General features: G+C 40.5%; 49 protein-coding genes and 1 riboswitch (1 of these 50 running past the window's edge). Of the genes, 26 read left to right on the forward strand and 23 right to left on the reverse strand.

The window, feature by feature from the left end:
• Positions 1-199 precede the first annotated feature (199 nt).
• On the reverse strand, positions 200-1,444 hold the full coding sequence (locus tag ACFSY7_RS00045; protein ID WP_380146384.1) for a hypothetical protein: 1,245 nt from the start codon (positions 1,442-1,444) through the stop codon (positions 200-202).
• Positions 1,445-1,529: 85 nt separating this feature from the next.
• Here ACFSY7_RS00045 and ACFSY7_RS00050 point away from each other — a divergent pair, with 85 nt between their 5' ends.
• The 4 genes from ACFSY7_RS00050 to rbsK are packed head-to-tail and all read left to right on the forward strand — an operon-like array spanning position 1,530 to position 5,264.
• Complete coding sequence (locus ACFSY7_RS00050; RefSeq protein ID WP_380146385.1) at positions 1,530-2,645, forward strand: mandelate racemase/muconate lactonizing enzyme family protein; 1,116 nt, start codon at positions 1,530-1,532, stop codon at positions 2,643-2,645.
• A gap of 1 nt (position 2,646) precedes the next feature.
• A complete protein-coding gene (locus ACFSY7_RS00055; protein WP_380146386.1) occupies positions 2,647-3,327 on the forward strand; it encodes a GNAT family N-acetyltransferase in 681 nt (226 codons plus the stop codon).
• A gap of 38 nt (positions 3,328-3,365) precedes the next feature.
• Positions 3,366-4,331 carry a nucleoside hydrolase gene (locus tag ACFSY7_RS00060; protein ID WP_380146430.1) on the forward strand — a complete coding sequence of 322 codons (966 nt, stop codon included), beginning with the start codon at positions 3,366-3,368 and terminating at the stop codon, positions 4,329-4,331.
• Between the two features lie 24 nt (positions 4,332-4,355).
• Positions 4,356-5,264 carry a ribokinase gene (gene rbsK / locus ACFSY7_RS00065; protein ID WP_020188961.1) on the forward strand — a complete coding sequence of 303 codons (909 nt, stop codon included), beginning with the start codon at positions 4,356-4,358 and terminating at the stop codon, positions 5,262-5,264.
• A gap of 135 nt (positions 5,265-5,399) precedes the next feature.
• On the opposite strand, the gene ACFSY7_RS00070 is transcribed toward rbsK, so the two are convergent.
• The 5 genes from ACFSY7_RS00070 to ACFSY7_RS00090 form a co-directional block, all read right to left on the reverse strand.
• Positions 5,400-6,686 carry an Nramp family divalent metal transporter gene (locus ACFSY7_RS00070; protein ID WP_020188962.1) on the reverse strand — a complete coding sequence of 429 codons (1,287 nt, stop codon included), beginning with the start codon at positions 6,684-6,686 and terminating at the stop codon, positions 5,400-5,402.
• Positions 6,687-6,786: 100 nt separating this feature from the next.
• Positions 6,787-7,497, reverse strand: coding sequence for a hypothetical protein (locus tag ACFSY7_RS00075; RefSeq protein ID WP_020188963.1), 711 nt, complete (start codon positions 7,495-7,497; stop codon positions 6,787-6,789).
• 275 nt (positions 7,498-7,772) lie between these two features.
• Complete coding sequence (locus ACFSY7_RS00080) at positions 7,773-8,717, reverse strand: DMT family transporter (RefSeq protein WP_020188964.1); 945 nt, start codon at positions 8,715-8,717, stop codon at positions 7,773-7,775.
• 241 nt (positions 8,718-8,958) lie between these two features.
• The gene (gene pepT / locus ACFSY7_RS00085; RefSeq protein ID WP_020188965.1) at positions 8,959-10,185 is read right to left on the reverse strand and encodes a peptidase T; all 1,227 of its coding nucleotides are present in this window, start codon (positions 10,183-10,185) and stop codon (positions 8,959-8,961) included.
• A gap of 74 nt (positions 10,186-10,259) precedes the next feature.
• Positions 10,260-10,910, reverse strand: a complete 651-nt coding sequence (locus ACFSY7_RS00090) for a lysoplasmalogenase family protein (RefSeq protein WP_380146387.1) — start codon at positions 10,908-10,910, stop codon at positions 10,260-10,262.
• Between the two features lie 117 nt (positions 10,911-11,027).
• On the opposite strand from ACFSY7_RS00090, the gene ACFSY7_RS00095 reads away from it, so the two are divergent.
• Positions 11,028-12,722 carry a hypothetical protein gene (locus tag ACFSY7_RS00095; RefSeq protein WP_380146388.1) on the forward strand — a complete coding sequence of 565 codons (1,695 nt, stop codon included), beginning with the start codon at positions 11,028-11,030 and terminating at the stop codon, positions 12,720-12,722.
• Positions 12,723-12,869: 147 nt separating this feature from the next.
• On the opposite strand, the gene nfsA is transcribed toward ACFSY7_RS00095, so the two are convergent.
• Positions 12,870-13,607: an oxygen-insensitive NADPH nitroreductase gene (gene nfsA / locus ACFSY7_RS00100; RefSeq protein ID WP_020188968.1), complete on the reverse strand. Its 738-nt coding sequence runs from the start codon at positions 13,605-13,607 to the stop codon at positions 12,870-12,872.
• A gap of 130 nt (positions 13,608-13,737) precedes the next feature.
• Entirely contained in the window at positions 13,738-15,213 is a 1,476-nt protein-coding gene (locus ACFSY7_RS00105; RefSeq protein WP_029497692.1) for an SLC13 family permease, read from the reverse strand.
• Positions 15,214-15,459: 246 nt separating this feature from the next.
• Positions 15,460-15,565, forward strand: a riboswitch (SAM riboswitch).
• Between the two features lie 101 nt (positions 15,566-15,666).
• Between ACFSY7_RS00105 and ACFSY7_RS00110 the strand changes: the two genes are divergently transcribed.
• Both ACFSY7_RS00110 and ACFSY7_RS00115 read left to right on the forward strand, forming a co-directional pair.
• Complete coding sequence (locus ACFSY7_RS00110; RefSeq protein ID WP_020188970.1) at positions 15,667-16,941, forward strand: O-acetylhomoserine aminocarboxypropyltransferase/cysteine synthase family protein; 1,275 nt, start codon at positions 15,667-15,669, stop codon at positions 16,939-16,941.
• 236 nt (positions 16,942-17,177) lie between these two features.
• Entirely contained in the window at positions 17,178-18,167 is a 990-nt protein-coding gene (locus ACFSY7_RS00115) for a homoserine dehydrogenase (protein WP_380146389.1), read from the forward strand.
• Between the two features lie 54 nt (positions 18,168-18,221).
• Here the strand turns inward: ACFSY7_RS00115 and ACFSY7_RS00120 are convergent, their stop codons facing one another.
• Positions 18,222-18,452 carry a DNA-binding protein gene (locus ACFSY7_RS00120; RefSeq protein ID WP_380146390.1) on the reverse strand — a complete coding sequence of 77 codons (231 nt, stop codon included), beginning with the start codon at positions 18,450-18,452 and terminating at the stop codon, positions 18,222-18,224.
• A gap of 188 nt (positions 18,453-18,640) precedes the next feature.
• Here ACFSY7_RS00120 and ACFSY7_RS00125 point away from each other — a divergent pair, with 188 nt between their 5' ends.
• The gene (locus tag ACFSY7_RS00125; RefSeq protein WP_020188973.1) at positions 18,641-18,793 is read left to right on the forward strand and encodes a hypothetical protein; all 153 of its coding nucleotides are present in this window, start codon (positions 18,641-18,643) and stop codon (positions 18,791-18,793) included.
• A 119-nt stretch (positions 18,794-18,912) separates the two neighbouring features.
• Here the strand turns inward: ACFSY7_RS00125 and ACFSY7_RS00130 are convergent, their stop codons facing one another.
• From ACFSY7_RS00130 to ACFSY7_RS00155, 6 genes are all read right to left on the reverse strand, one after another.
• Positions 18,913-20,199 carry a helix-turn-helix domain-containing protein gene (locus ACFSY7_RS00130; RefSeq protein ID WP_380146391.1) on the reverse strand — a complete coding sequence of 429 codons (1,287 nt, stop codon included), beginning with the start codon at positions 20,197-20,199 and terminating at the stop codon, positions 18,913-18,915.
• Between the two features lie 172 nt (positions 20,200-20,371).
• Entirely contained in the window at positions 20,372-21,001 is a 630-nt protein-coding gene (locus ACFSY7_RS00135; protein ID WP_020188975.1) for a response regulator transcription factor, read from the reverse strand.
• Positions 20,998-22,020 carry a sensor histidine kinase gene (locus tag ACFSY7_RS00140; RefSeq protein ID WP_380146392.1) on the reverse strand — a complete coding sequence of 341 codons (1,023 nt, stop codon included), beginning with the start codon at positions 22,018-22,020 and terminating at the stop codon, positions 20,998-21,000. Before ACFSY7_RS00140 ends, ACFSY7_RS00135 begins: the two co-directional genes overlap by 4 nt.
• Positions 22,017-22,697, reverse strand: coding sequence for a cell wall-active antibiotics response protein LiaF (liaF, locus tag ACFSY7_RS00145; protein WP_126991007.1), 681 nt, complete (start codon positions 22,695-22,697; stop codon positions 22,017-22,019). The genes ACFSY7_RS00140 and liaF overlap by 4 nt, the downstream gene beginning before the upstream one ends.
• An 84-nt stretch (positions 22,698-22,781) precedes the next feature.
• Entirely contained in the window at positions 22,782-23,417 is a 636-nt protein-coding gene (locus tag ACFSY7_RS00150) for a PspA/IM30 family protein (protein ID WP_380146394.1), read from the reverse strand.
• 21 nt (positions 23,418-23,438) lie between these two features.
• Positions 23,439-23,798 carry a lmo0954 family membrane protein gene (locus ACFSY7_RS00155; RefSeq protein ID WP_126991006.1) on the reverse strand — a complete coding sequence of 120 codons (360 nt, stop codon included), beginning with the start codon at positions 23,796-23,798 and terminating at the stop codon, positions 23,439-23,441.
• Between the two features lie 202 nt (positions 23,799-24,000).
• On the opposite strand from ACFSY7_RS00155, the gene ACFSY7_RS00160 reads away from it, so the two are divergent.
• The 10 genes from ACFSY7_RS00160 (at position 24,001) to ACFSY7_RS00205 (ending at position 34,407) form a co-directional block, all read left to right on the forward strand.
• Positions 24,001-24,828, forward strand: a complete 828-nt coding sequence (locus tag ACFSY7_RS00160; RefSeq protein WP_380146395.1) for an undecaprenyl-diphosphate phosphatase — start codon at positions 24,001-24,003, stop codon at positions 24,826-24,828.
• Between the two features lie 114 nt (positions 24,829-24,942).
• The gene (locus ACFSY7_RS00165) at positions 24,943-25,623 is read left to right on the forward strand and encodes a response regulator transcription factor (protein ID WP_380146397.1); all 681 of its coding nucleotides are present in this window, start codon (positions 24,943-24,945) and stop codon (positions 25,621-25,623) included.
• A gap of 1 nt (position 25,624) precedes the next feature.
• Entirely contained in the window at positions 25,625-26,959 is a 1,335-nt protein-coding gene (locus tag ACFSY7_RS00170; protein ID WP_380146398.1) for a sensor histidine kinase, read from the forward strand.
• Between the two features lie 10 nt (positions 26,960-26,969).
• Positions 26,970-27,470 (forward strand): PepSY domain-containing protein, encoded by a 501-nt coding sequence (locus tag ACFSY7_RS00175; RefSeq protein WP_380146399.1) that lies wholly within the window; start codon positions 26,970-26,972, stop codon positions 27,468-27,470.
• Between the two features lie 98 nt (positions 27,471-27,568).
• Positions 27,569-28,066, forward strand: coding sequence for a PepSY domain-containing protein (locus ACFSY7_RS00180; RefSeq protein ID WP_380146400.1), 498 nt, complete (start codon positions 27,569-27,571; stop codon positions 28,064-28,066).
• A 159-nt stretch (positions 28,067-28,225) separates the two neighbouring features.
• Entirely contained in the window at positions 28,226-28,744 is a 519-nt protein-coding gene (locus tag ACFSY7_RS00185) for a PepSY domain-containing protein (protein WP_020188985.1), read from the forward strand.
• A gap of 635 nt (positions 28,745-29,379) precedes the next feature.
• Complete coding sequence (locus ACFSY7_RS00190) at positions 29,380-31,611, forward strand: ribonucleoside-diphosphate reductase subunit alpha (protein WP_126991001.1); 2,232 nt, start codon at positions 29,380-29,382, stop codon at positions 31,609-31,611.
• Positions 31,612-31,859: 248 nt separating this feature from the next.
• Positions 31,860-32,900: a ribonucleotide-diphosphate reductase subunit beta gene (locus ACFSY7_RS00195; protein WP_126991000.1), complete on the forward strand. Its 1,041-nt coding sequence runs from the start codon at positions 31,860-31,862 to the stop codon at positions 32,898-32,900.
• Positions 32,901-32,994: 94 nt separating this feature from the next.
• On the forward strand, positions 32,995-33,951 hold the full coding sequence (locus ACFSY7_RS00200; RefSeq protein WP_380146401.1) for a 2-hydroxyacid dehydrogenase: 957 nt from the start codon (positions 32,995-32,997) through the stop codon (positions 33,949-33,951).
• Between the two features lie 12 nt (positions 33,952-33,963).
• Entirely contained in the window at positions 33,964-34,407 is a 444-nt protein-coding gene (locus ACFSY7_RS00205; protein WP_380146402.1) for a hypothetical protein, read from the forward strand.
• 153 nt (positions 34,408-34,560) lie between these two features.
• On the opposite strand, the gene ACFSY7_RS00210 is transcribed toward ACFSY7_RS00205, so the two are convergent.
• Positions 34,561-35,361 carry a TIGR00266 family protein gene (locus ACFSY7_RS00210; RefSeq protein ID WP_380146403.1) on the reverse strand — a complete coding sequence of 267 codons (801 nt, stop codon included), beginning with the start codon at positions 35,359-35,361 and terminating at the stop codon, positions 34,561-34,563.
• A 143-nt stretch (positions 35,362-35,504) separates the two neighbouring features.
• On the opposite strand from ACFSY7_RS00210, the gene ACFSY7_RS00215 reads away from it, so the two are divergent.
• Positions 35,505-36,980, forward strand: coding sequence for an aldehyde dehydrogenase family protein (locus tag ACFSY7_RS00215; protein ID WP_020188990.1), 1,476 nt, complete (start codon positions 35,505-35,507; stop codon positions 36,978-36,980).
• 148 nt (positions 36,981-37,128) lie between these two features.
• Here the strand turns inward: ACFSY7_RS00215 and ACFSY7_RS00220 are convergent, their stop codons facing one another.
• The gene (locus ACFSY7_RS00220; protein WP_380146404.1) at positions 37,129-38,478 is read right to left on the reverse strand and encodes a polysaccharide deacetylase family protein; all 1,350 of its coding nucleotides are present in this window, start codon (positions 38,476-38,478) and stop codon (positions 37,129-37,131) included.
• 95 nt (positions 38,479-38,573) lie between these two features.
• Entirely contained in the window at positions 38,574-40,577 is a 2,004-nt protein-coding gene (locus ACFSY7_RS00225) for a sensor domain-containing protein (RefSeq protein ID WP_380146406.1), read from the reverse strand.
• Between the two features lie 200 nt (positions 40,578-40,777).
• Between ACFSY7_RS00225 and ACFSY7_RS00230 the strand changes: the two genes are divergently transcribed.
• From ACFSY7_RS00230 to ACFSY7_RS00240, 3 genes are all read left to right on the forward strand, one after another.
• Positions 40,778-41,698, forward strand: coding sequence for a DMT family transporter (locus ACFSY7_RS00230; RefSeq protein ID WP_380146407.1), 921 nt, complete (start codon positions 40,778-40,780; stop codon positions 41,696-41,698).
• A gap of 90 nt (positions 41,699-41,788) precedes the next feature.
• Positions 41,789-43,504 carry an ABC transporter ATP-binding protein gene (locus tag ACFSY7_RS00235; RefSeq protein ID WP_380146408.1) on the forward strand — a complete coding sequence of 572 codons (1,716 nt, stop codon included), beginning with the start codon at positions 41,789-41,791 and terminating at the stop codon, positions 43,502-43,504.
• A complete protein-coding gene (locus ACFSY7_RS00240) occupies positions 43,497-45,302 on the forward strand; it encodes an ABC transporter ATP-binding protein (RefSeq protein ID WP_380146409.1) in 1,806 nt (601 codons plus the stop codon). Before ACFSY7_RS00235 ends, ACFSY7_RS00240 begins: the two co-directional genes overlap by 8 nt.
• 170 nt (positions 45,303-45,472) lie before the next feature.
• Here the strand turns inward: ACFSY7_RS00240 and ACFSY7_RS00245 are convergent, their stop codons facing one another.
• Positions 45,473-46,537, reverse strand: coding sequence for an acyltransferase family protein (locus ACFSY7_RS00245; protein ID WP_380146410.1), 1,065 nt, complete (start codon positions 46,535-46,537; stop codon positions 45,473-45,475).
• Between the two features lie 118 nt (positions 46,538-46,655).
• Here ACFSY7_RS00245 and ACFSY7_RS00250 point away from each other — a divergent pair, with 118 nt between their 5' ends.
• Positions 46,656-47,528, forward strand: a complete 873-nt coding sequence (locus ACFSY7_RS00250) for a GNAT family N-acetyltransferase (protein ID WP_380146411.1) — start codon at positions 46,656-46,658, stop codon at positions 47,526-47,528.
• 147 nt (positions 47,529-47,675) lie between these two features.
• Here the strand turns inward: ACFSY7_RS00250 and helD are convergent, their stop codons facing one another.
• From helD to ACFSY7_RS00265, 3 genes are all read right to left on the reverse strand, one after another.
• Positions 47,676-49,886, reverse strand: a complete 2,211-nt coding sequence (gene helD / locus ACFSY7_RS00255) for an RNA polymerase recycling motor HelD (protein ID WP_126990990.1) — start codon at positions 49,884-49,886, stop codon at positions 47,676-47,678.
• Between the two features lie 670 nt (positions 49,887-50,556).
• Entirely contained in the window at positions 50,557-51,585 is a 1,029-nt protein-coding gene (locus tag ACFSY7_RS00260; protein WP_380146412.1) for a DUF2804 domain-containing protein, read from the reverse strand.
• Positions 51,586-51,712: 127 nt separating this feature from the next.
• Positions 51,713-52,336, reverse strand: coding sequence for a TetR/AcrR family transcriptional regulator (locus ACFSY7_RS00265; RefSeq protein ID WP_020189000.1), 624 nt, complete (start codon positions 52,334-52,336; stop codon positions 51,713-51,715).
• A gap of 135 nt (positions 52,337-52,471) precedes the next feature.
• Between ACFSY7_RS00265 and ACFSY7_RS00270 the strand changes: the two genes are divergently transcribed.
• Both ACFSY7_RS00270 and ACFSY7_RS00275 read left to right on the forward strand, forming a co-directional pair.
• Positions 52,472-54,682 carry an MMPL family transporter gene (locus ACFSY7_RS00270; protein WP_380146414.1) on the forward strand — a complete coding sequence of 737 codons (2,211 nt, stop codon included), beginning with the start codon at positions 52,472-52,474 and terminating at the stop codon, positions 54,680-54,682.
• A gap of 51 nt (positions 54,683-54,733) precedes the next feature.
• Positions 54,734-55,306: a nitroreductase family protein gene (locus tag ACFSY7_RS00275; protein WP_020189002.1), complete on the forward strand. Its 573-nt coding sequence runs from the start codon at positions 54,734-54,736 to the stop codon at positions 55,304-55,306.
• Positions 55,307-55,369: 63 nt separating this feature from the next.
• On the opposite strand, the gene ACFSY7_RS00280 is transcribed toward ACFSY7_RS00275, so the two are convergent.
• Positions 55,370-56,755 carry a dipeptidase gene (locus ACFSY7_RS00280; protein ID WP_020189003.1) on the reverse strand — a complete coding sequence of 462 codons (1,386 nt, stop codon included), beginning with the start codon at positions 56,753-56,755 and terminating at the stop codon, positions 55,370-55,372.
• 132 nt (positions 56,756-56,887) lie between these two features.
• On the opposite strand from ACFSY7_RS00280, the gene ACFSY7_RS00285 reads away from it, so the two are divergent.
• Positions 56,888-57,671 carry the 5' portion of a hemolysin family protein gene (locus ACFSY7_RS00285; RefSeq protein WP_020189004.1) on the forward strand. It continues 449 nt past the right edge of the window, so 784 of the gene's 1,233 nt are visible here — the first part of the coding sequence; the start codon lies at positions 56,888-56,890; its stop codon lies off the right edge, out of view.

Raw genomic sequence — 57,671 nt, forward strand, 5'->3', positions numbered from 1 at the left:
GCTTGATGTGGCATGACAGACACCTCCTTTTTCGAATAGTATAATAGGAACAGATGTTCTTTTCAACAAATTAGTACTGGCAGAATCATTGGGTTCGCATTCATCCCCTCCCTACTCACTACGTTCCTTGAGGGAGGGGTATTCTGCGAAGAAATGATAAAAAAAGAGGCTAGGGAATTGACTCCCGCATAGCCTCTTTTTAATAGATTGCGAAGTTGAGTATATATACTGTACGAGGGCGCCCTTGTTGGTAGCTCATTTCCTCGCCAGCAACGCGTACATAGTCTTTATCGACGAGCTTTTTCAAAATACGCTCTGTCGTACGACGTGTAACTTGTAAATATTCGGATAAATCATGTGCTGTAAATTGAGTATTTTGTCGTCCTTTATTAAAGGCGATGATTTTCGAAATATTTAGCGGGCTTAGCTGTGTTTCTTTTGCTAGCTTCATAATGGATGGATCTTTTATTTGGAGCGCTAAATTTTCATTTTTCTCTTTTAATGGATTGATTAAATTTTTATGTTCATCAATGATGCAGATGCTATTTTGCTTCGTGTATTGCATCGCGTATAGCGCATTTTGTTCGGCTTCATTAATCGATTGACCATAACCAAAAGCCATCTTCACATCAAAGGGTGCCTGCTTTATAAGTTTTTCGAGCTTTTGATGCTCTAAGGCATGATTTAAATGCCCCATTGTCGTGTAAATCTCGACATGTTCTTTTTCAAAAGGCTGCTGAATGCCATGGACAATCGAAGTAACGGCATCAGCAAACTCGTCGTGTTCATGTGGGGTTTCAAGCATACCAACGACAACTTTTGCTGATTCTGATTTGGTCATACGAGACAGCGCTTTTGTTTCCTCTAAACGATGTAAAATCGATGTGGAGGAATCCAAAATGCACATCGACGGAATATGGGCCTGCTGTAGTTGTTCATAAACGTTGTGACTACTCGTAATCACATAATCAATTTTTTGCTGCTGCCATAATGAAAGATGGGTTTCAAATAATGCTGTATTGTCCATAGCTGTTGTCACTTCATGAATGAAGGGAGTTGCATGTTGATAATCGATATCGGATAATACATTTTCAACGAAGCGACGGTCCATGACATCGATGGATAGACGATATAGGGGAATGGCATGATTGGCAACGACCGCGAGTAATGTATTCGAAACTGAAAATTCATCCTGCTTTAAATAGGTCCAGGGTATTGGCCAATTCTCCAACATTGGTTTACTATAAAGGTAAGGCAGTGTGCCCGTAATAAAAAGCACATCGCACGGCTTGACGCTTTTTAATAAATTAGGCGTTTGTGCGGGATGTTTATAAATATAAAAGTCGAGCTCGATATCAGTTATTTGCTGAGCGAGCTTAGTTAACCGTTCTTTAAATGCACGAGAGCTAATTACAGCTACTTTTACAGCTACTTTCGTAGACATAGTCATCGTTCCTTTTCATTAATATTGTGTTGCTATTTAACGACTATTTAACGACATCTATTTTAACATAACAGGAGTATCTAACATGAAAATTACACAAATTGAAATCTATGCAATTCACTTACCACTAATCGAGCCTTTTATTATTTCGTATGATCGCTATGATACGATGCCATCAATCATCGTCAAAATGACGACGGATACAGGTGTCATCGGCTACGGAGAGTCTGTACCAGATGATCACGTAACAGGCGAATCATGGGAAAGCACGTATGCAGTATTAAAACACCAATTAGCTCCTGCAGTTATTGGTCAAAATCCAATGGAGTTTGAGAAAATTCATGAAGTAATGAATAAAGTCATTCGTGACGTGCCAGCCGCAAAAGCAGCAATCGATATTGCGTGCTTTGATATTGCCGGTAAGACACTGCAAGTACCAGTATATCAATTAATCGGCGGACGATTCCATAAAAAATTCCCAATCACACATGTACTTAGCATTGGTAGTCCCGAAAAAATGGCCAATGAGGCGGCGGAGCATGTTGAGATGGGCTACCGTTCATTCAAAATGAAGGTCGGTACAGAAGTAATGAAAGACGTCGAGCGTATTAAAGCAGTGCGTGAACGTGTCGGTGCCGACATCGCTATTCGTGTAGACGTCAATCAAGGCTGGGTCAATGCCTCAACAACATTACGCGGTTTACGTGCAATGCGCGATTTAGACATCGACTGGTTAGAGCAACCCGTAAAAGCAGATGATATTGACGCGATGGTGGAAATTAAATCAAAAGCAGATGTGTCACTAATGATTGATGAAGGCTTACATGGCGTAAAAGAAATGCGCGAAATTATCGCAAAACGCGCGGCGGATAAAGTAAATATTAAATTAATGAAATGCGGTGGGATTTATCCAGCAATGAAGTTAGCAGTAATGGCTGAGATGGCTGGTATTGAATGCCAAGTTGGTTCAATGGTTGAATCATCCGTTGGTTCAGCGGCTGGCTTCCACGTTGCATTCTCGAAAAAAATTATGACAAGTGTTGAATTAACCGGTCCATTAAAATTCTCAAAAGACATCGGCGACTTGCACTATGAGGTACCATTTATCGAACTAAACGAAAAACCGGGTTTAGGGGTAACAGTCGATGAAGCCATCTTAGAAGAGCTTTGCAAATTCAAAGATGTTGTAAAGGAGGGCTAGTATGGCATTATTTTATGAAGGCATGCTAGGAGAGACGCCTGTCACGATGCAAAAACTAACAATGGCGCATTTAGCAGAACTAGAAATGTTACAGCAAAAAGTGTATGATGCATTACCAGATAAAAATACATTACAGCCACTCTCAACAGCTGAGTTCACAAATATTTTAAGTGGTAATGGCCTGCTAATGGGGGTGTATGCAGAGGGTGAGCTGATTGCCTTTCGTGCATTACTTGACCCACAGGATGACCCCGAGCATTTAGGCGTCGACTGCGGCGTAGCAAAAGAAAAGTTATCACGCGTTTTTTATCAGGAGATTTCAAATGTCTCACCAGACTGGCGTGGCTATGGCTTACAAAAGCTTATGGCGCAGGTCATTATGGAAGCGGCAGATTTGACGCGCTATGACTATGTTTGTGCGACTGTAAAACCATACAATATTCCAAGCTTAAAAGATAAATTTTCACAGGGCTTAGTCGTGAAAGGCTTAAAATTAAAATACGGCGGTAAATTACGTTATATTTTCTTCAAGGATTTAAAAGCGGCATCACCTATTTATCAGGAAGAAAAAACGATTTCAATGAGTGACACCGAAGCACAGCAGACATTATTAAAAGCAGGCTATGTTGGTACAGGATTAATTAAAAATAATGACGATTTTGAGATTGTTTATAAAAAGTAGTGAATAAGGTCTAAAAAAAAGCTAGAATGATAGGAGAAGTGAATAGTTTGAATCAGATTCCGGTGATTATTGATTGTGACCCAGGTGTTGATGACACGATGATGCTGATGCTCGCATTTGCACGACCAGAGCTGGATGTGCGTCTTGTGACAACGGAAGCGGGGAACTTAACGATTGATAAAACGACGTATAATGCACTGAGCTTTTTAACGTATATTAACAAGCATGTAGAAGTGGCACGCGGTTTACCACAGCCATTATTTCGTAAGCAAGAAGTAGCGGAAGATATTCACGGTGAGGGCGGTCTTGGCAATGTGAAATGGGCAGACCCTGCATTTGAAGCGAGTAAACGTCCAGCAATTCAGGCGATGTATGACACACTTATACATTCAACAGAGCCGATAACGATTGTTGCGACTGGGCCACTAACAAACATTGCCGCGCTGCTTATTGCACATCCTGAAGTGAAACCAAATATTAAACAAATTTCATGGATGGGCGGTTCTGCAGTCGGTGGTAATATGTCAACAACGGCTGAGTTTAATGCCTATGTAGACCCACATGCAGCGGAGCTTGTTATGCGTGCCGGTGTGCCGATCATTATGAGTGGCCTTGATGTGACACATAAAGCGTATATTACACGTGATGAAATGGCGCATCTACGTACACTTGGGACACCATTCGCCGAAAAAGTGGCGGATATGATGCAGTTTTATACGTTTACACAAAAGCAGACACCTTTTTATGCACCTGGCTTTGAGGAGCAGATTCGCATTCATGATGTGAGTGCGGTGGCCTGTCTTGTCGCACCTGAGCTGTACCGCGGTGATGATTATTTTGTTGAGGTAGAACTAGAGGGGCGTCTGACACAGGGGGCGACGATTGTTGATTATACGAAGCAATCGGGCAAAGAGCCAAATGTGCATGTGCTACACAGCGTTGACCGCGCGGCATTTATCAAACTATTCTTCGAGGCAGTAACAACGATTGGAAAAACGTTGTAAATACTTTTAGGGGGATTTTAGCGCATGTCAAAGAGAATTGTTGTGGTTGGTAGTATTAATATGGATTTAGTATATGAGGTGCCATCGATTGTGAAGGAAGGTCAAACGATTCAAACGACGGACCATCACCTATTTTTCGGTGGGAAGGGCTCAAATCAGGCGATGACAGCCGCACAATTAGGTGCAGATGTCGCCTTCGTCGGGAGTGTCGGCGAAGATGGTTACGGTCAGCAAGCGATTTTCAATTTAGAAGGACAGCATGTGGATACAACCTATATCCATCAACAGGGCTTAACAGGGCAGGCGATTATTCAGCTCTCACATACGGCAGAAAACTCGATTTTACTTTATCCTGGCGCTAATTTTAATGTAACACCTGCACAAATTGATGAAGCAAGTGACGTCATTGAACGAAGCGATATGCTGTTATTACAATTAGAAATTCCACTACCTGCGATTGAGCGCGCCATCGATATTGCCTATGCGAGCAATACGCAAATTTTCTTAAATCCAGCGCCATCACAGCCATTATCAGATGATATGCTGATGAAAATTGATTATTTAACACCTAACTGTACAGAGCTTGAAAGCTTATCAGGCATTCCGTTTGATGAAGATAATTTGAGCGAAGCCTGTGAAATTTTGATTAATAAAGGAGTCGGCTGCGTTATTGTAACGCTCGGTAAAAAGGGTTCGTATTACTTTACAAGAGACGGACAGCAAGGTTATTTATCATCGAATAAGATGAGACCTGTCGATACAACGGGCGCAGGGGATGCATTTAGTGGCGCATTAGCTGTCGCGCTATTAAACGGGGCTGAACTCGAGGAAGCGATTCATTATGCTTCGGATGTAGCGGGCTATGTTGTCACGCAAAAAGGAGCACAGCCTGAAATTCCATCATCGTATCGTTATCTCGCTCATCAACTATAAACAAGAGACTTTGACATACGTATAACAACCATTCATAGGAGCATAAGAAAAACCGGAATCGCGCTGTGGCGTAGTTCCGGTTTTTTGTTTCGAACGCTAAAAAGGGAAAGGGACGTGTTTTGCCCCAGTCGTTTTTTAGTTCTCGAAAAAGGTTTGATAAATTAAATATAAATTCAAGCAAACGACCAGTGCTGAAATGGCCCAGCCAAGAATCGTCGTAAGTTTATGATTCACTAGAGTAGGCCCCATGATGCGTTTGTTGCTCGTAAACATAACGAGTGGAATGAGGGCAAAGGCAATCCCGAATGATAAAATGACCTGGCTCCAAACGAGTGCCTTTGTAGCATTAATGCCGAAAATAATAATCGCAAGTGGCGGAATCATCGTAATGGTCCGGCGCACGTACAGGCGAATACTTTTTTGAATAAAGCCTTGCATGACGACGTCACCAGCGAGTGTACCGACAGATGAACTTGCAAGACCAGCGATTAATAAGCCGAGACCAAATGAAATGGCGGCAGTTGGGCCTAAAAGCTCGTGGAATGAATTGTAGGCGACATCTAAGTCTTCGATATGAAGGCCGCGTGTATGGAAGGTGGCAGCGGCAATAATAAGCATTGCCATATTGATAGCACCTGCGACAATCATCGCGAAAATAATATCGATTAATTCAAAGCGGAAAACACGTTTTTTCAGCTCCGGTGTTTCTGCTTTTACACGATGCTGTGTCAGCGATGAATGTAAGTAAATCGCGTGTGGCATCACTGTCGCACCAAGAATCCCTGTAGCAAGTAATAATGAATTGACGCCATCAAAGGCAGGGAATAGGCCGCCTACAACGTCACCAACATTTGGATCGGCGATAAATAACTGTACCGCAAATGCGAGCACGACCATAACAACCATTGCTGAAACACCAGCCTCAAAGGCACGTACGCCACGGCGCTGTAACTCTAAAATCGCAAATGAGCCAATCGCGGTAATAATGGCCGCTGGAATCATCGGAATGTTAAATAATAAATATAAACCAAGCGCTGCACCGATAAACTCTGCTAAATCAGTCGCCATAATGACCAATTCAGCTTGAATCCATAGCATGATAGAAGTTTTTTTTGAAAAGTTCTCACGCGCTACTTCGGGTAAGTTTTTGCCAGTCGCAATGCCAAGCTTTGCAGAGAGTGATTGAATAAGCACTGCCATCAAATTAGAGATGACAATAACCCATAGTAATAAATAGCCGTATTCAGAACCTGCAGTAATATTCGTTGCAAAGTTACCAGGATCAATATAGGCAACCGCAGCGATAAAAGCAGGTCCGAGGAATGGCAAAATTCTTTTGAATCCTTTGACGTTCCCATTCAATACAGCTTCAGCAGAAGGACGTTTATAAGGATGGAAAAGTGGAATCTTCATTTGAGCCATTGTAGTTTCCTTCTTCCTTTATTTTTTCTTATAGTACAAAAAGTTTCCTTTGGGAAAATTATAGTTACAGTCTACTGCTAATCTTAAAATTTGTAAAGTCCTACTTTAATGGACAAAATCCACATACCATGAGTCCGGGTACATCCTTTGAAAAGCAACACGTTTTACGAACAGGCACATTGATTAGAGAGGATGGATGCACACCATTTGTATAGCGATGCCAGATAGAATGTTCAGAAATACCTTGCCAGACGTCCTCTGCCTCTAAAATATCAACGATTTCACGTGCGGTATCATGCGTTAATGGATTTTGTAGTAGCGTATGAAAATGCCACAGCATATAGCCGAAAATATTTTCCCAAATAAGAAGCGGAGAAATCGCTGTAATGGCGCGCAGTGCTTTGACAACTGGCAGGCATTGCTCATGTAAAATTGTATGAATGGCCTCGTAGCGCTCATCCTCATCGACGAAATCCCAGTCGTCACTATTAGCCGTCATAGAGAGGGAGCGGCGCCCGTATTCTTCGCGTGCAATAAAACCAATAGCCGAAAAATCGCCTTGCCAAACTTCCTCGTAGGCCGTCATCATATAAAATTGCATGGAAATAAACATGCCGTAGCGCTTTGTAAAGTAAGAAAGTGCTACCGTTTCATTTGTGTTATCACTGAAAACTTGAGCCATTCTCAGCAAATCTAATTTGAAATTCTCATTTAGAACGTCTTCTAAAGAGAAAAGTTTTTGTTCCATTTCATCGGGGTAAATACTGTATGAATGCAGTTGTATCAACTGGTCACGCGATAATGCTGACATAGAAAAATCTCCACCTTTGTAAAAAAATTTAAACTATTTTCTCAAATAGTCTTGACTATTCAATTGAGAAAGATTATCATTATCACATAAAGAAAAACTCCTTCTCTTCAATTGCAACTTTGAGAAGATTCATGATTAGCTACTTTTCTCCAAATCTTAGTTAATCTACGTACTATTCTTAACCCCCCTCAAAAGTTTTGAATAGAACGAACACTCCCGGAACGCTCGGTTTTCGCCAACCATAGCGTTCTTTTTTTTGTGCGTAAAAAGGACGCTTAATGGACCTTCTTTTTCAGTAGCATTGTATGATAACTATGAATAAACATGCCAAGAATAATAACGACAAGACCGATAAGTGCCATTGTCGATGGTAGCGCGACATTTAATAAAATCATTTCACCGATAATAACAAAAATAATTTCAGCAGATTGTGTGGCTTCAACCGCCGCGAGCTTTCCTTGGTCACTACGCACCCGATCGGTCGCAATGAAAAATAATACGGTCGCTACAATGCCCGAGCTGATCGCGACAATAAATGAATTGATGACTTGACTCATTGACGGGAACCCGACTGTCATCAGCGCATAAATCGCCATGACTATCCATGCAGGCATCGATGCAATTGTCATGCCGAGAACACGGCTAAAGGTATCAAGACGTCCATCACAAAGGTCCATCATTTTACGATTGCCGAGTGGGTAAGCAAACGCAGCAATGAGGACAGGGATTAATCCAAGCAGTAAATCTTTAGAGCCGACAGAGGAGATGCTCGGAATTTGAATCAAGACGATACCGACTAAAATAATACAGGAAATGCCGAGTGACGTAACGGGAATCTGTTGCCGCACCCGTTGACCAGTTGCTGTATGTATAAAAAACAGTGGTGCGAGTAGCACCCCGGCAACAATCGTAAACTGCCATGTACCGGATACGAGCCAGCCTGGACCATATGCGGCTGCAAATGTGAGCGGTGCATAAAATAAAACGAAGCCTACAAAGCTCCACAGTAACCACTGTATGGGAGCTTTTTTCATTTCAGTCGTCATCGGTTTTACATTATGCTGCATGGCGACAATGATAAATAAAAAAGGTAGCATAAAGAAATAACGTAGCGATGAACTCCAAAGCCAGCTACCACCATCAAGCTCCATCGCATGATTTAAAATGAACGTCACCGCAAAAAATAATGCGGCGAGTACACCAAGAAGAATTTCAAACATCAACATACTCCTTTCATGAATTAACAGTGGATTAGCATTAGTGTACACAAAAATAATCGACATGTATTGTAAATGTCGAAAAATACAGATAATGATGTGCATAAAAATGAGGCTAGGACATACGTCGGAAACAACCGTTTGAGCATAAGAAAAACCGGAATCGCGCTGTGCGGTTCCGGTTTTTCGTTGCGAACGCTAAAAAAGCAACATGACGTGTTTTGTCCCAGCCTCTCTTTATAGGTTAAGCTTGTGCCTCGTAAAGTTTGATCATTTCAATCATTACTTCCGTTGCTTTAACCATTGTTTCAGCTGACACGTATTCGTATTTACCGTGCATATTTTCGCCGCCAGCGAAAATATTTGGTGTCGGTAAGCCCATATAAGAAAGTTGAGAGCCATCTGTACCACCGCGAATTGGTTTTACGATTGGTGTAATACCTAAATTTGTCATCGCTTTGTGTGCGATATCAACGATATGTTTTACAGGTTCAATTTTGTCGCCCATATTGTAATATTGGTCGCCCATATCAAGTACGACAGCATCAGCGCCATACTCGGCTTTTAACTGCTCAGCAGCTTGTTGTACAAGTGCTTTTTTCGCTTCAAATTGGTCATGGTCGTGGTCACGGATAATATATTCCATTTCCGTTTTTTCGATGGTGCCATTGAATTCCATTAAGTGAATGAAACCATCGCGGCCGTCTGTTAATTCAGGAACCGCATCTTTAGGCATCATTTCTTGGAATTTAATCGCAGCAGTAATTGAGTTTACCATTTTATTTTTAGCTGAACCAGGGTGTACATTTGTACCGAAAGTTGTGACTTTCGCGTACGCTGCATTGAAGCTCTCATATTCTAATTCACCTAGTGGACCACCATCCATTGTATAAGCGAAATCCGCATTAAAGCGTTTGACGTCAAATTTATGTGGGCCACGACCGATTTCCTCATCTGGTGTGAAGCCAACGCGTAGCTCGCCATGTTTGATTTCTGGATGTTGAATTAAATATTCCATTGCTGTCATAATTTCAACGATACCGGCTTTATCATCTGCGCCAAGTAATGTTGTACCGTCTGTTGTGATGAGTGTTTGACCAACATAACCTGCAAGCTCAGGTGACATAGAAGGTGATAGTACGACGTCGTCATTTAATTGTAAATCGCCGCCGTCATAGTTGTCCCAGCGCTTTGGATTCACGTTTGTGCCAGTGAAATCTGTTGCAGTATCAACATGTGCTAAGAAACCGATTGTTGGGATTTCTTTGTCTGTGTTTGCTGGTAGTGTCGCAAATAAATAACCATATTCATCTACAGTTACATCTTGCATGCCAATTTCTTTTAGCTCTGCTTCAAGTAAGTGTAGTAAATCCCATTGTTTTTTCGTTGATGGTGTTGTTTCGCTCGCTGCATTTGATTGCGTATCAACTTTTGCGTAGCGCACTAAGCGTTCAATAACTGTTTCTTTCATTCTTAAAAACCTCCTAATAAATGACGAATGTAGCTTTATGACGTAATTTTACAAAAATAAAGACTATTCTAACGTTATTCTAACACTTTATTTGGCAAACCGAAATAACTTACGATACTTAGGCTAAATAAAAGCGCTGCGCAATAATAAGGCGTCATGATGAGCGCATTTAGGTTACTAAGTGGCGTAATGAAGTTGTTGATGGCAAACAGTAAATTAGCTGAGGCAAAGGACAGTGTTGCGGTAATGATCATCCATTGACGTGTGTGGAAAGAGGCCCAAAGCATCGTTAATGTAATCGCAATGTAGAGGCTAATAACTAGACTAAGCATATAGAGGTGATCTTTCATGATGTTGCCAACGACCCAACCGATAATAATCGCTGCAACCATCACAAGTGCGATGAGCAGGGATTTAGGTGGCGTTTTCCATGGCATCGTGAAAAATGCTCGAAGAAAGTATAGTTGACCGGCGGCGAAAAACATTAAGCTAAACACTAAGTATGGCAGTGTCGCCGTCCCGCAAGTAATCAAAATTAGCGCTACAATAACCGAACGTGAGTAGCTCTCCTGTCGTAGATCATGGAAGCGGTATGCAAGAAGAATGATGAAGAGCATCGGAATAACCTTGAAAATTTGCTTGATGAAATATGCTTCATCAAGCGGCATAAAATGTACAGCATACATTGCCGATGCAATTGCGCCAATGATATAGAAGGTTTTCATAAACATTCCTCCATTCAAAAGCGAATTAGTTGTTTTATTCCCGAAACACCTCTAAAATGAAACTTTTTACATACATATTCCGTATAAAAAGTATCGAGATTTGGGAGGGAACTAAAAATGATTATGACGTTTGTTATTGCAGCAATTTTTGCGGCGATATCCGCCATTTTAATCGTACCTTTGACGGGCAAAACAAAGGAAGGCGATTTTAAATGGGGCTTTAAGGCAGCGTTTTTCGGCGGGGTCTTTGTCCTCGCATTTATCGTGTTCGGACTTATTTTCTACATTACAAAGATTGACCAAAACTGGACAGCACTATGGCCAGCATTTTTCATTCTAGCAATTATCGGTAGTGCATTTTCTGCTGGTCTGGAGCAAAAGGTGAAGTTGGTCGTTGGGGTAGCGAGTGTATTATTTGCAGGCTATATGCTACTTGCGCCAATGCTAAATGCGAATGATAAATATGACTCAGCAAAAATGGCGACGAAAACAGAGCTAAAAGCATTCGATGAAACGAAAACGCCAGCGAGTGTGCCACCAAAATATGCACGTAATAAGATGAAAAAGGCCTTTAGTCAAGTGCCGAATACAAGTTATTATGAGCTAGGCAATTTACAAATTCAAAAGGTAAACGGTGAGTTTGTCTATATTGCGCCAGTCGAGTTCTCAGATTTCTGGAAATGGTTTAAAGGGAATACATCACCAGGTTACTTTATGGTGAGTGCTACGGATTCATCAGCTAATCCGAAATTCGTCAAATCAGAAATGAAGTATGCAGAGTCTGCGTACTTAAATAACAATGTCGAGCGTTATATGCGTCTGCATAATCCAACGAAAATTTTCAACGGCGATGTTCAACTTGAAGTCGATGATGACGGTAAGCCGTACTATATCCGCACATATGGTGAATTTATCTCGGCACGTAACGGCTTTGCGCCAAAAGGGATTGTTATGGTAGATGCGGCGTCAGGGAATATTAAAACGTATGCACTAAAAGACGTACCAGCATTTATTGACGGCGCGGTGTCACCAGAAGCGGTGAGCCTACAAAATAGCTACTTCGGTAAATATGTACATGGTTATTTCAATACGATTTTCGGTAAACGTGACATCAAGCTTCCTTCAGATGAAGGGACAGAAGCAAATGTAAGTCCTGTATTTGATGAAAAAGGGGATATGTATTATTTCACTGATTTCACAAGTCCAAAAGAGGGCGTGGACTCAATGCTTGGCTATTCATTAACGAATGCACGTACAGGCGAGGCCACGTATTATACAGGGAATAAAGACGAAGCGTATATGGATTCAGAAGGTGCGCTTCAAGTAGTTGAGAAGAAATTCGTTGAGAAGAAATGGGAGGGCTCTATGCCACTTCTTTATAACTTCTATGGTGAGGCAAGCTGGCTAGTGCCAGTGCTTGATTCAAATGGCTTCTTACAAAACTACTACATCGTGTCAGCAGCAAATCCTGAGATTGCCGTAACAGGCGCTACACCAAATGAAGCACTGCGTCAGTATAAAACCGTGCTAAGTCGTACTGGCTCATCAAGTACAGTAAATGGTAGCTCATCACAGGAAGAAAAAACAGCGACAGGTAAAGTGGTGCGTGTCTATAAGGAACAAAATGGTGACTTCACGAATGTTTCCTTCTTATTAGACAATGGCGATAACTATATCGTGTCAACGGAAGTTGCACCGCTTGCAGTTTATTTACAGGAAAAAGACAAGGTAGAAGTAACATATATTAATTCTGCAGATGTCTTCCTACCAGTAAAAGAATTAAAAGTGGATGGCTTACTAGAAAAAGAATAAGCAAAAAAGAGGCTTTGACATACGTGTAGCAACCTCTTATGTAAGCATAAAAAAACCGGAATCGCGCTGTGGCGCGGTTCCGGTTTTTCATTGCGAACGCGAAAAAAGGAAAAGACGTGTTTTGTCCGAGTCTCTTTTTTAATGCGCTTATTTCCACGTAAAGCCTTTTGAAGCTAAGAAGTCCTTCATATGTGGACGCTGTTGTTTCACTAAGTAATCTGCCATTTGGCGTGTCCAGTTTTCATTCTTTTGGTTGGCATTACGATTTAAGTAATAGTTATTTAAGTCTTCATCATATTGAGATAAAAGCGCATCATACTTTTCAACATCATAGCCATTTTCGTGGACGATAGCATCGATTGGTAGACGTGGTTTTGAATCATTTGTTTTTGTCGGTGTACCAAGTGTCATCGCAAACATTGGGAACACGTACTCAGGCAGGTTAAATAGCTCGCTAATTTCTGCGGCTCCTGTACGTGCACCACCGATATAGCAAATGCCATAGCCTTCTGATTCAGCGGCTACAACGAAGTTTTGTGCGAATAAGCCAACATCATTGACACCAACTAAAATATTTTCGGCTGTATCTGCCGTAATATCGACACCGTATTTTTGACCAGCGATTTGTAGGCGCTTGAAGTCGACGCAAAATAAGAGTGAGGCGCCAGCAGTTTTGAATTGGAAGTCATTTTTTGAAAGCTCGCCGAGTTTTTGTTTTTTCTCTTCATCGGTCACATAGATGACGCTATAGGCTTGGACGAAATGAGAAGTGGCTGCCATTTGAGCGGTTTCTAACATTTCATATACTTTTTCTTTCGGAATTTCTTCGCCTGTATATTTACGCACCGATGTGTGATTGCGTAATTGTTGTTGTACATCATTCATAAAAAAGCCCCCTATATGTAAGTTTGTAAATCCAGTTTAACTATAACGGATTTTGCCATTTAGTGGCTACCAAAAGCGCTTTGAATTTATGAAAAAAGAGCGCTCATTTTTGAACGCTCTGTTGGTCGGTTTATAATAAGCCAAGCCATTTCCAGTAGGTTGCGCTGAATAATAATATGAGTAAATAACCGGCAATTGTAAGTGGAATCCCTGACTTTAAGAAATCTTTGACTGTAAAGGCGCCTGTACCATAAGCTAGCATATTTTGCGGGGCACTTACTGGTAACAGGAAACCAAAGCTAATAACAAATTGCTGAATTAAGACAAAGCCGATAGCATCTGCAGGGAGTTGAATCGTTGTTGTGAGTGCGATTAAAATTGGAATGAGCGCAGACGATAAGCTCGTTGCACTCGCAAAGCCTAAGTGAATCAAAATATTAAAGGCACTTACTAGCGCAATTGTTGAAAGAATTGGCATATGTTCAAGGCCAAGTGAACCAAATACAGTGGAAGATAACCACTGAGCTCCCTGTGTATCAAGCAGTACAGTACCAAGTGCGATACCGACTGCAAAAACAATAATTGTACCCCATGGAATAAGTGCTTCAACAGACTTCCAGGATTCGAAGACACCGATTTTTGGTGTTAATAATAATGCAATCGCAAAAATTGTGACTGTTGTTGTATCGAATTGATGAAGGCGACCTTCTGTTGACCAGAAAAATAACAGTAGTAGTGAAATGACAATTAGGCGAATTTCAGTAGCTTTTAATTTACCTAATTCATCGAGCTGCTGTCTAATAACATCCTTGCCGCCTTCAATGACATTTGTTTCAGGTTTGATAAGCTTGATCATCACGAAAAATAAAATAACGGACATAATGAGTGAGAACGGAGCGGCATAAAGGAACCATTGACTCCATGACACATCAACATTAAATTCTTTATTAATAAAGCTGAGTGCAACCATGTTTTGTGCGGCAGCGGTTTTAATACCGACATTCCAGATGGATACGGATTGGACGGCTGTAATAACGAGTAATGCGGCAAGTCTACTATTTTTAGCAAGTCCAAATGCAGCAACCATTCCGAGTAAAATAGGTACAACAGCGCCAGCTCGTGCGGTAGCACTTGGCACGAAAAATGCTAAAATAATTGATACTAAAATGGCGCCAAAAACAATGTTTTTTGTTTTAGTACCAACAATATTTAAAATCCATAATGCTAAGCGTTTATGCAGGTTTGTCGCTTGCATCGCTGCTGCTAAAAACAGTGCAGCGGCAACGAGGGCAACAGCAGAATTAGAGAAGCCTCCTAAAATCATTTTTAAGGCACCAGCAGTTGTATACGTAGCAGAAGGGTCTTCAATTGTTGGCGCAAAGCCAAGTGAAATTGCTGTAATCGCAATAATCATTGCGGCGCTAACTGGATAGGATACAGCCTCTGTCACCCATAAAATAACGGCAAATGCGAGGATGGCAAGACTGCGTTGACCAGCAATTGGGACATCGCCGTTATTCGGAAGAAATGTAATGATAATGAGAGCAAGAAACGCTAAAGCAATCCATAATCCTTTTAAATTCTTTTTCTCTTTTTTTTCAGACATAGCATATAACACCTTCCTTTTACTTACAATTATAGGCTGTTTAAGGGATGTAATTTTGTGCAAAAGTTAAAACTTTCGTAACAGCAGTCGTTAACGAGCGAAAGAAGTATGTTTTTTAGCGGATATGTGCATATATTTCTTATAAAGACAGTAAATTTTAAAAAATTAGAAAATTCTGTTGACGCGTATGTGTAAGTTCGTTATACTGATGTACAATCAGATGGAACAAAAAAATCAAATCATATACCTTTATCAAGAGTGGCGGAGGGAATAGGCCCTGCGATGCCCGGCAACCAGTATTTTTACTACGGTGCTAAATCCTACAGATTGAATCGGATCTGAAAGATAAGGGGAGGACTATTGCTTATACAACCCTCTTCTTATGAAGAAGGGTTTTTTATTTTTCCTTCTTTCTCCCGATGTTCCATCGGAAAATTTTAGGAGGAAATGAATATGACAGAATTTCAAAAAGAAACAATCGCAATCCATGGTGGCCAAACGCCAGATCCAGAAACAGGTGCTATCGCAGTACCGATTTATCGTACAACGGCCTATAAGTTTAATGACTCTGAACATGCGCGTAAGTTATTCGCATTAGAGGAGCCGGGAAATATTTATTCTCGTATTATGAATCCAACAGTCGATGTATTTGAAAAGCGTGTCGCACTTCTTGAAGGTGGCACAGCAGCAGTAGCGCTATCATCAGGTATGGCGGCCATTGCGTTCTCGATTTTAAATATTGCGCGTGCGGGGGACCATATCGTTGCAGCTAATAGTCTATATGGTGGTACATATAATTTATTTGCCAACACACTGCCTCGCTACGGCATTACAGCGACCTTTGTAGATGAGCGTCATCCAGCTGAGTTTGAAGCGGCGATTCAGGAAAATACAAAAGCGATTTACGCTGAAACAATTGGGAATCCAAGTCTTACCATTGCTGATTTAGAAGCATTAGCAGACATTGCACATAAACATGATATTCCATTAATTATTGATAATACATTCGCATCACCAATCGGTTCAAATCCAATCGAATTCGGTGCAGACGTAGTTATTCACTCTGCGACAAAATGGATTGGTGGCCATGGTACAACGATTGGTGGCGTTGTTGTCGACGCGGGTAAATTTGATTGGACGCGTGGTAAATTCCCAGATTATACAGAGCCAGATGCTTCATATCATGGGATTCGTTACGGTATTGATGCAGCGAGTGCCGCCTTTGCGACGCGCCTTCGTGTCATTTTATTACGTGATTTCGGTCCGACATTAAGTGCAGATGCTGCATTCAACTTTATTCAAGGTTTAGAGACGATTCATTTACGTGTACCTCGTCACAATGAAAATGCCGCAAAAGTTGCTGCATTTTTAGACGGGCATGACAAGGTAGAATGGGTTCGCTACAACGGTCTTGAAACGAGTGAAAATGCTGCACTTGCAAAAAAATATTTAAAAAATGGTGCCGGCTCCGTATTAACATTTGGTATTAAAGGGGGACGCGAGGCAGGTCGTCAGTTAATCGATACAGTTGAATTATTCTCACATGTCGCAAATGTTGGCGATGCGCGTTCACTAATTATCCACCCCGCATCGACAACACATCAGCAACTAAGCGCAGAAGAATTAATTGCTTCAGGCGTGCCTGAGGAACTTGTGCGTTTATCGATCGGTTTAGAAAACGCCGATGACATTATTGCAGCGCTTGAAAAAGCATTCGCAAGTATTTAAGAAATCAACTCGGCTCATTTGCCACCAACAGAAAAAATGGCTAACTCATTCGTTTGTCCATTGAACACTTTGTGACCGCCTAGAGGAGACAATTGTCCATCGAAGAAAGAATTTTCTTGAAATTATGCACCTTATCGTCTAAACTAAGTATAATTGTTTCTAATGAAGGAACATTTGTACTCTCGGTAAGTACAAAAAGAGCGTTTAGAAGAAAAAGCATTTGGAGGCGAACAAATATGGCATCAGTCAAGGCAGCAATCTTAGGTTTCGGTACGGTTGGACAAGGCATTTACAACATCGTTCATGAACGTCGTGAGCATTTCAAACAAACGTTAGGCGTAGAAATTGAAGTCGCAAAAATTTTAGTGCGTGACGCATCAAAAGTACGTGAAGGTATTGATTCTTCACTATTTACAGAGTCATTTGACGATATTTTAGCGATTCCAGATTTAGAGGTCGTGTTTGAAGGTATTGTAGGTGAGGACCCAGCGTATGGTTACTTAGATCAAGCGATTGAAAAGGGATGTCACGTTATCACAGCGAATAAAGTGATGTTTGCACGATACGGTCAAGAACTACAATTAAAGGCCAAGAAAAAAGGTGTACAAGTAGGCTACGAGGCAACGACGGCGGGCGGCGTGCCTGTTATTAAAACAATGCAAAACCTACTACGCGTCAATGAAGTAAAACAAGTGCAAGGCATTTTAAATGGCACGTCAAACTATATCCTAACGCAAATGCGCGCAGAGGAATTACCGTTTGATGTCGCACTAAAGGCCGCACAAGATTTAGGCTATGCGGAAGCTGATCCACATAATGACGTGTCGGGTGAGGATGCATTCCGTAAGCTCATGATTCTTTGTGCACTAGCATTTGGTGAGCAGCCTGATTGGAATAAAGTAGAGGTTGTAGGTATTGATGGTATTTCATCTGAACAGATAGAAGAGGCAAAAGCACAAGGATTACGCTATCGCCACGTAGCAGATGCGTATCGCGACGAGGCAACGGGTGAAATTATTGCTAAAGTAGGACCACAGCTTGTTGGAGCGGATCATCCGCTATATGCAATTGATGACGTCAATAATGCGGTAACCCTTGATACAAACTATATTGGCACATTAACAATGGTTGGACCGGGTGCAGGTATGTATCCAACAGCTAGTGTCATGATGGAAGATTATGCAGATATGTTAGCGAAGCCTGAAAAAGCAGTATCTTTAGCTTAATACAATAAAAAAGCGTGTGAGAGGGTTTGTCGAATTACCATCTCACATGCTTTTTTAATCTTCATCTTTAATATCAATGTCCTCTGGAATCGGCGTTGCCTTCCAAATGTCGATTTCATGTTTTAATTGTTCAAGTTGTTCAAAATACGTCGTGAATTGTTGGCTATTAATTAAAAATTGTTCGCCATCATAAACAGAACGAATACGACCATGCAGCACATAGCGTATGACTTGTGATTCTGACATATGAATATCTTTTGCCGTTTGTGCTACGGTTTTGTACATATGTGTGCACCTTCTTTTTTATGAGCCATTATAACGAAAAATGAAAAGGCTTGCATTAGATCTTTTATAACGTGTTTTTTACAAATGACAATGGATTTAATGTTAACGTAAGCGTTTTGTCATATAACTGAAATTTTAATCCCGTATACTAGCAGTAAGTAAAAAACGTACGGGAGGGTCCGCTATTCATGTCTATTAAATCACCGACAAAAGGTGCTTTAGTTGGTTCTGTATTTTCGCTCGTTTTGGCTGGTTTCAGTATGCTGTTTTGTTCGCAACAACTCTTTAATTTTACGTCACTACAACACGTTACAAACTTTGTGATGAACTTAATTCCATAAGTAGAACGATAAAGCGCTATTTTCAGTGGATAGAAATAGCGGTCCGAATAAATGAGTAATGTGCTTTACTCAATTGAAAAAAACGACGCTGTGTGTTGATCGCAGTGTCGTTTTTTTTGTTATAGGTCTTGCCAAGCTTTGATAGCACGTACAGAAAAACTAGCCTCATTTGCTAAATGATAATAGCTAACAGCTTTTTTATAGTTTTCTAATGCTTCATACTTTTCAGCTAATACAAGCGCATATTTCTGAACGTTGCGATCGTCCTTGATGGCACTAAAATGCTGAATCGCGTTTTCTAAGCAATACGGTTTAAAATCATCCAGGTCATGAAGCATTGGATAAATATGAAAATGAAAGTGGTAGCTGCGCGCTTCATCTTCTAACCCATGTTTATTAATTAACGCAAGGCCATAATTACACCATTTTGTAATTTGTTCGGTTTGATTAACCTTTGAATATTCTTTTACTAGGGAATGAATTGTAATCAATTGCTTCATTGGGTCCTTTTTGTTTTTTAAGCTTTGGCGATAATAGTGAATTGCACGCTTAGACTCTTGCATACGAGCATATGTGTAGCCGATATTTTGCAGTAACTGACCATAATGATGTTTTTTCGCGAGCTGCACAGCGTAGTCATAGCCGGTATTTAAAAATTTTAAGGCGTATTCATAGTTGCCGAATTGTAGATTGATTAAGCCCAGAAAATTATAGGTCTTTAAAATCTGCTCATGTGCATGATTATTTAAGAAAATATCGAGCGCTTTTCGTGTACGAGAAAAGGCATTACCATGTTCGTACTGACGAAAATGAATTTGCCCTTCAAGTACTAGTAATGTGGCGTACTCTATTTCTTCAATCGTGTCTATATTCATCACTTTAAAGGCTTTAAAAACAGCTGATTTTGCTTCTTCAAATTTATTTTGCTTAAATAGAAACTTAGCATAAATCGCATGGTATAAAAAATTTTGATACGGTGTGAAGTTGTCTTTAATTGCTAAAAGTCCATTAACGAGAGGCTGCACATTCTCGAGAGGCTCTTCTGCAATAATTGAAAAATAACATAAATATAAATTTGTTGTATAAAAGTTTTGTGGATTTTTTAACGAAATTGGTGTGCTGTAAAACGTATTGTACGCAATACGTGCATGTTCTTTTGTTTGAATCGATAAAACAGCATGATAAGCTGTTTGAATATGATGCATAAAGGTCTGTTCATCTATTTCAAATAAGGAATCTTGAATATCAAGGCGTTTAAATAAAGCATTCTTGATTTCTTGTTTTGGAACGACATGATTTTTTTCGATTTTACTAAGATAGGAAGTAGAACAAATCCCTTTTGCAAGCTGTTGTTGTGTCATATGGCGTTTGAGTCGTTGCAATTTGATTTTTTGCCCGATATTCAAATGAAAACCCTTTCTATTTAAATTAGGATGTCCTTATAATAGCGAAAAATGGCGGTTTTTACTATTCGAAAACCTCATTTTTACAAAAAAACATCCTGTAAAAAATAGGATACGACTTTTTAGAGAAAATTAGGGTGCTGAAAAATAAAAAAGCAGCCACAGGAGCAGCTACTTAATTCACTAAATGATGTGAGAATGCATACACAACGGCTTGTGTACGGTCTTGCACCTCGAGTTTAGAGAGGATATTACTAACATGGGTTTTAACTGTTTTTAAGGCGATGAAGAGTTCATCGGCGATTTCCTGATTTGTCATACCACGCGCCATTAATAACAGCACCTCAGATTCACGCTCTGTTAAATCTTCATGTAGTTCACGCTCAGGCTGACGCATACGCTGCATCATTTTCGTTGTAACTTCCGGCTCTAATACCGACGTGCCATCAAATGTTTTTCGAATAGCGTCTGCGATACTTTTCGCGTTGGTCGTTTTTAAGATATAACTAATCGCACCTGCTTCAAGTGCAGGGTATACTTTATCATCATCTAAAAAGCTTGTGACGACCATAATTTTCGCATCGGGCCATTGCTTAATAATTTCAGCCGTTGCCTCAGCGCCCGTCATAATGGGCATCACCATATCCATTAAAATAATATCAGGGCGAGTTTCGAGCGCCTTTTCAACAGCTTGCTTTCCATTTTCTGCCTCAGCGACAACTTCCATATCTGGCTGTGCTTGTAAGTAAGCGGACACGCCAATACGGACCATTTCATGATCATCGGCTAATAATACACGAATCATGTCGTTTCCTCCTGTTCGGTTGGGATTTGAACTTCGATAATCGTGCCTTGATTAGGGACAGAGACGATTTTACATGTCCCGCCAATTTCGATGGTGCGCTCCTCGATATTACGTAAGCCGTACGAGCCACCATGTGTGTCATCATCTAATTCAAAGCCGACACCATTATCTTGCACGCGTAAAATGACGCGTTTATTGCGTTCGACTAATAATAAATCAACCTCGCTTGCTTTTGAGTGTCGTAGTGTATTCGATAACGTTTCCTGCGCGATACGAAAGACATGGTCCTCAGCACCTTTTGGTAATGTTACTTCCTCGATGCGTTCATGAATCGTAAACAGTACCTTTTGACGTAATTCCATTAATAAATCGTTCATGCCTTCTGCAAGTGTTTTTCCTTTTAAGGCAGCAGGGCGTAAATGGAGCAGTAGGGCACGCATTTCGAGCTGTGCCTGCTGCACGATTTTTTCCGTTTGCTGTAGCTGCTTTGCAGAGGTTTCGTTTACATCAATGGTTTCATTAATTGCTGATAACAGCATCGAAGCGGCGAATAACTGCTGGGATACGGAGTCATGTAATTCACGTGCGAGGCGCTGACGTTCTTGAATAACTTGTTCCTCAATCATCGCTTCCTTCGCTTTCGCATCGTCATTAATTAAGCGTTGTAGACTTTTTTTCTGTGTCTGAATTAATTCTGCAAGCTCCACAATTTGTGCGGTTTGTTTGCGTGGTAATACACGTTTTTTCGGTAGTGCCGCGCTATTTCTTAGTAGCTGATCTAGCATTTGCCCGTACGTGTAATCACGCTGCTGCGTGAGTGAAATCGACCAGAATGAAATAAATAAGCTAAGGGCACTAAAGATGATGGCTAGCCATACAGCATACGATAGTTCTAAATATTTCTTTTCGAGTAAAATAAGGAATCCTTGCGGCGTATGCCAAAAGAAAAAGCCAATGAGTACAAAGGTTACTGTAAATAATAGAAGAAACGCGATAAAGCGCATAATGAGTTTTGTCATTTTCGTACAACCTCCAAGTCGCCAAGGAATGTTGAAACGGTAATAATTAATTGCTGCGGTGTATCGATTTTAGCCCCGTCTTGTAGCATAATCGATTCATTAAATAATCGATTGTATTGATTGTCAAAGGCATGAACTTCACCAAATAATGTGTTGAAATGAATGCGTACAGGAATTTCATACGGCACGTAGACGGTTGTTTTACCAAAGCCTTGGCGCACATTAATAAGTGACGTATCCTTCGGTAAAATCGTAGAAGTCGTATCAATAATAATATCGCCTGCCGCATTTTGAATGTGCACATCACGCCATTCATATGATTCCATTGTATTCATTGAATCAAATGCGATAACAGGATTACTCTGCGTATTTGCCGCGCCTTTATAGCTTGAAAAATCAAACTCTACTGGCTCTTTACGCATCATTTTAAAGATGACGTATCCTAAAATGGCGAGGACGATAAGACGCATGCTCCACATGGATATAAGTACGAGCACAATAATACCAGCGCTAATCCAAAAAATCGTGCGTTTCTTTTTCTTCATCGCAAAAATCACGCCAAGTACGCCAAAGAATGCGAAGAAAATATTGCCATTCCCAAATAAAAATCCTTCTACAAACATCAGCATGAGTGCAACAAGAAAGAAAATCGTAAATGTATTTGTGCGCTGTGTCATCGTAAGGTCCCCTCCTTTTTTATGTATAGTAGAAAGCAGAAAAACGCGCAATTGCGCGACTTCCTGCTTTCAAGTGTATAATATTTATTCGCCTTTTTCCAATGTTGGTAATTGTTTTGGTGCTTCATGTTGAAGGGCATTTAGGCGCGCTTCTAATGAGCTTGTTGGATCGACTACCTGTGTAGGTGATTGTAAGTTGTCGATGTAGTAACGCATGTCATCTACTGTTGACACATGTTTCTGTGTTTCAGGATTTAACATCGCGTCCATATGGTAATTTGCGCGGACATTATTTTCATACCCCATTAACTGAAGCTGACGAATTTTCATATCCTCGATTTTATGCTTCATTTGCTCATGTTTTTGTTCAAGCACAATCAATTCATTTGTTGTGTTATGGATTGATTGAGACAGTAATTGCACACGGCTTGTGTAGACAGCTTGCTCTGTTTCTGCGAATGCGATTAAGTCCTGTTCACCAGCCTGTTTTGCAAGTTGTAGTTGTTCTTCACGCTTTGCTAAGATTTCCTGTGCCTCTGTAAGCTGTGTTTCTAAATGCTGCTTAAGTGATACTTGGCGTTCTAAATATTTTTTCGTATCATTCGTTTGTGCTTCTGCTTCGTTAATATATTGATTCAAACGCGCTAATGGATTTTCAGGTGATGCTTCAACTTTGAAATCCGACTCAATCGCGTATTTTAAACGTTGTAATAAATTCATTGTGAGTCCCCCTCATAATCATTATTTTGTTAAGTTGTTCCATTCTTTTTCAAAGTTTTGGAATGGGTCATTTGCGTTTGTTTTTGTGGCTTTTGGTGCTGATTTTTTGCTACCCCAATCGCCTTTTTTATAGACGTAGACAAGTAATGCAATAGCGACTAAGCCAAGTAATCCTGGGAAGTTTGCGATAGTTGATAATGCACCAGCAATAGCTACTAGAGCCCATACGACTTTTGAGAAAGTAGTATCTGATTTAATATAGAAGTGAATTCCTGCGTAAGCGATGGCTGCTGAAAACAAGAGTCCTCCAAGCGGGCCAAGCATTCCTAAAATTGTGATCCCGGCAATGATTCCGAGAAGAGCTAAACCAAATTTTTTCATGTTCATGTGCCTCCTTCGTTATTTGTATCTTTATCATACGTGGATTTCTATTGTTTCTTAACGGTCTACAAATGGATTTTCATCTAGGTCTAGAGGCTGAGTTTGGCTAAGACAGGTGTTTTTTTACATAATCGTAAAAGAAATCTGCTATGAAGTTGTGTTATGATAATCCCACATTCTATGGATAGAAAAAGGAGACATTATGGAGTTTATTGAATTTTTAAAAGCGCTCATCCTTGGCTTCGTTGAAGGGATGACAGAGTTTGCGCCTGTATCATCTACAGGGCATATGATTATTGTGGATGATATGTGGTTAAAAACGAGTGAGTTTTTAGGCGACTCATCTGCCAACACATTTAAAATTGTCATTCAGCTCGGCTCGATTTTGGCCGTTGTTGTCGTGATGTGGAAACGTATCTTAAGTTTGATTGGCTTGTATCATATTGAAGGACAAACCAAATCCAATCATTTCAATTTGATTCACGTCTTAATCGGGATTATTCCTGCAGGCGTTTTAGGTTTATTATTCGAAGATTTCATCGATGAGCATTTGTTTAGCATCGAAACGGTTATCATTGGCTTACTTGTCGGTGCATTTTTAATGATTGCAGCGGATAAGCTAGGACCGAAAGTGCCACGCATTACATCACTGGACCAGCTGAGCTATAAAAATGCCTTCTTTATTGGTCTTGTACAATGTCTATCATTATGGCCAGGCTTTTCACGTTCAGGTTCAACGATTTCTGGTGGTGTACTATTTGGCTTAAATCACAAAACAGCCGCAGACTTCACTTTTATTATGGCGGTGCCAATTATGGCGGGTGCGAGTGGTCTATCACTTATCAAGCACTGGAACGAAATTAATCCAGCTGATATGGGCTTTTATACAGTCGGTTTTATTAGTGCCTTCATATTTGCGTTATTATCAATCAAATTCTTCCTGAAATTGATTGACCGCGTTAAACTTGTGCCGTTTGCCATCTACCGTATTGTGGTGGCGATTATTTTAGCGATTATTGTTTTCTTATAATAGAAGAAACTACAAAGAGGTTCGGATGTCCGAACCTTTTTTTTATGCTTTTTCTCATCGTGTTCTAAGAAATACCTGTTAAAATGAAGAAAAAACACAAGGGGTCGTGAGTCGATGGGTGAGCGTATTTTAATTATTGAGGACGAACAAAAAATTGCACGTGTACTTGAGCTAGAGCTTCAATTTGAAGGCTATGAAACGAGTGTCGCGCATACAGGGACGGATGGCTTAATTTTGTATCGCGAGCAGTCATGGGATTTAATTTTATTAGATATTATGCTGCCAGAGATGAATGGCTTAGATGTATTAAAGCGTATTCGTGCAACGGAATATGACACGCCGGTGTTACTATTGACCGCAAAGGATGCAGTGAGCGATAAAGTGGCAGGGCTTGACCTCGGTGCTAACGATTATATTACAAAGCCCTTTGAAATGGAGGAGCTCCTTGCGAGAATTCGTGTGACGTTACGTTTTCGTAAAAAGGAGGCGCTTGAAGAAGCCGACCCGTATTTATTCACGGCTGGCCAGTTGCGTCTACATACACAAATGCGTGAGGTGACGTGGCAAGGGGAGCCAGTTGAGCTGACAAAGCGTGAATTTGAACTACTAGCCTATTTTATTGCACATCCGAAGCAGGTTTTAACGCGTGAGCAAATTTTAGATGCGGTATGGGGCTATGATTATTACGGGGATACGAATGTGGTCGATGTCTATGTGCGTTATTTACGCCAGAAACTAGAATCCCAACTAATTCAGACCGTACGTGGTGTCGGCTATGTATTGAAGGAGGGGTAGCTTGAAGCTAAGAACAAAAATTCATACGTATACAACAGCCCTCATGCTACTCATGCTCATTTGTACGGATTTAGCTGTTTACTACGTTTATGAAAAGATGACCTATGACAGCGAGGCATCACATGTAATTAAGCGTGGCGAGGATTTGATTACGCTTTTACAAGGAACGGATAATCGCGATGAGGCAACGGAAATGCTACGGGCATATGTGCCGTCAGATGGTGTCGTATCGATTGTACAGCCAGGTAAAAAAAGCTTAACAGTGCAGACAACTTCTGATTTAGAAGATTTTAAACCTACATTTGAAAAAGGTGCTACCTATGCGATTCATTTGGCGGATGATACGCCGTTTATGAGTGCGAGCACACCATTTATTTGGGAGAACGGAGAAATTGCGGAGCTTCAAATGTCACAATCATTAGAGGAGACGGAACGTAATTTATATATGCTGCGACTTGTGTTAACAATTGTGACCGTACTTGCAATGTTGCCAATTTTATTATCGAATATGGCGCTTGCCCGCGTTATTACACAGCCGATTGAGCGTTTGATTCAGACGATGCGCCGAAACAAGCAAACAGGTGAGTTTGAAACATTACCAATCGCTTCTAAAGGGCGTGATGAACTATATGAAATGGGTCATACATTCAATGGCATGATTGCACAAATTGAAGAGAATTATCGCAAGCAGGAGCAATTTTTATCTAATGCATCGCATGAACTACGCACGCCGCTGACGATTATAGAAAGCTATGCAAGCTTATTAAAACGACGTGGTACAGCGAATGAGGAAATTACACAGGAAGCCATTGAGGCCATTGCTGGCGAATCAAAACGCATGAAGGCGATGATGGAACAAATGCTTGCGCTCGCAAAAAATAATGAGCAATCAATTGTCTTTGAAGACGTTGATATAAAGAAAATGCTTGAAGAGATGGCAGATCAGCTGACGCAAGTATATGGTGCGCGCTATAGCGTAAGCGCGGACGAGGCATCATGCATTACAGATGAGACGAAGCTCAAGCAACTCGTATTTATTTTTTTAGATAATGCAAGGCGCTATAGCGAAGGCATGATTGAATTGACGGCGACGCGTGAGCCTACGCATGTGCATATTCAAGTACGTGATTACGGCGAAGGGATTCCGGAAGATAAATTGAAGCAAGTTTTTGAGCGCTTTTATCGTGTGAGCGAGGACCGTAATCGCAAGTCTGGCGGTACAGGACTTGGGCTTGCGATTGCGAAAGATTTAGCAGCGCGATTACATGTGAAGCTTGAAATTGAGAGCACAGTAGGACAAGGAACAACACTACACTGCTATGTGCCATATGAGTAGGAGGGATTGGATGCGTAAAACACTTATGCTAGTTATTTTAGTGTTAGTTGTGGTGAGTGGGAGCGCTTATTTCGTGTGGGCAGAGACCATTAAGCCAGAGCCTTTATCCCATGAGGAGCTAATTGAGCGTATTCAATTAACATATGATGTGAAGCCGAAGTATGTCGCGCAAGAGGATGACCAGGTTATTTTCCGTTTTAAGAAAGATGGCGTGACCTATGACATGACCGTTGATGAGCTTGATGGGCATGTGAATAAGCTAGTGAAAATTGCAGGAAGCTATAGCGCGCCTGAAAAAGAACAGACGACACCGACAACAAAAGTACTAACAGATGAAGAGGCGATTGCGATTGCAAACAAAGAGTTAAAAGGAGAAGTAGATGCATTATCGTATCGTAGCACATCAGATGGCGGCTATTATTTAATTGAAATTGATGGCGACGAAGCGGAAGCAGTATTCCAAATTCATGCATTATCGGGTGAAATTTTATCGATTACATGGGATGAATGATTTTCTCATCAAATTCTAATGTTTCTCACCAAGCACTCTCATTTTTAACCTTTATAGTAAAAAGTAGCAAGAGGCACAATAAACTAGGAGGATGAAAAATGAAAAAAATATTCACAACGACTGTTTTAGCAACAACAATTGGATTATCAGGTATTGTCGGCTATGCCGCAGCAGGACAAGGTGATGCAACGCCAACGACTGCATCAGCGAAAAGTGTTAGCTTTGCAGAAGCAAAAAAAATTGCACTAAAAAAAGTGAATGGTAAAATCATCGAAGCAGACCGTAACGCAGATGATGGTGAATATGAGTTTGATATCCGAAAAGGGAATTATGTCTATGAGGTCGAAGTGAAAAAACGTACCGGCAAAGCCTATATCACTGATAAAGACTATGAGCCAGTGAAAAAAGCGAACATTTCACGTGCAGAAGCGAAAAAAATTGCGCTGAAAAAAGTACCGAATGCGAAAGTCGTAAAAATCGAATTAGATGATGGCAAATATGAAGTAGAACTTGTAAAAGGAAACTACGAGTATGAGCTAGAAATTAGCGCAAAAACAGGAAAAATTTTAGATTATGAGCGTGACGATCGCGATTAATTGCAACCTTCAAAAACAAGCAAAAAAGCTGTGCCGACGAGGTGCGGCTTTTTTTGTGCAATGTATGTCATTTTCTCATGAAACGTTAATGTCGTTCACCAAGTGCTCTCATAGTGACTTTGTATAGTAAAGCTATAGAAAACAAAGGAGCGGATAACTATGAAAAAAGCATTATTTACAACAGCATTAATTGGGACACTCGGAATATCAGGTATTATTGGCTACGCGGCGACAAATGCAGAGCAGCCTGCAGCAAATACAGAGTCAGCGGTCGCAATTTCTAACGACACAGTTACATTAGCAGAGGCGCAAAAGATCGCTTTACAGGAAGTGAAGGGCCAGATGATTAAAAGTGAGCAGGATGATGATGGCTTTGAATTTGATATTCGTGATGGCGATTATGTTTATGAAGTAGAAGTTCAGCAACGTAGTGGCGACGTTGTAAAGGTAGAAAAAGATTATGAGCCCCAAGGTGACGTAACGGTGACAGAAGCAGAAGCAAAAGAAATTGCGCTTTTAAAAGTACCAAATGGCGAAATCGTGAAACTTGAATTAGATCATGATGATGGTCAGGCAAATTATGAAGTAGAAATAGTGAAAGATAACTATGAGCATGAAATTGAAATTAATGCGGTAACTGGTAAAATTGTCGAATACGAGCGTGACACAGAAGAGTAATTGTCAGACAACGTAAATTTGTATAATAGCGCGTAAAATCATATATTCCAAAACGGTATATTCCGATATTAATTGAATTTAACCGAACAGCGAGCAGCTGTTCGGTTTTTTCTGTCATCAAAAAAACACCACGAATTCAGGTGTAAATACTTCAAAAGAATAATTTTTCTAAAATGTTTGGAGAAACTATAGGGCTTTAGTGTGCTTTTTAAATAATTAGGTTTTATACCTTGTTGAAACGGTGAAAAATATGATAGATTAAATACTATGAAAAAACCACAATATATTTGTATGTACTTCTCAAGGAGACACAACATATTGTGTTAGCTCGAAAATAGACATATCCTGATTATTTCCCAAATCGGCCGAATATATTAGGGTTTTTTAAAGAGATAGAATACTAAAGCAAATATGGAATGCTTATAGAAATATCATTCCTAGAATAGCTTGATACAAGATATTGTGTTGAAAAGAATATGAAAATCTAAAAACGAAGAGTATAGGAAATAATGATAGACATTATTTTGCTGTAATTTTGCTCGTTTTTTTATTTTGGATTATAAAGAAGGAGGTGAAGTCTGCTACGACACAGGCAATAGAAATTTATGGCTGTTAATGCGTAGCAGACGTTGAGAATGGTTCAGATGATGACATATGACAGACAATCAATCTTAGCACAGTTAGAAGAAAAATACGGTCGTGAGGAGTTAAGTCCCTTACTACGTAAACATGAGCGTTTTGAAACAAGACACCCAGATGCAGATGATGCAGAATGGACAAAAGCGCTTAGCTTAGATGCTTTAGGCTTTTTAGACGAACAAGAGCCTTACTGGACATTCATTGCAGCACGTCTCCTTATTATGGAAACTTATAAAGAAGCTGCTGAAAAACGTGGCGTGGCAAATCCTGAAGAAGTATACACTAAATTCCCAGAACATATCGAGAAGTTAGTTGAAAAAGGTTTGTACGAAACATTTTTAGTTGAAAAATATACAGCACAAGAACGCGAGCAATTAGCGGCAATGATCGACCGCCATCGCGATGAAATTTTCACATATATTGGCCTAAAAACATTACTTGATCGTTACGTAACATGCGACTTCGATAAAACGCCTTTAGAGCTTCCTCAAGAGCGTTTTATGATTATCGCGATGACTTTAATGCAAGATGAAACAGAAGACCGTTTAACGAAGATTAACGAAGCCTACTGGGCAATGTCAAACCTATATATGACAACTGCAACACCAACATTATCAAATGCTGGTAAAACACATGGTCAATTATCTTCTTGCTTCATCGACACAGTAGATGACAGCCTACAAGGCATTTACGATTCAAACACAGATGTTGCGACACTTTCTAAATTTGGTGGCGGTATCGGTGTTTACATGGGTAAAGTACGTAGCCGTGGATCATCAATTCGTGGATTCAAAGGCGCTTCATCAGGCGTTATTCCTTGGATTAAACAATTAAACAACACAGCCGTATCGGTAGACCAATTAGGTCAACGTCAAGGTGCAATTGCAGTTTATCTTGATGTATGGCACAAAGATATCATGCCATTCCTAGATTTAAAATTAAACAATGGTGACGAACGTATGCGTGCGCACGATATTTTCACAGGTGTTTGCTTACCAGATATTTTCATGGAAACAGTAGAAGAACGCGGCGAGTGGTATTTATTCGATCCACACGAAGTTCGTACAGTAATGGGCTTTGATTTAGAAGATTACTACGATGAAAAACGTGGCGAAGGTTCATTCCGTGATAAATACATGCAATGTGTAGCGAACCCTGATTTAGATCGTACAACAGTAAATGCGATTGATATTATGAAACGTATTATGCGTTCTCAACTTGAAACAGGCGTACCATTCATGTTCTATCGTGATGAAGTAAACCGTCAAAATGCAAACAATCACCAAGGGATGATTTACTCATCAAACCTTTGCACAGAAATTATGCAAAATATGAGTGCAACAACATATGAATCAACAACACTTGAAGATGGCATCATCGTAACACGTCGTAAAGCAGGCGATTTCGTTGTATGTAACTTATCATCAATCAACCTAGGTCGCGCAGTTCCTGCAGATGTTTTAGAGCGTTTAATTCCAATCCAAGTGCGTATGCTTGATAATGTTATCGAATTAAATACAATTCCAGTAGCACAAGCAGAGCTTACAAACTCTCGCTACCGTGGTATCGGTCTTGGCACATTCGGTTGGCATCACCTAATCGCACAAGAAGGCATTGCTTGGGAAACAGATGAAGCAGTTGAATATGCAGACAAGTTATACGAAAAAATTGCGTACTTAACAATCCAAGCGTCTTCTGAACTTGCAGTAGAAAAAGGTAGCTATCCATACTATGAAGGTTCAGACTGGCAATCAGGTGAATACTTCACAAAACATGGTTACACAAATGATGCTAAATGGGATGCACTAAAAGAAACAGTTGCGAAACAAGGTATGCGTAACGGTTACTTAATGGCTGTAGCACCAAACTCATCAACATCAATCATTGCAGGTTCAACTGCAAGTATCGATCCAATCTTCCAAAAATCTTACTCTGAAGAGAAAAAAGATTATAAGATTCCAGTGACTGTTCCAGATTTAAACGAAAAAACAACTTGGTATTATAAATCAGCTTATTTCATCGATCAAAACTGGACAATCAAACAAAACGCTGCACGTGCACGTCATATTGACCAAGGGATTTCATTAAACCTTTACGTGCAAAATACCGTGAAAGCAAAAGACTTACTTGAGCTTCACATCAATGCTTGGGCTTCAGGCATTAAAACAACTTACTATGTGCGTTCAACATCCGTTGAATTATTAGAATGTGAATCTTGCGCAAGCTAATTTCATTATAAAACCAACAAAGGATGCTTATGAAAAGTATCCTTTGTTTTGGGTACATGAAACTATTCATGTACCTTTTTTTGCTTTTTTGTAACCTAAAAGTAATATAATTTTCACAGCTTACGTGTTAATGTTGATAAAAATGTGGTATTATAAACGTAATGAAATAAACGCGAATCTCATACAAGCTATTTGCTGCGTGCAGTGAAATTGTATGAGATTTTAGTTTGAAGAGGAGAGACATTGGCATGACAAAAATCGAACCACGTAAATTAATGGATAAAGAAGCACCTAACCGCTCAACTGCGATTGTAAACGGCCGTTCATCAAATGTTTTAAACTGGGACGACGTGCGTTTCAGCTGGGCTTATCCTAAATACAAAAAAATGCTTGGTAACTTCTGGACACCATTTGAAATTAATATGTCATCTGACGTAAAGCATTTCCCTGGCTTATCAGATGATGAGAAAGAAACATTCAAAAAAGTAATTGGCTTATTAGCTCTTTTAGATAGTATCCAAACAGACTACGCTGGTCGCGTGGCGGACTTCTTAACAGACTCAAGTCTCAATGCGTTAATGATTATCCTTGCGCAACAAGAAGTTATCCACAACCACTCGTATTCATATATTCTTTCAAGCCTTGTATCAAAAGATGAGCAGGATCGTATTTTCGATTACTGGCGCACAGAGCCTGTACTTGATAAACGTAATGAATTCGTTATTAAAGGTTATGAAAAATTCGCCGCAGATCCAACGGTTGAAAACATGTTAGACTCAATCGTCCATGATGTTATTTTAGAAGGTTTATTCTTCTACTCAGGTTTCTCATTCTTCTACCACTTAGCGCGTAACCAAAAAATGGTCGCAACAAGCACAATGATTAACTACATCAACCGCGATGAACAACTACATGTCGATTTATTCGTAAAAATTTACAAAGAATTATTAGAAGAATACCCACAATACGATACGCCAGAGCGCGCTGAATACGTTCAAAATGTATTCCGCGATGCCGCTGCACTTGAAATTGAATGGGCAAACGACGTAATCGGTGAAAAAATCGATGGCTTAGACATTGAAGATGTAGAAGATTATATTTACTTCTACGCAAATGTACGCTGCAGCCAATTAGGCTATGAACGTCCATTTGAAGGCTACCGTAAAAACCCACTAAAATGGATTAAAGCTTATGAGGATGTAGATCTTGGTAAAACAGATTTCTTCGAGCAAAAATCACGCCAATATACAAAAGTAAACGTTCAAGATAACGGTTTTGACGAATTATAATATAGTGTAAAGCACCAGCTGAGGGCCTGCCTCATCTGGTGTTTTTTTGTATGAATCGTGGTATAATTTGGTAAACATGCAAGGAGCTGATAGGATGCAAAAGCCGTTATTATGGGTGACATTTCACTTGCCGCAGGAATTGCTTGAGCCAATTAAATCCTATGTGGATGTGAAGATGTGGCAGGATCCAGAGTTTGATATGCCACAGGATGAGTTTGAAGCAGCAGCGCAGGAAGCAGATATTTTGTGGACAGTCGTTTCAAATCAAGTAACGGCGGATGTTATCAAGCGTGCACCAAAGCTGAAAATGATTGCGAATCTCGCAGTAGGTTATAACAATATTGATACCGAGGCTGCGACAGAAGCAGGAATTATCGTAACCAATACACCGGATGTTTTAGCAGATACAACGGCTGATTTGGCCTTTCTGCTTATGATGATGGCCGCACGTCGTACACTTGAAGGAGCGCGCGCTTTGTATCAGGGACAATGGAAGGGCTGGCAGGTGCTTGGTATGACGGGCATGGATATTCATCATAAAACATTAGGCATTATTGGTATGGGGACGATTGGTGAGCTTGTCGCAAAGCGTGCCACAGGCTTTGATATGAATGTTATTTATCATAATCGCCATGAAAAGCCCAATGCTTACGGTGCACAGTATCGCTCAAAGGAAGATTTATTGCGCGAGGCAGATTTCATTATTGTACTAACACCTCTCACACCGGCAACACGTAATCTAATTACTAAAGAAGAGCTTGCATTAATGAAAAAATCCGCAATGCTCATTAATGTAGCGCGTGGCGGCATCGTCAATGAAGATGATTTATATGAGGCTCTTATTAAAGGGGATATTTTAGCGGCGGCGTCCGATGTTTTTGTAGAGGAGCCAGTCCCAACGAAACATCCGCTGCTGACATTAGCGAACTTTACGGCATTACCGCATTTGGGAAGTGCAACAGTCGAGACGCGTTTAGGTATGGTTAGTCGCAATGTCGAATCACTTCTAGCGTATTTTAATAAGCATTCAATACCATTTAGAGTTGTATAAGGAGGAAGAAGCATGGTTTTAGCAAAAGGGATTACAGGTTTTTGTAAGGAATGTGATGTAACGACAATTGAAGAGAACGACTACAAAGAATTCCGTACGGCATGCTATGATGCAGCGCTACATCCAGAAGTGACACTTGTGAATATCGTCGAATGTGATTATCCATTTACATATCATAAAGCGTTATTTGATATTAATGATGAGCGTATGATTGTGCTTTTAAATAGCTACTATCCATTAGTGGGCTTTGCAAAAGATGATGATCCACTTGATTTTTGTGATATTCCAGAACAACTAACAGCACTTAGTGAGTATTACACACTACTAGATGAGGATACGCTGTTGACATACCCGACAGGTAAAGAACTACAAGCATTAGACGGGGAAGAATTGGTGGCAATTGAGCACTGGAAACCGCGTAATCTAGGCGAAATTATTTTTAATACGTGGGATTAGGCCATAAAAAAGAAGTGGCTTATGTATAAAAACAATCGCTCCTATGAGCATAAGAAAAACCGGAATCGCACTAGGCGCGTTTCCGGTTTTTCGTTGCGAACACTAAAAAGGAAAAATGACGTGTTTTGTTCCAGTCACTTCTTTTTGTTGTAGTTATTTATTAAATAAATCAAATAGACCGCCGATGCCTCCTTCACCACTTGATTGACCGCCACCGCCTTGTGATACAGGTGCAGAGGCGAATACACGACTTGCTAAACGGCTAAATGGCATTGATTGAATCCAGACAGAGCCGGGTCCTTGTAACGTCGCAAGGAATAAACCTTCGCCACCAAATAACGATGTTTTGACACCGCCTGCACGCTCGATATCGTAATTTACGCGGTCCGTCATCGCGACTAAGCAACCTGTATCAATACGTAGACGCTCGCCTGGGCGCAGGTCTTTACGGATAATAGTACCGCCCGCATGAACGAATGCTAGGCCATCACCTTCTAGCTTTTGCATAATAAAGCCCTCACCACCGAAGAAGCCCGCACCTAATTTACGCTGGAACTCAACGCCAACCGACACGCCACGTGCTGCCGCGAGAAAGGCATCCTTTTGACAAATGATTTTACCATTATATTGGCTTAAATCCATTGGAATAATACGACCAGGATAAGGCGCTGCGAATGAGACATGTTGCTTACCATGACCTTGGTTTGTGAATGTAGTAATAAATAGGCTTTCACCAGTAATTAGTCGTTTACCAGCGCCCATTAATTTGCCCATAAAGCCACCAGCACGACTTGCTTGTGAGCCATCCCCAAAAATCGTTTCCATTTGGATGCCATCTTCCATCATCATCATTGCACCTGCTTCGGCAATAGCCGTTTCACCTGGATCTAGCTCAATTTCAACAAATTGCATATCATCGCCGTGGATTTTAAAATCGATTTCATCATTCTTCATATGTGTTCCTCCCGTAAATGCTATTTCATTTATATACGCATTGTGACCGGAAAAGTTTCAAATATAAAAAATCCATCGTTAGATACTTCAAAAAAACTGTATTTTCTGTTAATTTTAAAAAAAGACATTTGGGAGGATTGTGTATGAAATTAGCGCATTATATTGATGGGGCATTTTACATCAATGAAGAGGAAAAATATTTAGACGTTCTAAATCCTGCAACAAGTGACACAATTGCAGAAGTACCGATGGCCACGCTACATACACTAGACTTTGCCATACGCACAGCAGAGCAGGCTCAAAAAGTGTGGGGACAAGTACCAGCGCCAAAACGGGCAGATTATTTACTCGATATTGGTTATAAATTAAAGGAAAAAAAGGAGCAGCTCGCACGTATTTTGACCGAGGAGATGGGAAAGGTCATTGAAGAGGCACGTGGTGAAATTCAAGAAGGCATTGATATGGCCTTTTATATGGCAGGGGAAGGACGCCGTTTACTTGGTGAGACGACACCATCTGAACTGACAGATAAATTTGCGATGAGCGTGCGCACACCAGTTGGCGTCGTAGGATTAATTACACCATGGAATTTCCCGATTGGCGTGCCCTTATTAAAGGCATTCCCTGCGATTGTTAGTGGTAATGCGGTCATTTGGAAGCCGGCCTCTGAAACACCGATGATTGCCTATGAGATGGCGAAAATCTTTGATGAGGTTGGCTTACCAAAAGGTGTTGTGAATATTGTCTTTGGCTCAGGCGGAGACATTGGAACAGAGCTTGTACAAAATCCTCATATTAATGTCATTTCCTTTACGGGCTCTACATCGACGGGACGTAAAGTGGCAGAGCTTGGTGGCTATCATTTGAAAAAAGTGTCACTTGAATTAGGCGGCAAAAATGCAGTTATTGTCATGGATGATGCGGATCTTGATTTAGCAGTAGAAGGCATTGTGTGGAGTGCATTCGGTACGGCTGGTCAGCGCTGTACGGCATGTAGCCGTGTCATTGTGCATGAAGCGGTTGCCGAGCAGCTAGAGCAAAAGCTCATTACAGAAATCGAGAAATTAACAATTGGCAATGGGCTAGATGAGGCGAATAAAGTAGGACCGGTTATTAATATGGAAGCCCTCTATAAAATTCATAGCTATGTTGAGCTTGCGCAGCTAGATGGTGCGAAATTATTAACAGGAGGCCATATTTTAGAGGGTGATGATTTTGATTTGGGCTGCTACTATGCACCAACATTATTTAATCAAGTACGCCCGGATTCTCGTCTAGCACAGGAAGAAATTTTTGGACCAGTCATCGGCTTAATTCAAGTAGCGAATTTAGAAGAGGCAGTCGCCGTTAATAACAGTGTGACATACGGCTTGTCGAGCTCGATTTATACACAGGATGTCAATACGGTATTTCGTGCACAGCGTGATTTAGATACAGGAATCGTCTATGTGAATGCCGGTACGACGGGAGCAGAAGTCCATTTACCGTTTGGCGGCACGAAGGGGACAGGGAATGGTCATCGTGATTCAGGGGCGAGTGCGCTTGAGTTATATACAGAGCTGAAAAGTGTTTATATCGATTTTAGTGGACGATTACAGCGCGCTCAAATTGATTGCTAGTTAGAAAAAAGAGGCTTGAGACAAAACATATCATTTTCTTTTTTAAGACTTCGCAACGAAAAACCGGAACCGCGTCACAGCGCGGTTCCGGTTTTTCGTTGCTTATAGGAGCGACTTTACACGTATGTCAAAGCCGCTTTTTTATTATTTAAGGCTGTGCCTTACCTTCTAGCTGAGAGATGGTCACACATGTATAGCCCTTGCTTTCCAAGTACGTCAAGATACTATCTAATGCATTAGCAGTTGTTGGGTGGATGTCATGCATCAAGATGATGGCACCAGGATATAGATGCTGCTGAACTGCTTGTAGGGTAGAAGCGGCATTACGCGTTTTCCAGTCGAGTGTATCAACGCCCCATAAAACAGTTGGCTGTGATAATTGCTGCTCAAGCCCATGATTACGTGCACCATACGGCGGACGAATCGTTAACGGCTCAATGCCAGTTGCTTTTTTAATTAATGTATTCGAATGCTCAATATTTTTAAGTGCATTTGCGGCCGTCATTTTCGATAAGTTTTCATGTCCATAGGAATGATTGCCAATTTCATGACCACCCGCTACAACTGCCTTCGCAGTATCAGGAGCTTCACTTACAGATTTTCCAAGCATATAAAACGTCGCTTTTGCACGATGTTTTTTAAGTGTCTTTAAAATACGCGGTGTCACATTTTTATTCGGACCATCATCAAATGTAAGTGCCACATATTTTTTACCATGTGTATTTAATGAAAAGACCGGTACATCGTATTTTTGATTTAGACGATCTAATGGAATCGTCACAGATGTTAATTTGTCTGTGAAAGTATGTGGTTGATAATAAATTTTTAAATTGTTGCCATCTAATGAGAAATCGTTGAATTTTGACCAGCTTGGCTCGGTTAATTTATCGATTTTTTTTGCTGAAATCGCTAAGTTTTTATTTTTCTGCTGTAACTTGATACGCACTTCCTTTGACATACGGTTAAGACGGACATCTGTGCTAATGATATCTTGAATCGACACCAATTTTTTCGTATGGCGATCATATGTAAAGGTTTGCGCTGTTGTGATAACAGTACGGTCTTTTTGAAGCTCTTTTTGTTTTATGATAAAGCTTACCTTTTTATTAGACGTTGTCGTATTAACTGATAGGACTAATTTCTTAGCGTCTGATTTTGTGAATGCATCACGTTTTTTGTAAACCTTTTTCTGAATTGCATCGTCTACTTTTTCAACCCCTGTTAAAGGATACATTAGTGTATAGTTCTCCGCACGAGAAACTTCCTTATTGTATAAAATTCCTTTAACTGGGGATTTAAGAGATGTAACGACGACCTTGTTAACTTCTTGTTTTTTTGGTTTTGTGGGCTCTTCGCTAATTTTTTGTACAGCACCAGCGAGATTTTGCCCTGTTTGATTACTATTTAATAGGACAAAGAAACAACCTACTAAAACAATAAGTACGATAAGTAGAGCTAAATTAACTTTCCCTAATTTAGTCTTTGGAAACCATTGCACACTGAACCCTCCTGTAGCTTTTGTACCTTAATTGTACACTATCAAAAATAAAAAACCACAATTAGCCGAAATTAGCTAAAAGTGGTTTTTTTTTATTAAAACAATGGTTCAATTGTTGCGACTTCAGATGGGCGGCCAATATGATATCCTTGGGCCGCATTACATCCATATTCGCTAAGTAATTCCAATTGCTCTTTATTTTCAACGCCCTCTGCAACAACGCGCATATTTAAAGAATGGCCAAATTGAATCATACCATGAATCAATTTTTGTGTTTTCTTTTGATATGTCAGTGTTGAAATGAACGTTTGGTCAATTTTAAATTCTTCAAGTGGTAGAAGCTGCATATAACGGAATGATGCATAACCTGTACCAAAGTCATCGAGTACAAAGCGAATGCCATCTGCTTGTAGTTGTTTCATTTGTGTAATGATAGATGATTCTGCTTCAGCTTCTAATGCGAATTTTTCGGTAATTTCAATTTGTAAAAGAGAAGCAGGGCAGTTTGTGCGCTCTAGCACTTCACGAATTAATTTCACCATATTTTTATCTCGGAACTCACGAACAGATGAGTTGATGCTGACGCGAATCGTGTGTCCGCTGTTTTTCCATGCAACGGCTTGCTCACATGATTTTTCAAGCATAAATGTACCGATGTCATTAATCAGACCCGTTTCCTCTGCAATTGGGATTAAAACATCTGGCGGGATAATACCAAGTTCAGAATCTTCCCAGCGTACAAGGGCCTCAACAGCTTCGATTTTATTTGATTCTAAGTTTAATTGTGGTTGGTATAATACTTTTAAATCCTTTTGATCGAGCGCAATCATTAAGCGTTTTTCAATCATTGCACGCTTGCTAAGTGCTTTATGGTCATCAATTGAAAGGCTAGCGATGGTGCTACCGCCCTCTGTATGAATTTTATCAATAATTGCATGAGATGCTTTTAATAGGTGGTTAAATGTTTGTTGGTCCTCTGGATATTTTGAAATACCCCCACAAATTGTTAGCGGCAGTGCCATGCCATCAATATAAATTGGATGTTGTTTTAAGTACGCTAGGAAGCCTTGGATGAACCATTCGCCAAGCGGTGTTAAAACAGCAAAATCATTAATTGTGATACGGGCCATTACACTATCTTGGAAGTACATTTTCATACGATTTGTAAATTCTTGTAGTAGGATGCTTTCCATTTCTTCATTGTATAACTCTTTTAATGAATAGAATTTATCGATGCTCAAGTAAACGAATGTAAAATGTTGTTTTTGATCAATCATTTCATTGACGATTTGCTCTAAGCGGTAACGATTCATTAAGCCGGTTTCTTGGTCTACATAGGCAATTTTTTCTAAACGCTGTTGTAGTAATTTTTTCTCTGTGATATCTTTTGCTAACACAAGATAATAATCAGGTGTTTTGCCAGAAGTAGTGACAGGGATAGCAATTAGCTCAACCCAATAAGATGTGCCGTCTTTCGTCATTTTTTCTACTTCACCCTGCCAAATCTTGCCGCTATGAATGACATTCCAAATTTCATTTACTTGTTCTGTACCCACATCTGTTTGAGGGAACATTTGCCACAATGTTTTACCTAAAATACGTTTTGGCGTCCATTTACTATATTTTAAGTAAAGTGGGTTGGCAAAGTTAATGAGACCTTCATGGTCAAGAGAGAGAACCATAAATGATTCTTCTAAGCCTGAGCGAAGGCAGCTAAGTTCTGCTACAGCACTTTCTTCTGATGAAAAAGCATTAAGGAAACGAACCATAATAATGCGTTCGTCTCTAATTGTTAATGCTTTTGCAAAAAGAGACATTTGCAGCATTTCTGAATCTTTTGTTAATAATGTGAAATTATTTAGCGTAAGTTCTTTGTGTGAGCGTAAAATAGTAGTAAATTGTTCTTCCGCCTTGTCTTGTTCATCATTAAAAATTGGTGGAAATTTACCTAATACCTCATCTGTACTGTATCCAAATACATTTTCACAATAGGTATTCCATGAAATAATATTTCCTTCATGGTCCAATGTCATCATAGGACTGTGAATGTGATTTAGTATCGGATTAGCATATTGAGAAATATTCTCGACTTCATTCATGTACGCAACGACTCCTTGAAAGTACTTTAATAAGTTCTATTATAAAGAAAAATGAGTTGTAAGTCATTACTAATGAATAGATAATTGGCAATAATCTTTACAAGATAGGGGAAAAAGGGTGAGAATAGAAGGATATTTAAAATTTAAAATAGGATTATTGTCTTTTGTAAAAATAAAAATTAAGGGGTAAAAAGTATTGTATGAATAAACATCTAAAAGGTATTTTGATGGTCTTAATTGGCTCTATGTTATGGGGCGCTACAGGACCAATGATGGAGTGGATTTTACATGAAGGAGCAATAAATGCGTCCTTCATGCTAACAATCCGACTATTACTTGCTGGAATTGCGCTATTATTATTCATTAAGTGGCGTGGTCAAAATGTGACAGCGATTTGGAAAAATAAATATTGGGCTACGTCATTGGTATTATTTAGCTTAATTGGTATGTTAGGCGTACAATATACATTTGTAGCAACCATTAATAGTAGTAATGCAGTGTTTGCAACATTATTACAATTTTTAGCGCCAATTTTTATTATTTTATATGTGTCTTTTGCTAATAAAATGCTACCACCCATTTATCAGGTTTTAGGCATTATCGGGACACTTGTTGGCTTGTTTTTACTACTAACAAATGGGCAGTTAAATGAATTACTCGTAAGTAACAGTGCTTTAATTTGGGGTGTGGCACTTGGCTTCGCTTTCGCATTTTATACGGTGTACCCGGTAAAAATCATGAATGAATGGGGCGTTATGCAAGTGGTTGCGTGGTCGATGATTGTCGGCGGTAGTGTTCTTGGGATTATTTCAGGATTTTGGCAATGGGAGCAGTGGGCAGTGCTCATGCAGCCTCAAATTTTACTAATGATGCTCGGCGTTATTTTCTTTGGTACGATTGCTTTTGTGCTATTTCTCGGAAGCATGACGTATATTACACCTGTTGAAACGAGCGTGTTATCAAGTATGGAGCCGCTAACCGCAACAGCTGTATCGATTGTATGGCTTGGGCGTACGCTTGAGCTTTATCAATTTGTAGGCGTCGTTTTCATGTTATTATTTGTGACATGGTTATCAATAGAAGGAGACCGACAATCACGGAAAAATGCGTTAGAGAAGTAATGATTTACAGGCTTATGGTCAACTTGATGGCGGAGCCTGTTTTTTTGTGAGAAAATACGATTATCGAAATAAATAGAAAGGAAGATTGCGATGAAAAAAATTTTAGCGTATATGGGGCCGTATAAATGGCCAGCAATCATCGCACTCGCGTTCATGCTTGTTGAACTAGCTGTGGAGCTTATTCAACCACTTATCATTGGTAAAATTGTCGATGAAGGCATTATGAAAGGTGACATGACCTATGTAGTGACGTGGGGAAGCATTATGATGGGGCTTGGGTTACTCGCGTTTGCGGCTGGGATTACGAATTCCTTTTTCTCAGCACATGCCGCACAGAGCTTTGCCTATGATTTGCGTATTGCGTTATTTAAAAAAGTGCAGTCACTATCGATGCCTAATTTTTTGAAATTTCCAACATCAGCACTGATTACACGTCTAACAAATGATGTTACGCAAGTGCAGCAGGTATTCTTTATGAGCATGCGCTTTATGCTTCGCGCGCCACTTGTTGTTATTGGCAGTTTGATTTTAGTATTTTTCGTAAATGTGGAGTTAGCGCTTTATCTCGTTGCACCCGTACCATTTTTATTATTATTTTTATGGTATATGGTCAAAAAGGGCGGTCAGAGCTTTGAGCGTGTACAGCGCACGATTGACCGCGTCAATCGCGTCATTCAAGAGAATTTACAAGCAACACGTTTGATTAAAGCGTATATGCGTGGCCTGTACGAATCTTCTCGTTTCGTCAAAATCGCGCAAAAGTTACGTGATAACACGTCGCGTGCACTTCAATTAATGGAGATTGTACAGCCGATTTTACTCGTTGTGATGAATGCGGCGCTACTTATTATTATTTGGTTTGGTGCGGAGCAGATCCAAGCTCGCTCGATGCCAGTCGGGGACCTAGTGGCTGTTATCAACTATGCACTACGCATTACCGGCAACTTTAGTATGTTTTCATTTATTATCGTATTATTTGCACGTGCAAAAGCATCGGCTGATCGTATGGAGGAGGTACTTGCTATTGAACAGGCAACCACTGCGACAACACTTAATCCGACAAAGGAAAATGATGCTGAGGTAACCTTTGAACGTGTAAATTTTTCGTATGTAGAAGGAAAAGAAATTTTAAAAGATATCGATTTTACATTGCGTCCACGCGAGCAAATTGCGATTATGGGGGCGACAGGTTCAGGGAAAAGTACATTGCTACAGCTAATTCCTAGATTATATGATGCAACGGCGGGACAAGTGACGATTGAGGGCGTTCCAATTGCACAGTGGCCAGTAGCAGCATTACGTGAAAAGATTGGCTTCGTACCACAGCGCTCGCTACTTTTTACTGGAACAATTTTTGATAATATCGTGTGGGGCAAAAAGGATGCAACGCCTGAGGAAGTTGAGGAAGCGTGTAAGAAGGCCCAAATTCATGATGCGATTATGGCATTTGACGACGGTTATCAAACACGTGTTGGTCAAAAAGGTGTCAATCTGTCAGGTGGTCAAAAGCAGCGCATTGCGATTGCGCGTGCGCTTATTCGAAAGCCTGCGATTTTACTGTTTGACGATAGTATGAGTGCACTTGATATCCAAACGGAGGAAAAACTCTGGGCTGCGCTTCAGAAGGAGCAGGCGACGATGATTGTCGTAACCCAAAAGGTACATACAGCCCAAGCAACAGACCGCGTTTTCTTAATGGATGACGGAAAGATTGTGGCATCGGGTACGCATGATGAGCTTTCGAAGACATCTCCTTTGTATGCGGCAATTATTGAATCACAACAGGAGGCGAGCGCGCATGTTTAAACCATTTGGCTACGAGCCCATTTTGACGAAGGACATGCTTCAAAAAAAGAAAAAACAGCGCGATAAAGCGTCTAATATGGGCGCTACTTTAAAACGTATTTGGCATTATGTAGATGAACAGCGCGCGTTATTGCTCATTGTATTATTAATGGTAGTCCTTAGCTCAGGGCTACAATTACTAGGCCCGTTTTTAATTGGGCGCTTAATTGATGCGCATATTATTGCGCGTGAGCTTAGTGGTATGGCGACCATTATTGCGGTTATTGCGATTAGCTACATCGTATTGTCTATTACGTTGTTCTTACAAAATTATTGGATGATTGGCATTGCACAGCAAACTGTCTACCGCATGCGTACGGAGCTCTTTAATCAATTTCAAAAGTTACCGATTTCCTTTTTTGATCGTAAGCAGCACGGGGAATTAATGAGCCGCATGACGAATGATATGGACAATGTCAGCTCGACCTTAAATAGTACATTCATTCAAGTGTTTTCAAGTGTCCTAGTGCTGACGGGGACGGTTGTTGTGATGCTGACGTTGAGTCCGCTACTGACGCTCATTACAATGATTATTATTCCGGTGATGTTTATTGCGACGCGCTGGATTACACGTCGTACAGGGCCACTTTTTAAAGGCCAACAGCAGCGTCTTGGTACTTTAAATGGTATGGTCGAGGAGTCAATTTCAGGTCAACTAATTGTCAAAGCCTATTCACAGGAGGAGCGTATGATTGAGGACTTCACTGGGAAGGCGGATGAGCTACGGCATGTTGGCTATTGGGCGAATGTATACTCTGGTGGGATTCCAAAGGTCATGAACTTTTTAAATAATGCGAGCTTCGCGCTTGTTGCAGGTGCCGGTGGGATTTTAGCAGTCAACGGGCATTTATCCGTCGGTACGATTGTTATCTTTACCGAATATGCGCGGCAGTTTACACGTCCACTAAATGATTTAGCGAACCAATTTAACAATGTATTATCTGCGATTGCAGGGGCGGAGCGTGTTTTTGAGATTCTCGATGAAGAAGTCGAAAAAGAGCCGCATGCAAAACCTTTAAAAAAACGCTTGGCAGGACATATCAAATTTGATGATGTGACGTTTCGTTATGATGTGGCAACAGAGAAGCCAACACTTTCGAACATTAGCTTTGATATTCCAGCGGGGAAAACAGCTGCGCTAGTAGGTGCGACAGGCGCTGGGAAAACGACGATTATGCAGCTGATTGCACGATTTTACGATGTAGATGACGGGGAGCTGACAATCGATGGGCGCGCGATTGAGACGATTAGTAGAACGGATTTGCGCGCACAGATGGCCTTTGTGTTACAGGATCCATTTTTATTTGAAGGAACGATTCGAGATAATATTCGCTATGGTCGCTTAGATGCAAGTGATGCAGCAATTGAGCAGGCAGCAAAACAGGCGAATGCACATCAATTTATTGAAAAATTAGAGGGCGGCTATGATCATGTACTAACCGAGGATGGTGGCGACATTAGTCAGGGGCAAAAGCAATTATTGTCGATTGCACGAGCACTCGTGGCAGACCCGGCAATTCTACTTCTCGATGAGGCGACGAGTAGCATTGATACGGTGACCGAAATGGCGATTCAAGAAGCACTCGATCGTCTCATGAAAGGGCGTACGAGCATTGTCATTGCACACCGTTTAAATACCGTGAAAAATGCCGATTTCATTTTCGTTTTAGAGCATGGCAAGCTACTCGAAGGGGGCCCACGCGAGGAATTATTCGCATCCAAAGGGCGCTATTACGATATGGTCATGCAAGGGAAATAGTTCAGAAAAAAAGAAGAGGCTGGGACATACGTATAAAAACAACCGTTCATATGAGCATAAGAAAAACCGGAACTGCGCTGTAGCGCGGTTCCGGTTTTTCGTTGCGAACGCTAAAAAAAGAAAATGACGTGTTTTGTCCCAGCCACTTCTTTTCGTTATAAAACGATAGCTTACACAATAAACAATCGTTTCTTAAAATAGGCTGGTCGATCCGCGCGCAAATTCCCTGTGAAGAACGACGCATATGGTATAAAGCGCATGAAAAGCCATGATATAAGAATCGACGGAATAAAGCTCACGAGCGTATAGCCAACGATGCCATAATCGAAAAAGTTATTAAAAATTTTATCAAATGAAATATGGGCATACATAATAATGAGTGAATGCCGCTCAACGACCTCTAGTACACGCAGGCGAATAAATTTCGTAATAAACTGGAATGTACCAAGTAGTACGATAATGCAGGCGATTGGAATAACGATATCAAGCACAGGATGATTGTAGTGAATAAATTTCATACTAACATGATAATCAAGCGCCCCAATCCAGACAGCGCGCATTGCCCATAGTACGATGCCAAGACTGATTACATAAAGAGCGAGTGGAATGTGCTTTAGTAAATCGCGTGCATAGTAACCAATCGCAAAATAAACAATCGCCATAAGGGCCACATCTAGATTCCACGGCACAAAAATGGCTTGCGAAGCGGCATCTGCTGCGCCGCCTACTATATCAATGACGTAGTGGCTTTCTAGCTGTGCGAGTATGTAGAAGCTAATCAGTACAGTGATTTGCAGCCATCGTTTTAAATAATGGGTCATGAGCATAAAGAGCACATAAACTGTTACAAGTGTTGTGATAAACCAAATAACAGCGTAGCAACCACGTGCAAAGCGTCCACCAATTACGATAGAATAGAAATCATTGAGATAGTAATCCAACGAATCATTTCCGGTTGCGAATGCTAAAATATAGCGTAAAATCGTAATAAGTGACACGAAAAATACGTAAGGAATCATCAATTGCAACATGCGTTTTTTAATCGACTTGCCAATTGCTTGATTTTTTGAAACGGGACGGAAAAACAAGCCGCTCAGTAAAAAGAATGCGGGCATGTGAAACCAATAAATATACGTTAAAATGGGATGGTCCATTTCACCAGGGTAATGGCCGATAACCACGAGAATCATTAAAAATCCTTTGATGGCATCGACCCAAGTTAAACGTTGTGTCATGTATTTGCCTCCAAACCTTATATATTTTATACCCGTGATGTATTTTAGAAAAGTATTTATTTTGATAACAAAAGATTACAAAACAATTTCAAAAACATAATAGAAGGTGGTTCTAACTATGCAGCTTTTCGCAATGAAAGCCTCTTATCCGTTAGATGAACAAACAAAACAAGAAGTAACTGAATTATTAACACGTGCAACAGCACAGGACGACGTAGATTATAGCGTGTTAATGCACGCACCATTTTGGCAAGCAGCCGAGCAACGTGGCTTTTTTGTCTTAGTCTATGATGATGACAAAGATTTATTAATCGGCGCATTAAGTGCGCTTGATTTATTCGGCTTAAATTCGTATGAATGGGCAGCAGTTGTTGACCCAGCATATCGTCGTATAGGTATTGGAGCAGAGCTTGTAGCAGGCTTTAAGCACGGACTATCTGAACGTGAATCAACAGGTGAAATGGCAACAACGTATCCAAGTGAAGCAGCGGAAGGATTCTTAAAAAGTGTGGGCTATGAATACAATTCATCAGAGGCAACACTGAGCACGAAAGCAGCCGAGCAGGCACTTGTCTTCCCAGAGGATGACGATATTCGCCCATATGAGCAAGGGGATTATTTAGCACTTCAACATATGATGGAAGCAGGATTTGGTGACCTAGCTGAAGAAACCGAACAGCTTGTCGCGCAAACAGAAAAAAATGATCATATGCAGCTTGCGATGTATATTGAAGACGGCGTAGCAGTTGGGACGATTTCAACAACTGTACGTGACCACGAGCTATGGGTGACAGCCTTCACTGTAGAGCCAGGCTATCGCCGCTCAGGTATCGGTACGAATTTATTAAAATGGGCACAAAATGAAGCTGTGAAAAATAATCAAACCGAAGTATTATTAGATGTTGAAACAGATAACGACGAAGCACTGAATTTATATAAAAAAGCAGGCTTTCACGTAAAAGGGCAAGTTGATTACTACGTTGTAAAATAACATTAAAAAGAGGCTTTGACATACGTATAAAAACAATCGTTCATATGAGCATAAGAAAAGCCGGAATCGCGCTGTAGCGCGGTTCCGGCTTTTCGTTGCGAACGCTAAAAAGAAAAATGACGTGTTTTGTCCCAGCCTCTTTTTGTTTTATAATAAAAAATCCGTCATTGATTTTCCGATTAAGTGAAGCTCATGCATCGCGCGTGTCGTTGCGACATATAATAATTTACGCTCAAGCGGTGTATCACGGAAGCCTTTGTCATCGCATACAATCATGACGGCATCAAACTCAAGCCCTTTTGATAAATGACTTGGTACAACAAGCAGCGCCTGCTGATCGATTGCGGCGCCCTCATCGAGTAGCTGCGCGTGAATACCGGCAGCTTGTAATTCCTCTGAAAAGCGCTGTGCCTCATCAGTCGTTTTACAAATAAGCGCAACGGATTGATGACGCGATTGGATATCGGTAAATAATTCACCGATTTGCGCAGCATCAAAGGCTTTTTGAGCGTGGAACTGTGGCTCGAGACCATGTCGCACAACAGGCTCAACAAGCGGTAAATCTTCGTCCATTTTCGATAAAATCTTATTCGCTACAGCCATAATTTCAATCGTCGTACGATAGCTTTTTTGTAGGGTCTTGTAGCTTGCACGCGGGAATAAATCACGTACAGGCCCCCAGTCCGTCAGCGAACGGTAGCTATGGATTCCTTGTGCAAGGTCGCCAACCATCGTAAACATATCGGTGTCTAAGCCTTCTTTTAATGCAGCCAGCTGGAAGAGGCTATAATCTTGCACCTCATCAATAAAGACAACGCGAATTTTATGCTCCTCTTTAATGCCTTTGATTTTAGCATGTAGGAAAAACAGCGCCGCAAGGTCTTCATTGGTCCATTTTTCTTTTGTGTGCGCAAGTTGGAATTTTTTACGCTGCGCTTTAGTCCAGTGCGGTGCGACCATTTGCTGTACAGCATCCTCTGTCAAAAAGGCGCGATATAGCTTTTTGACATTATGTTTTGAGAAGCGCTTCATATAGCTAGAAGCAGTCGTTTTGGTTTCTTTTTCAATCGATGGAATGCGACGGTCGCGCTCATCAATCCAACGTGTTACTTCTTTTTTACGGCGCTCGGCATCAAAAATATTGAGCGCCTTACCGATGATGTCATCGTATTTCTTATTTAAAGTATATAAAATTTGTTTTTTCTTTTGGCGTACATGGCTTTGAATCACCGATTTCATTTTTTTAACACGTTCTTCAATTGGCAAATACGCGTAATCCTCAAGGAATAGCTCCTGCAAATGACTAGCACGTAAAATACGGTATTTATCGATGTAAACATCTTCAAATAATACCGCCATTTCCTTCGCCAGTTCATCAACATATTGTTGCATCATATCGCGGTATTCAAGCGAGCCCTTTAGACGCGGAATATTCAGGTCAACTTTACGTTTATTAAGCGCCACAAGTTGTTCTAAATAGTGATTAGGATCCTCTAACTTCAGCTTGAGACCTGTTGCATCACGCACATAATCTGCGAAGGTAGACTGACGAATTTTTCCGACACCAAGCTCTGGTAGAACATCAGCGATATAGTCGATGAATAAATTATTTGGTGCTAAAATCATGAGCTGTGAGGCATTGAAATGTTCACCCATCGTATATAAAAAGTACGAAATACGGTGAAGTGCAATTGTCGTCTTTCCAGATCCGGCAGCACCTTGTACGATAATTGGCTGTTTTAGATGCGCTCGAATAATTTCATTTTGCTCTGCTTGAATCGTCGAGACAATTTCTGTTAAACGCACGTCGGCTTTTCCTGCTAATGCGTCTTGTAGTAATTCATCATTCGTCGTTAAATCAATATCACGTACTTCGAGTAATTTGCCATGCTCAATTTTATATTGGCGCTTTGAAAATAAATGACCGTTCATTTCCTCGCCATTGACGTCATAGGTTACGTCACCTAAACGCCCATCATAATAAACATTCGCAACAGGGGAGCGCCAATCGACGACGACAGGCTCCTGTGTTTCTTTATCAAATAGCGATGTTTTCCCGATGTATAATTTTTCAGCTGCTTCGCCTTCCTTTTGAAAATGAATGCGTGCAAAATAAGGCTTTTGCATAATGGCCTCTAAGCCTTCCTTTTGATTACGTGCCATATCAAAGAAGCGAGCATTCGTTAAAATATTTAAATAGCTCGAGCTTGAATCTAAATATTCTAAGTCAGCCATCGATTTACGAATATTGTCCTGAGCCGTTTCAACGTCACGCGCCGATTCTTCGAGCACATTTGCCATATAGTGTTTGACGTATGCTAAATGACTGCGCTCCTGTTCAAATTCTGGATGCTGCATGAAAAATCCCTCCATCAAAAAGTCATACCCTCTACTATACGCCATTTTTTTCGACAACAAAAGTTTTCGCTAGCTTTGGCGATATGAACCGAGAGAAATGGCTTATCACACGCGAAAGCGTCTTTTGCCTACGACTTATTGTTAATTATGTGACAAGGTATGCCAATAGCCCGGTAAAACATTCGTATTACCATAAAAACCATGCGTAATGCCTCTATTAAATCGGTTCAGTTAATATGAAAAAGCAAATAATTAGTAATCATAAGAATTGAAACAGGCCGTTTTCAACCCGTAGAAGCTTAAAAACGCCCCATTTTCTATGTTTTTGGGTAGTTTTTTTAATTGACCATGCTAGAAAAACCTCGATCTTTTAAATGGCGCTATTTTCCGGCAGAGGCTCAAAATGAACCCAAAAAGGCACAAAATGGGATAAAAATGCCCTATTTTGAGCGACCTCAATTGAAAAGTTATCGTAATTACCGCCAAATTTTTAGTAGTTATCTTGCAAAAGTCTTTATTTAAACAAATGATTAATAACTTCGTATGTATATAGACGGATGGCTGACACTTATTCAAAAATATGTCGTATCCAAAACACGCCAGTTGGGGTTTTCATTCGCAGCTACAAAATAAAAAAGAATCGCTTAGTAGAAATAAGCGATTCTTGTTATTACCATTTAGCGATATGCTCCTCGCATGTGCCAAGTAGCTGTTGAATATGAAAGTAGGCGCCGTTGTCCATTTTGACGCGCCCATTGTAATAACCGACCATTTGATGAACTGCTGACGTCACAAGCTTCGCATCTGATTCGGCGACACGCTCGAAAAATGGGGTGAATGTTAGCTCCACATCTTTTGAAAAACGCGTCTTTACTTTCCATGGCTTCATATAATCGGCAGCATCATAGGCGAATAATACATCCTCATGAATTTTCGTCATATGCCCATCAATGAACAGTGCATTTTCTGTCATACCGGTGCCATCTGTCCATGAACCACCAAGATTTAAGCCAACACGATGGAAGCCCAGTCGTTGGGAGGCCATTCCCCAGTTCCATGTTGCCACGCGCGGCCATATCCCACGCCCGTAGTCGAGAACAGCGAATGATTCGAGTGGCTCAAAGAGATACTTCTTATCACCGAGTTTGACATAGCCAGTAGTTGGTAGGCTATGGTGCTTCGCTGTGAATTGGAAGGTTTTGCGGTTCCATGGAATAACAACATTGAGCGATTCATCGCCCTTTGGATGGCTAATTGTCAGCTCCGCTTCGAGTATATCATCATCAAAATCAGGTACATACACACTTAGCTTCGTTTCATGCTGAGCTGTATGTAAAATATTGATTTTCATTTCACTATTATTGAAGGTGACAGTTTGTAGTACTTCCTCAGACATTTTTACGTGATGACTCAGTGGTGGCAATGTAATTGTTTTTTCGAAAAAGCGCTGTGTTTCATATTCTAGGAAGTAGACAAAGCACACGACCGCATAATCGAGGTGGCTAATCGTCGCTGAAAATAAAATTTCATCGCCAAAGACACACCAATAATTCCACTTTTTCTTACGCATAAAATGACCCTTCAAATTACTTGTAATCAATGGTTGTCGAGCATAGCCGATTGCTTGGGGATTTAAATTCCCTTTTTGGTCGCAAAGCATCGTCGGCTGCAAAAGTTCTTTTTCAGCGTGCTGTGTCAATGTCTAAACATCCTTTCCGTACAAACGTATATAACCTCATTGTAGCAAAAAAATACTAAGGTGTCTTACTGAATTTGGCCCCTAAAATAGAAAAGGAGAATCGCAATTTTTTGCGATTCTCATGTAGTTAAGAAAACAGTCCAGCCCAGAAAAATCGGATGATTTCTTCTGCTCCTTGGCGAGGTGTTTCAAAGAGACGTGTTTCATCATAATCAGTATAACGTCCAACATTCATTAGCGCTAAAAAGGTATGCAAAATAAATGTCACATCTTTTTTAGGAATCGTTCCAAGTAGCATTTCTCGTTCGAATGCATCACGAATCGCTTCATGCATAAATTCCTCCGATGCATGAACACTTTGTTGTTGTGCAGGCGACAAGCTAGGGAAGGCCTCGCGAATAAAATTATTAATATCGACATTTGCTGTGGCATTGGCATACACTTCAAGTAAATTAATTAAGCGTTCTTTAAACGAATAGCGTTCGTCTGCAAGCACACACTCGGTCCTTTTTTTTATGCGACTCATCAGTTGAATAATCGTTTCGGTGAACAGTGCAGCTTTTGAATTGTAATAATAATAAATTGTTGCCTTCGTAACATTCCCAGCTTCTGCTATGCTATCCATTGAGACAGCTTTATAGCCATGAGTCATGAATTCTTTTGATGCAACGATTAGAATTTTTTGTTGCATCGGTATATTTTGCGAATCTTTTTTTGGTCTACCAATTGTTCGCCCAGTTGTCTTTGACATCAAGGGGACCCCTCTTTTCTAAAAATAATTACATAATTATACCATGAAGTGGGAAAAGTTAATTAGTGAACATACTTGAATAATTAACTATCGAGTATATATAATTAGTTAGAAGAAAAAAGGAGGGTTTTTTACATGAAGAAGCATCCATTAGAATTATGGGGCAATTTAGTCGCAAGTAAGAAGGGGCGCTGGCTATCACTTCTATTTTGGATTTTACTTGTAGCAGTAGTGTCATTTAGTTGGCCACAAATTAATAGCATCGATAATGTGTCGAGTGAAAACTTAAAAGACACAGAGATGTCAAAACAAGCTGCAAAAATTGTAGAAGAACAATTCCCGGATGATTCGGGAACGCCATTATTACTTGTGTGGCATCGTGAAGAGGGGCTTACACAAAAGGATTTAGAGAAAGTGCAGGCACTGTATAAAGAATTGGACGAAAATCCAGTGAATGCACAATCACTTGTACCACCACTTCATAAAACACCACCACAAGCGTTATTAGAAAGCGTTTCAGAAAATGGCTCAACGCTTGTGACACCTGTATTTTTTGAAAAGGGCGCGAATACAGAAGCCTTTGAAAAAGGATTAGATGACATCACGAAATTAGTGAAGGATGATGTGTCATTAGAAGGTAAGTATGATGGCAATGATGAACTAAACTTACGTTACACAGGTCCAGTAGCGATTTCAGTAGATGCAACCGGCTTATTTGCGAGTGCCGATGTGAAGTTGATGATTGCGACGGTGCTTTTAGTACTTGTTTTACTTATTTTAATTTACCGTTCGCCATTACTTGCTATCATTCCAATTATTGCGGTAGGTCTTGCTTATGGTGTCATTAGTCCAGCACTTGGCTTTATGGCTGATCATGGTTGGATTGATAAGGATGCACAGGCAGTGTCCATTATGACGGTATTGTTATTTGGTGCCGGCACCGATTATTGTTTATTCCTGATTTCAAAATATCGTGAAATTTTATTAGAGGTTGAGGATAAAGGGAAGGCGATGGCACAGGCTGTTAAAGAGTCAGGTGGCGCTATTTTAATGAGTGCGTTAACAGTAGTTGCGGGTCTTGCAACGCTTGCACTTGCTAACTACGGTACATTTGAGCGCTTCGCTGTACCATTTAGCTTTGGCGTACTAATTATGGGCTTAACAGCATTGCTTGTATTGCCAGCATTACTTGTTATCATTGGTCGTGCTGCGTTTTGGCCATTCGTTCCACGTACAGTAGAAATGGAAGAGGCACGTGCTAAAAAACGTAATAAACCATTTAAACAACATCGTCCACAGCATAAATTTAGTCAAAAAATCGGGAATCTGGTTACAAGTAAACCGATGACCATTATTATTGTGACGGTTATTTTATTAGGTGCGCTTGCTGCATTTGCACCGAAAATTAAATTCACATTTGATATTTTATCATCATTCCCAGAAGACATGACGTCTCGCGAGGGTTACACATTAGTAGAGAAAAACTTCTCTCCAGGTGAGCTTGCGCCAGTACAAATCATCGTCGATACAGATGGCAAGGATATCGATCTCCAAAAAGATTTAGAGAAATTAAACTTTGCTGCGAGCGTTGATGAAAAACGTGTCGGTGAAAAAGACGAGGCGATTCAGCTTTATCAATTGGATTTTAAAGACAATCCATATGCAGCAGAATCATTAGATAATATTCCTAAAATTAAAGACAAAGCCATTGCACTTCTTGAAGATGCAGGAGTAAGTGATGCGAAGGACCGCGTGTGGATTGGCGGCGAAACAGCCTCTCAATACGATGAGATGAAAGTAATTGAGGATGATGAAAAAATCATTATGCCTGTTATTATCGCGTTAATTGCATTGCTATTATTAGTGTACTTGCACTCAATTACCGCAACCCTTTACTTGATTGCAACCGTTATCCTATCGTACTTCTCAGCGCTTGGTCTTGGCTGGATTGTGCTACATTACGGTATGGGCATTGACGCTATTCAAGGCTCGATTCCACTATATACATTCGTATTCTCGGTTGCACTTGGTGTCGATTACAACATCTTTATGGTGTCAGAAGTTTGGCAGCGCCGTAAGCATAAGAATTTAAAAACCGCGGTATCAGAAGGTGTTAAATATACAGGTAGTGTGATTACGTCCGCTGGTTTAATTTTAGCGGGTACATTCGCGGTGCTTGCGACATTACCAATTCAAGTATTAGTTCAATTCGGTATTATTACCGCAATCGGTGTCTTACTTGATACGTTTATCGTTCGACCACTTCTTGTACCAGCACTTACGATGAAATTTGGTCGTGCTGCATTCTGGCCAGGTAAGCTTTGGAAAAAGAAAGTAGATGAATAACGAACGTTGTGGTATCGTTGAATCGAATAGATTTCATAGGAGTGAGTCATTGTGAATAGTCAATCATTATCAGTAAGAGAAGCCATCTTAGAGCGCCGTTCAGTTGGCGTATTTAATAAACAACCTGTAGATGCGCAAGATATTTTAGACATCATCAACGATGCTGTATGGGCACCGAATCATAAAAATCGTCAACCATGGCGCGTTATTCTTGGTATTGGTGAAGGATTACCAAAAGTATTGGACATCATTCGTGATGTGACAATCCCAAATCACGCGCATTTAACGGCAGAGGACATCGAGCATAAAATGACGAAATTCTTATCACCAGGTGCGTATGCATTTGTGGTGGTACCAGAAGATTTACGTCAGCATGAGCGTACAGAGGATTTTGCGGCAGCGAGCTGCTTCATCCAAAACATGATGTTACTTGCATGGGACCGTGGTATCGGTTCAATTTGGAAAAACCCAACATGGTTAGACAGCCCGGAATTCACAGAAGCCATTGGTGCAAAACCAGGTGAACGTGTCATTGCGATGGTTCAACTAGGCTATTTTGACAAAGTTCCTGCGAAGAAAACACGTAAAACAGCAGAAGAAATCGTTACATTCTTCGGCGAATAATCCACAAAAAAGAAGGAATCGCGCAAAAGCGCGATTCCTTCTTTTATTATCATGATTTTTTAATTAAATTTTTTCGATTGATGCAATTTCAGTTAGATAATCAGATACGACACGTAGGCCTTTATCGAAGTTTTCTAAGTGGAAGTGCTCGTTTGGTGCATGGAAGTTTTCAGTTGATAGCGCGAAGCCCATCATGATAACGGGTGCAGCTAAGATTTCATCGAATGTAGAAACGATTGGAATCGAACCACCTGAACGGATGAATGCTGTTTTTTGGTCGTATTGTGTTTCATAAGAATGACCAGCAGCTTGTACATATGGGTGATCAAATGGTGCGATAAATGGTTTCCCTTTATCGAATTCAGTAATTTCGATATCAACGCCTTCTGGTTGATGTTTCGCTACATGCGCACGAAGTAGGGCAACAATTTCATGTGGATCTTGGTTTGGTACAAGACGACATGTGATTTTTGCGCCAGCTTGTGCAGGAAGAACGGTTTTCACACCTTCGCCAGAGAAGCCACCAAATACGCCGTTAATTTCAAGCGTTGGACGAGCCCATGTTTGTTCAAGATATGAGAAACCTTCTTCACCGAATAATGTTTTGACGCCAGCCTCTTCTTTCATTTGCTCTGCATCAAAGCCAAGCTCAGCGTAGGCTGCGCGCTCGTCATCAGAGATAGGTAACACGTTATCGTAGAAGCCTTCAACCGCGATATGACCGTTTTCATCGTGGAATGACGCTAAAATATCCGCTAATACGTGGATTGAGTTATGCACACCACCACCGTACATACCTGAGTGAAGGTCACCTTTTGCTGTACGAACATCGATTTGAATACCAGTTAAGCCACGTAGTGAATACACAACAGCTGGTTTACCAGGTGCATATAAAGAAGTATCTGAAATTAATACAACATCTGCTTTTAAGTAATCTTTGTGGTCTGCGATAAATTGGTCTAAATGAACAGAACCAATTTCTTCTTCCCCTTCGAAAATAACTTTTACGTTTACAGGAAGTTTTTCGTCTGATGCAAGCATAGCCTCTAGCACTTTAACGTGCATAAATACTTGGCCTTTATCATCTGAAGAACCACGAGCATACATGATATTGTCACGAATTTCAGGTTCAAATGGCATGCTGTCCCAAAGCTCAACAGGGTCTACTGGTTGTACGTCATAGTGACCGTATACAAGAACTGTTGGTGCACCTTCAGCGTGTAACCAGTCAGCTGTTACGACAGGATGGCCCGCTGTATCGTGAATAGTCGCATTTTCCATACCAGCAGCTGTTAATAGGTCAGATAAGTGGTTCGCTGCTTTGTACATATCATCTTTATGTTCTGAAAGAGAGCTGATGCTTGGAATGGCTAAAAAAGCTTTCATTTCGTCAAGATGACGTTCGCGATTTTCTGTAAAATATTGATTTAAATTTTCTAATTGAGTCACTGAAAATCCCTCGCTTTATTATTTTCTATTTGCACTACAAATTATATCATAGCAACAATTGGAAGTCTTTTAGCGCGTATAATTTAAGAAAAGTGGTATAACAGAAGTAATACGAGTTGAGGAGGACGGAAAATGGAGTTTGTATTTTTAGCGATACTACTCGCACTGTCGAGCTATTTTGCGGCAGCAGAAACTGCGCTAACGGCAATTAATAAAATGAAAGTAAGATTACGAGCCGCAAACGGGGATGCGCGGTCGATTCAAATGTTAAAAATTATTGAGAAGCCGGACCGTATGATTACGACGGTGTTAATTTTAAATAATGTCGTCAATATTTTACTGCCAACGATTGTGACAATTATCGCGTTAAATCATGGCTGGAAAGTATCGCTCGCAACAGCCATTTTAACGATTGTCCTCATTTTATTTGCGGAAGTGCTACCAAAAACAATGGCAGTGACCTATGCGGAGCCGATGTCCTATTCAAAACCTGTGTTGATGCCAATTTATTATTTAGTAAAAATATGTACACCAGTTGCGATCATTGTACAAGGTTTTACAAATATTTTTATCCGTATTTTGACTCGTGGCAAGGTAACGGAGGCGAAGATGACGAAGGATGAGGTGCGTGCAGTTATCGATATTGCTGAAACATCTGGCGCCTATGATTCAATAGAAGGAAAGCGTTTAAAAGAAGTACTCGATTTTCCTGATAAGGATGTCGAGGACGTGCTTGGTGCGCATCGAACGGAAATTGTCGCACTGCCGGTTACAGCGGACTTTGATGCGGTGCGCGATGTGATTTTAAATAATGGCTACACACGTTACCCGGTGTATGACGGGGATATTGACCATATTGTTGGGCTGTTTTTATCGAAAAAGCTCGTTGAGTGGTCGATTGAGCCGCAGCGTCCGC

Source organism: Kurthia populi (assembly GCF_042686175.1).
GTDB classification, from domain to species: Bacteria; Bacillota; Bacilli; order Bacillales_A; family Planococcaceae; genus Kurthia; species Kurthia populi.

What these genes read in the sequence shown, in the direction of transcription:
- ACFSY7_RS00230 (WP_380146407.1), top strand. Translation starts at nt 40,778, where the DNA reads ATGAATAAACATCTAAAAGGTATTTTGATGGTCTTAATTGGCTCTATG.
- ACFSY7_RS00165 (WP_380146397.1), top strand. Translation starts at nt 24,943, where the DNA reads ATGGGTGAGCGTATTTTAATTATTGAGGACGAACAAAAAATTGCACGT.
- ACFSY7_RS00245 (WP_380146410.1), bottom strand. Translation starts at nt 46,537, where the DNA reads ATGACACAACGTTTAACTTGGGTCGATGCCATCAAAGGATTTTTAATG.
- nfsA (WP_020188968.1), bottom strand. Translation starts at nt 13,607, where the DNA reads ATGAATGATGTACAACAACAATTACGCAATCACACATCGGTGCGTAAA.
- ACFSY7_RS00120 (WP_380146390.1), bottom strand. Translation starts at nt 18,452, where the DNA reads ATGTACAAAACCGTAGCACAAACGGCAAAAGATATTCATATGTCAGAA.
- ACFSY7_RS00210 (WP_380146403.1), bottom strand. Translation starts at nt 35,361, where the DNA reads ATGAAGAATGATGAAATCGATTTTAAAATCCACGGCGATGATATGCAA.
- ACFSY7_RS00055 (WP_380146386.1), top strand. Translation starts at nt 2,647, where the DNA reads ATGGCATTATTTTATGAAGGCATGCTAGGAGAGACGCCTGTCACGATG.
- ACFSY7_RS00195 (WP_126991000.1), top strand. Translation starts at nt 31,860, where the DNA reads ATGACAAAAATCGAACCACGTAAATTAATGGATAAAGAAGCACCTAAC.
- ACFSY7_RS00185 (WP_020188985.1), top strand. Translation starts at nt 28,226, where the DNA reads ATGAAAAAAGCATTATTTACAACAGCATTAATTGGGACACTCGGAATA.
- ACFSY7_RS00200 (WP_380146401.1), top strand. Translation starts at nt 32,995, where the DNA reads ATGCAAAAGCCGTTATTATGGGTGACATTTCACTTGCCGCAGGAATTG.
- ACFSY7_RS00080 (WP_020188964.1), bottom strand. Translation starts at nt 8,717, where the DNA reads ATGTTTGAAATTCTTCTTGGTGTACTCGCCGCATTATTTTTTGCGGTG.
- ACFSY7_RS00155 (WP_126991006.1), bottom strand. Translation starts at nt 23,798, where the DNA reads ATGAAAAAATTTGGTTTAGCTCTTCTCGGAATCATTGCCGGGATCACA.
- ACFSY7_RS00070 (WP_020188962.1), bottom strand. Translation starts at nt 6,686, where the DNA reads ATGGCTCAAATGAAGATTCCACTTTTCCATCCTTATAAACGTCCTTCT.
- ACFSY7_RS00095 (WP_380146388.1), top strand. Translation starts at nt 11,028, where the DNA reads ATGATTATGACGTTTGTTATTGCAGCAATTTTTGCGGCGATATCCGCC.
- ACFSY7_RS00205 (WP_380146402.1), top strand. Translation starts at nt 33,964, where the DNA reads ATGGTTTTAGCAAAAGGGATTACAGGTTTTTGTAAGGAATGTGATGTA.
- ACFSY7_RS00110 (WP_020188970.1), top strand. Translation starts at nt 15,667, where the DNA reads ATGACAGAATTTCAAAAAGAAACAATCGCAATCCATGGTGGCCAAACG.
- ACFSY7_RS00190 (WP_126991001.1), top strand. Translation starts at nt 29,380, where the DNA reads ATGGTTCAGATGATGACATATGACAGACAATCAATCTTAGCACAGTTA.
- ACFSY7_RS00125 (WP_020188973.1), top strand. Translation starts at nt 18,641, where the DNA reads ATGTCTATTAAATCACCGACAAAAGGTGCTTTAGTTGGTTCTGTATTT.
- ACFSY7_RS00135 (WP_020188975.1), bottom strand. Translation starts at nt 21,001, where the DNA reads ATGATTCGTGTATTATTAGCCGATGATCATGAAATGGTCCGTATTGGC.
- ACFSY7_RS00270 (WP_380146414.1), top strand. Translation starts at nt 52,472, where the DNA reads ATGAAGAAGCATCCATTAGAATTATGGGGCAATTTAGTCGCAAGTAAG.
- liaF (WP_126991007.1), bottom strand. Translation starts at nt 22,697, where the DNA reads ATGACACAGCGCACAAATACATTTACGATTTTCTTTCTTGTTGCACTC.
- ACFSY7_RS00240 (WP_380146409.1), top strand. Translation starts at nt 43,497, where the DNA reads ATGTTTAAACCATTTGGCTACGAGCCCATTTTGACGAAGGACATGCTT.
- ACFSY7_RS00140 (WP_380146392.1), bottom strand. Translation starts at nt 22,020, where the DNA reads ATGACAAAACTCATTATGCGCTTTATCGCGTTTCTTCTATTATTTACA.
- ACFSY7_RS00105 (WP_029497692.1), bottom strand. Translation starts at nt 15,213, where the DNA reads ATGTCTGAAAAAAAAGAGAAAAAGAATTTAAAAGGATTATGGATTGCT.
- rbsK (WP_020188961.1), top strand. Translation starts at nt 4,356, where the DNA reads ATGTCAAAGAGAATTGTTGTGGTTGGTAGTATTAATATGGATTTAGTA.
- ACFSY7_RS00225 (WP_380146406.1), bottom strand. Translation starts at nt 40,577, where the DNA reads ATGAATGAAGTCGAGAATATTTCTCAATATGCTAATCCGATACTAAAT.
- ACFSY7_RS00215 (WP_020188990.1), top strand. Translation starts at nt 35,505, where the DNA reads ATGAAATTAGCGCATTATATTGATGGGGCATTTTACATCAATGAAGAG.
- ACFSY7_RS00235 (WP_380146408.1), top strand. Translation starts at nt 41,789, where the DNA reads ATGAAAAAAATTTTAGCGTATATGGGGCCGTATAAATGGCCAGCAATC.
- pepT (WP_020188965.1), bottom strand. Translation starts at nt 10,185, where the DNA reads ATGAAAGAAACAGTTATTGAACGCTTAGTGCGCTACGCAAAAGTTGAT.
- ACFSY7_RS00180 (WP_380146400.1), top strand. Translation starts at nt 27,569, where the DNA reads ATGAAAAAAATATTCACAACGACTGTTTTAGCAACAACAATTGGATTA.
- ACFSY7_RS00265 (WP_020189000.1), bottom strand. Translation starts at nt 52,336, where the DNA reads ATGTCAAAGACAACTGGGCGAACAATTGGTAGACCAAAAAAAGATTCG.
- helD (WP_126990990.1), bottom strand. Translation starts at nt 49,886, where the DNA reads ATGCAGCATCCAGAATTTGAACAGGAGCGCAGTCATTTAGCATACGTC.
- ACFSY7_RS00150 (WP_380146394.1), bottom strand. Translation starts at nt 23,417, where the DNA reads ATGAATTTATTACAACGTTTAAAATACGCGATTGAGTCGGATTTCAAA.
- ACFSY7_RS00160 (WP_380146395.1), top strand. Translation starts at nt 24,001, where the DNA reads ATGGAGTTTATTGAATTTTTAAAAGCGCTCATCCTTGGCTTCGTTGAA.
- ACFSY7_RS00075 (WP_020188963.1), bottom strand. Translation starts at nt 7,497, where the DNA reads ATGTCAGCATTATCGCGTGACCAGTTGATACAACTGCATTCATACAGT.
- ACFSY7_RS00045 (WP_380146384.1), bottom strand. Translation starts at nt 1,444, where the DNA reads ATGTCTACGAAAGTAGCTGTAAAAGTAGCTGTAATTAGCTCTCGTGCA.
- ACFSY7_RS00090 (WP_380146387.1), bottom strand. Translation starts at nt 10,910, where the DNA reads ATGAAAACCTTCTATATCATTGGCGCAATTGCATCGGCAATGTATGCT.
- ACFSY7_RS00175 (WP_380146399.1), top strand. Translation starts at nt 26,970, where the DNA reads ATGCGTAAAACACTTATGCTAGTTATTTTAGTGTTAGTTGTGGTGAGT.
- ACFSY7_RS00050 (WP_380146385.1), top strand. Translation starts at nt 1,530, where the DNA reads ATGAAAATTACACAAATTGAAATCTATGCAATTCACTTACCACTAATC.
- ACFSY7_RS00115 (WP_380146389.1), top strand. Translation starts at nt 17,178, where the DNA reads ATGGCATCAGTCAAGGCAGCAATCTTAGGTTTCGGTACGGTTGGACAA.
- ACFSY7_RS00250 (WP_380146411.1), top strand. Translation starts at nt 46,656, where the DNA reads ATGCAGCTTTTCGCAATGAAAGCCTCTTATCCGTTAGATGAACAAACA.